Annotated in this window: 34 protein-coding genes and 1 pseudogene (1 of these 35 running past the window's edge); 32 read left to right on the forward strand and 3 right to left on the reverse strand. The window is 69.1% G+C overall.

All coding sequences use genetic code 11. The features are described 5' to 3' along the window. From DIE04_RS15795 to DIE04_RS15855, 12 genes and pseudogenes are all read left to right on the forward strand, one after another. A pseudogene (locus tag DIE04_RS15795) lies at positions 1-277 on the forward strand (sugar ABC transporter ATP-binding protein); the annotation flags it as partial. After that, positions 274-1293 carry an ABC transporter permease gene (locus DIE04_RS15800; protein ID WP_044843602.1) on the forward strand — a complete coding sequence of 340 codons (1020 nt, stop codon included), beginning with the start codon at positions 274-276 and terminating at the stop codon, positions 1291-1293. The pseudogene DIE04_RS15795 and the gene DIE04_RS15800, both read left to right, overlap by 4 nt. A 35-nt stretch (positions 1294-1328) precedes the next feature. After that, positions 1329-2360 carry a LacI family DNA-binding transcriptional regulator gene (locus DIE04_RS15805; protein WP_044843601.1) on the forward strand — a complete coding sequence of 344 codons (1032 nt, stop codon included), beginning with the start codon at positions 1329-1331 and terminating at the stop codon, positions 2358-2360. Then, positions 2357-3286, forward strand: coding sequence for a ribokinase (rbsK, locus tag DIE04_RS15810; RefSeq protein ID WP_124522209.1), 930 nt, complete (start codon positions 2357-2359; stop codon positions 3284-3286). Before DIE04_RS15805 ends, rbsK begins: the two co-directional genes overlap by 4 nt. 279 nt (positions 3287-3565) lie before the next feature. Continuing rightward, on the forward strand, positions 3566-5323 hold the full coding sequence (locus DIE04_RS15815; protein ID WP_124522273.1) for a methyl-accepting chemotaxis protein: 1758 nt from the start codon (positions 3566-3568) through the stop codon (positions 5321-5323). 543 nt (positions 5324-5866) lie between these two features. Then, positions 5867-7789, forward strand: coding sequence for a PrkA family serine protein kinase (locus tag DIE04_RS15825; RefSeq protein ID WP_044843599.1), 1923 nt, complete (start codon positions 5867-5869; stop codon positions 7787-7789). Between the two features lie 125 nt (positions 7790-7914). After that, positions 7915-9183 (forward strand): YeaH/YhbH family protein, encoded by a 1269-nt coding sequence (locus DIE04_RS15830; protein ID WP_044843598.1) that lies wholly within the window; start codon positions 7915-7917, stop codon positions 9181-9183. Further along, the gene (locus DIE04_RS15835; protein ID WP_044843597.1) at positions 9180-10859 is read left to right on the forward strand and encodes a SpoVR family protein; all 1680 of its coding nucleotides are present in this window, start codon (positions 9180-9182) and stop codon (positions 10857-10859) included. Before DIE04_RS15830 ends, DIE04_RS15835 begins: the two co-directional genes overlap by 4 nt. Before the next feature lie 235 nt (positions 10860-11094). Beyond that, positions 11095-12399 carry an MFS family transporter gene (locus DIE04_RS15840; protein ID WP_124485536.1) on the forward strand — a complete coding sequence of 435 codons (1305 nt, stop codon included), beginning with the start codon at positions 11095-11097 and terminating at the stop codon, positions 12397-12399. Positions 12400-12852: 453 nt separating this feature from the next. After that, positions 12853-13668 (forward strand): ABC transporter substrate-binding protein, encoded by an 816-nt coding sequence (locus tag DIE04_RS15845; protein ID WP_124522207.1) that lies wholly within the window; start codon positions 12853-12855, stop codon positions 13666-13668. Positions 13669-13771: 103 nt separating this feature from the next. Next, entirely contained in the window at positions 13772-14494 is a 723-nt protein-coding gene (locus DIE04_RS15850) for an amino acid ABC transporter permease (RefSeq protein WP_124522206.1), read from the forward strand. Between the two features lie 2 nt (positions 14495-14496). Then, entirely contained in the window at positions 14497-15222 is a 726-nt protein-coding gene (locus DIE04_RS15855) for an amino acid ABC transporter permease (protein WP_124485533.1), read from the forward strand. A 165-nt stretch (positions 15223-15387) separates the two neighbouring features. On the opposite strand, the gene DIE04_RS15860 is transcribed toward DIE04_RS15855, so the two are convergent. Then, the gene (locus DIE04_RS15860) at positions 15388-16665 is read right to left on the reverse strand and encodes a M23 family metallopeptidase (RefSeq protein ID WP_124485532.1); all 1278 of its coding nucleotides are present in this window, start codon (positions 16663-16665) and stop codon (positions 15388-15390) included. Between the two features lie 330 nt (positions 16666-16995). Next, complete coding sequence (locus DIE04_RS15865; RefSeq protein WP_124485531.1) at positions 16996-17643, reverse strand: TetR family transcriptional regulator; 648 nt, start codon at positions 17641-17643, stop codon at positions 16996-16998. A gap of 151 nt (positions 17644-17794) precedes the next feature. Between DIE04_RS15865 and DIE04_RS15870 the strand changes: the two genes are divergently transcribed. The 14 genes from DIE04_RS15870 (at position 17795) to DIE04_RS15935 (ending at position 36527) form a co-directional block, all read left to right on the forward strand. Next, a complete protein-coding gene (locus tag DIE04_RS15870) occupies positions 17795-18997 on the forward strand; it encodes a MexX/AxyX family multidrug efflux RND transporter periplasmic adaptor subunit (protein ID WP_124573115.1) in 1203 nt (400 codons plus the stop codon). Positions 18998-19016: 19 nt separating this feature from the next. Further along, positions 19017-22154 (forward strand): multidrug efflux RND transporter permease subunit, encoded by a 3138-nt coding sequence (locus DIE04_RS15875; RefSeq protein WP_124522200.1) that lies wholly within the window; start codon positions 19017-19019, stop codon positions 22152-22154. Continuing rightward, on the forward strand, positions 22151-23614 hold the full coding sequence (locus DIE04_RS15880; RefSeq protein WP_124522198.1) for an efflux transporter outer membrane subunit: 1464 nt from the start codon (positions 22151-22153) through the stop codon (positions 23612-23614). The genes DIE04_RS15875 and DIE04_RS15880 overlap by 4 nt, the downstream gene beginning before the upstream one ends. Before the next feature lie 864 nt (positions 23615-24478). Continuing rightward, positions 24479-24991 carry a fimbrial protein gene (locus DIE04_RS15885; RefSeq protein WP_044843588.1) on the forward strand — a complete coding sequence of 171 codons (513 nt, stop codon included), beginning with the start codon at positions 24479-24481 and terminating at the stop codon, positions 24989-24991. A gap of 118 nt (positions 24992-25109) precedes the next feature. Next, positions 25110-27563 carry a fimbria/pilus outer membrane usher protein gene (locus tag DIE04_RS15890; RefSeq protein WP_124573124.1) on the forward strand — a complete coding sequence of 818 codons (2454 nt, stop codon included), beginning with the start codon at positions 25110-25112 and terminating at the stop codon, positions 27561-27563. Positions 27564-27579: 16 nt separating this feature from the next. Further along, complete coding sequence (locus DIE04_RS15895; protein WP_124485527.1) at positions 27580-28326, forward strand: molecular chaperone; 747 nt, start codon at positions 27580-27582, stop codon at positions 28324-28326. Then, positions 28323-29345: a fimbrial protein gene (locus DIE04_RS15900; RefSeq protein ID WP_124485720.1), complete on the forward strand. Its 1023-nt coding sequence runs from the start codon at positions 28323-28325 to the stop codon at positions 29343-29345. The genes DIE04_RS15895 and DIE04_RS15900 overlap by 4 nt, the downstream gene beginning before the upstream one ends. Before the next feature lie 321 nt (positions 29346-29666). Further along, positions 29667-30335 carry an RNA polymerase factor sigma-70 gene (locus DIE04_RS15905; protein ID WP_124522196.1) on the forward strand — a complete coding sequence of 223 codons (669 nt, stop codon included), beginning with the start codon at positions 29667-29669 and terminating at the stop codon, positions 30333-30335. Between the two features lie 117 nt (positions 30336-30452). Further along, a complete protein-coding gene (locus tag DIE04_RS15910; RefSeq protein WP_044843583.1) occupies positions 30453-30695 on the forward strand; it encodes an MbtH family NRPS accessory protein in 243 nt (80 codons plus the stop codon). Positions 30696-30739: 44 nt separating this feature from the next. Beyond that, positions 30740-31759: a TauD/TfdA family dioxygenase gene (locus DIE04_RS15915; protein ID WP_124522194.1), complete on the forward strand. Its 1020-nt coding sequence runs from the start codon at positions 30740-30742 to the stop codon at positions 31757-31759. After that, a complete protein-coding gene (locus DIE04_RS15920; protein ID WP_124522192.1) occupies positions 31749-32600 on the forward strand; it encodes an ABC transporter ATP-binding protein in 852 nt (283 codons plus the stop codon). Before DIE04_RS15915 ends, DIE04_RS15920 begins: the two co-directional genes overlap by 11 nt. Beyond that, positions 32597-34699, forward strand: coding sequence for a Fe(3+)-hydroxamate ABC transporter permease FhuB (gene fhuB, locus DIE04_RS15925; RefSeq protein WP_124522190.1), 2103 nt, complete (start codon positions 32597-32599; stop codon positions 34697-34699). Before DIE04_RS15920 ends, fhuB begins: the two co-directional genes overlap by 4 nt. Next, complete coding sequence (fhuF, locus tag DIE04_RS15930; RefSeq protein WP_124522188.1) at positions 34696-35496, forward strand: siderophore-iron reductase FhuF; 801 nt, start codon at positions 34696-34698, stop codon at positions 35494-35496. The genes fhuB and fhuF overlap by 4 nt, the downstream gene beginning before the upstream one ends. After that, positions 35496-36527, forward strand: a complete 1032-nt coding sequence (locus DIE04_RS15935; RefSeq protein ID WP_124522186.1) for an ABC transporter substrate-binding protein — start codon at positions 35496-35498, stop codon at positions 36525-36527. Before fhuF ends, DIE04_RS15935 begins: the two co-directional genes overlap by 1 nt. Before the next feature lie 231 nt (positions 36528-36758). Here DIE04_RS15935 and DIE04_RS15940 read toward each other — a convergent pair whose 3' ends face one another. Continuing rightward, positions 36759-38504, reverse strand: coding sequence for a cyclic peptide export ABC transporter (locus DIE04_RS15940; protein WP_124522184.1), 1746 nt, complete (start codon positions 38502-38504; stop codon positions 36759-36761). A gap of 272 nt (positions 38505-38776) precedes the next feature. On the opposite strand from DIE04_RS15940, the gene DIE04_RS15945 reads away from it, so the two are divergent. The 6 genes from DIE04_RS15945 to DIE04_RS15970 all read left to right on the forward strand — a co-directional run. Then, entirely contained in the window at positions 38777-48475 is a 9699-nt protein-coding gene (locus DIE04_RS15945; protein WP_124522269.1) for a non-ribosomal peptide synthetase, read from the forward strand. A gap of 9 nt (positions 48476-48484) precedes the next feature. Next, positions 48485-53482: a non-ribosomal peptide synthetase gene (locus DIE04_RS15950; RefSeq protein WP_124522182.1), complete on the forward strand. Its 4998-nt coding sequence runs from the start codon at positions 48485-48487 to the stop codon at positions 53480-53482. Then, positions 53472-53843 carry a hypothetical protein gene (locus tag DIE04_RS15955; RefSeq protein WP_124551293.1) on the forward strand — a complete coding sequence of 124 codons (372 nt, stop codon included), beginning with the start codon at positions 53472-53474 and terminating at the stop codon, positions 53841-53843. Before DIE04_RS15950 ends, DIE04_RS15955 begins: the two co-directional genes overlap by 11 nt. Positions 53844-53877: 34 nt before the next feature. Then, positions 53878-55254, forward strand: coding sequence for a lysine N(6)-hydroxylase/L-ornithine N(5)-oxygenase family protein (locus tag DIE04_RS15960; protein ID WP_124521798.1), 1377 nt, complete (start codon positions 53878-53880; stop codon positions 55252-55254). A 46-nt stretch (positions 55255-55300) separates the two neighbouring features. Further along, positions 55301-57565 (forward strand): TonB-dependent siderophore receptor, encoded by a 2265-nt coding sequence (locus tag DIE04_RS15965; protein WP_124485517.1) that lies wholly within the window; start codon positions 55301-55303, stop codon positions 57563-57565. 86 nt (positions 57566-57651) lie between these two features. Beyond that, positions 57652-57671, forward strand: the beginning of a protein-coding gene (locus DIE04_RS15970; RefSeq protein WP_124485516.1) for a formyltransferase family protein. 820 nt of this gene lie beyond the right edge of the window; the window shows 20 of its 840 coding nt (coding positions 1-20); its start codon is at positions 57652-57654; the stop codon falls past the right edge of the window.

Genomic DNA, 57671 nt, shown 5'->3' on the forward strand with positions numbered 1-57671 from the left:
CACGCTGATGGGCGCGCTCGCGCGCGAGGGCCGGGCGCTGGTGGTCGTCTCGAGCGACCTGCGCGAGCTGATGCTGATCTGCGACCGGATCGGCGTGATGTCGGCCGGCCGCATGACCGCCGTGTTCGAACGCGGCAACTGGACCCAGGATGCGCTGCTGGCCGCGGCGTTCGCCGGCTTCGGCCGCGCAGCGCTGCCGGACGGCGCACGCCATCCGGATGCGGAAAGCGCGCCGCGCGCGGCTTCCGCCTCTTCGACGACAGGACGACAGCAATGACCCAGCCTCCCGTATCCCCGAGCGACGCCGGCGCGCAGCAGGACGTGACCGGGCGCCGCGCGCGCACGCTGTCCGGCACGCGGCTCGGCGTGTCGAACTATCTCGGGCTCGCCGGCGCGCTCGCCGCGATGATCGCGCTGTTCTCGACGCTCAGCTCGCATTTCCTGACCTACGATACGTTCAGCACGATCGCGAACCAGATCCCCGATCTCGTCGTGATGTCGGTCGGGATGACGTTCGTGCTGATCATCGCCGGCATCGACCTGTCGGTCGGCTCGGTGCTCGCGCTGGCCGCGTCGATGGTCAGCGTGGCCGCGCTGAAATGGCATTGGGGGCCGCTGCCCGCCGCGCTGATCGGGATCGCGGTCGCGACCGTGACCGGCTCGCTGACGGGCGCGATCACGGTGGGCTGGCGGATTCCGTCGTTCATCGTGTCGCTCGGCGTGCTCGAGGCCGCGCGCGGTGTCGCGTACCAGCTGACGAATTCGCGCACGGCCTACATCGGCGACGCGTTCGATTTCCTCTCGAACCCGATCGCGCTCGGCATCTCGCCGGCGTTCCTGATCGCGGTCGCGGTGATGATCGCGGCGCAGTTCGTGCTCACGCGCACCGTGTTCGGGCGCTATCTTGTCGGTATCGGCACGAATGAAGAAGCCGTCCGGCTTGCCGGGGTTAACCCGCGGCCGTATAAAATCCTCGTATTCGCACTGATGGGCGCGCTCGCGGGGCTCGCGTCGCTGTTCCAGATCTCGCGGCTCGAGGCCGCCGACCCGAACGCGGGCGTGGGCCTCGAACTGCAGGTGATCGCGGCCGTCGTGATCGGCGGCACGAGCCTGATGGGCGGGCGCGGCTCGGTGATCAGCACGTTCTTCGGCGTGTTGATCATTTCCGTGCTCGCCGCGGGGCTGGCGCAGATCGGCGCGAACGAGCCGACCAAACGGATCATCACCGGGGCGGTGATCGTGGTGGCGGTCGTGCTCGATACGTATCGCAGCCGGCGCGCGCGCGCCCGGTAAAACTACACAGAAAGCAGACCAGAGAGAAACGGGAAATGGCGACGATCAAGGATGTGGCGGCCATGGCGGGCGTGTCGTTTACGACCGTCTCGCACGTGGTGAACAATTCGCGGCCGGTGTCCGCGGATGTGCGTGCGAAGGTCGAAGGCGCGATCCGCGAGCTGAACTACGTGCCATCGGCCGTGGCGCGCTCGCTGAAGGCGCGCTCGACGGCGACCATCGGCCTCGTCGTGCCGAACAGCACGAATCCGTACTTCGCGGAGCTTGCGCGCGGCATCGAGGACCAGTGCGCGGCCAACGGCTATTGCGTGTTCTTCTGCAACTCGGACGACGATCCCGTGAAGCAGCGCAACTACCTGCGCGTGCTGCAGGAAAAGCGCATCGACGGGCTAATCGTCGCGTCGGCCGGCGAGGACGCGGTGCTCGCGCAGACGCTCGCCGACGCGCATGCGCCGCTCGTCGTCGTCGACCGCAACATCGAGGGGCTCGCGGCCGATCTCGTGCAGATCGACCACGAACGCGGCGCCTACCTGGCGACGCGTCATCTGCTCGAACTCGGGCACGCGAAGATCGGCTGCATCACCGGGCCGACCGACACGGCCGTCAGCGCGATGCGCGTGCACGGCTTCATCCGCGCGATGGCCGAGCGCGGGATCGACATCGTGCCGGGCGCGATCGCGGAAAGCGATTTTTCGTGCCTGGGCGGCTATCACGCGGCATCGCGGCTGTTCGAGTCGGTGCACCCGAGCGCGATTTTCGCGGGCAACGACCTGATGGGCGTCGGCGCGCTGCGCGCGGCGGCCGAGCGCGGCATGCGCGTGCCGGACGACTGCTCGATCATCGGCTTCGACGACATCGAATTCTCCCGTTATACCTATCCGGCGCTGTCGACGGTCGGCCAGTCGGTGCGCGCCCTCGGCGAAATGGCCGCGCAGACGCTGATCGAGCGGATCGGCGGCGGCTCGACGGCCGCGCCGAGCCGTCGTCGTGTCGTGTCGCCGCGCCTGGTGCTGCGCGAATCGACGGCGGTCTACCGCGAGCCGGCCGCGCCGGGTGCTCGCCCATGACGGCGCGTGCGGCAGGCGCCGGCCGCGTGACGGTGGTCGGCAGCCTCAACATGGATCTCGTCGTACGGGCGTCGCGGCTGCCATTGCCGGGCGAAACGCTCGCCGGTCACGCGTATGCGCAGGCCGCGGGGGGCAAGGGCGGCAACCAGGCCGTCGCGGCCGCACGGCTCGGCGCGCAGGTCGCGATGATCGGCTGCGTCGGCGCGGATGCGCACGGCAGCACGCTGCGGGCCGGCCTCGAGACCGAAGGCATCGACTGTTCGCGGCTCGCGACGAGCAAGACGGCGTCGACCGGCGTCGCATTGATCGTCGTCGACGACGCCAGCCAGAACACGATCGTGATCGTCGCGGGCGGCAACGGCGAAGTCACGACGGATACGGTGGCGCGGCACGAGGCGGCGCTGGCCGCGACCGACGTGCTGATCTGCCAGCTCGAGACGCCGCCGGACGCCGTGTTCGCTGCGCTGTCGGCCGGGCGGCGGCTCGGCCGCACCGTGGTGCTCAATCCGGCGCCTGCCGTCGCGCCGCTGCCGGACGGCTGGTTGCCGCTGGTCGATTACCTGATCCCGAACGAAGTCGAGGCGGCCGCGCTGACCGGGCTGCCGGTGCGCAATCCGGCCGAGGCGGAAGCCGCGGCGCGTGCGTTGCGGGCAGCCGGCGCGCGCAATGTGCTGATCACGCTTGGCGCGCGCGGCGTGTTCGCGCTGACGGCCGACGGCGCGGCGCGCCACTATCCGGCCCCCGTCGTCAAGGCGGTCGACACGACCGCGGCGGGTGACACCTTCATCGGCGGTTTCGCCGCACGGCTCGCGGCCGGCGCGGACGTCGATGCCGCCATCCGCTTCGCGCAACGCGCGGCGGCGCTGTCGGTCACGCGCGCAGGCGCGCAGCCGTCGATTCCCACGCTCGCCGAACTGGCCGAATAGGGCCCGATCGCGCATCCCGGCCGGCGCGTGCGACAGCAGGCGGCCGGCCATCCTTCCCCACTTGCCTGACCTCGATTGCTTGCCGCGGGCGTTCGCGAAGCGGGCCGGCGATGCTTCGCCCCCATTATTCGGGAATCTGTAATGAACTGGTGAATTGCTGAAAAAATTGATGTGAATACCATCAAGCTGCGCAACATCCGGTCGTAAATACACCTGGGCGAAACACTGTTTCGAAAAACGGGCCTTGCCCGTTCACGACGACGCAATACAGGAAGAATGATGGTGATCGGAAACCTGACGATACGTGCGCGCATCGGTTTGACGATGGCGTTTCTCGCGGTACTGCTGGGCGTGATTGGCGTGCTCGGCGTGTACGGGATGACGCGCTCGAACGATGCGACGCGCGAGATTTTCACGAACCAGATGCCGAGCGCGGTCGACGTGGCCGTTGCCGAAATGTACGCGGCGCGCGAGCGCCTGGCGCTCGATCGCGCCGCGCTGCTGGCGGGCACGCCCGACTCGGCTGCGGCCGTGGAACGCAGCCGCGCGATGCGCACGCAGTCCGACGCGTGGTGGCAAAAATACCTTGCACTGCCGCGCGGCCCGGAGGAAGACCGGCTCGCGCAGGACGTCGCCGCGAAGCGGCAGGCGCTGCAGCGCAGTTGCGACGCGTTCGGAGGGCTGGTCGCGGCGGGCGACCACGACCGGATCGGCGAGGGCGCCAAGCAGCTCTCGACGCTTTATAACGAGCTCTCTGTTGCGGGCGAAGCACTGCGCAATTTCCAGTTCACCGACGGGCAGGCCGGCTTCGACCGCGCGGAATCGTTGTACGAGACGCTGCGCGTGCTGTCGATCGTCCTGCTGGCGGCCGGTCTGGTTGCCGCCGCGTTTTCCTGGCTGACGCTCAGCCGCGCGATCGGCCGTCCGCTCGCGGACGCGCTCGCGCATTTCGACGCGATCGCCGCGGGCGACCTGCGCCGCTCGATCGTCGTGCATCGGCGCGACGAAATGGGCCAGCTCCTGGACGGTCTCGCGAGGATGCAGCGCGGCCTCGTCGACACGGTGCGCACCGTGCGCGGCGGCAGCGAGTCGATCGCGACCGCGGCGCGCCAGATCGCCGCCGGCAACATCGACCTGTCGTCGCGCACGGAAGAGCAGGCGTCCGCGCTGCAGGAAACCGCATCGAGCATGGAACAGCTGACCGGCACCGTGAAGCAGAACGCGGACAATGCGCGGCAGGCAAGCTCGCTGGCAGCGAACGCGTCGGAGATTGCAAACAAGGGCAATACGGTAGTCGGCCAGGTGGTCGGCACGATGGGCGAGATCAACGACAGCTCCGCGAAGATCGCGGACATCATCGCAATCATCGAGGGAATCGCGTTCCAGACCAACATCCTGGCGCTGAACGCGGCGGTCGAAGCCGCGCGCGCCGGCGAGGAAGGCCGCGGCTTCGCGGTCGTCGCGGGCGAGGTGCGCAGTCTTGCGCAGCGTTCGTCGAGCGCGGCCAAGGAGATCAAGATGCTGATCGACGCGTCGGTGGAGCGCATCCGGACGGGGTCGACGCTGGTCGACGAAGCCGGCCGCACGATGAGCGACGTGATCGGTGCGGTGCAGCGCGTGACCGACATCATGGGCGAGATCGCGGCGGCGTCCGAGGAACAGAGCGGCGGCATCGACCAGGTCGCGCGCGCGGTCGCGCAGATGGACGAGGTCACCCAGCAGAACGCCGCGCTCGTCGAGGAAGCGGCGGCCGCCGCGCAATCGCTCGACGAACAGGCCGCGCGCCTGCGCGAGACGGCGTCGGTGTTCCGGATCGACGACGACGCGGCGCAGCCGGCGACCGCTGCCGCCGCACGTCAGGCGCCGCGCGCGGTGCCCGCAGCGGCTGCGGTGCCGGTTTCGCCGCCCGCGCCGGCCGTGGCGCGCAACGATCGTGATGCAGCGCCGAAGCGCGCCGCGCCGGCGCGCAAGCCGGCTGCCGCGGCCGCCGCGCCCGCTCCGGTGGCTGCCGGCGCCGACGACTGGGAAACGTTCTGATTCGCGCGTGACGCGCATCTTTTCGCGGTAACGCTCCCCGGTATCTTTCCCCGTATCTCTCCCCATTTGGCAGCACACGACGCCCGCGACATGCGGGCGTCGTCGTTTCGACCGATGGAATGTGACAGCGCACGTGAAAGTTCGTGCGTCGCCGCGCGCTGCGTGTTCGCATCCGCACTACGGGTATCTCCGGACGATGCGAAAAAAATTTGTAACGGCGCGCGCAGCGTGTCGTCGTAAACGGCCGCTCGAACGTCTAGGGATGAAGGGGGAGTGAAGGGTGCCGCGACGACGACGGAGGTGTCCAACGCACGAGACGTTCCGATGCTCGACGAGACGTCGCGGATGCCGTTTCCGCGACACGGGAGATCGATTGTAAAGCGTCGAAATGCGTTGTCCAAGCGGTGTTGTCGAGAATGACGAACTTCATACGAAGAGTTCGTGAAAAAAAATAAGAAAGGGTTTAGGATGAATTCGAACGCGCTTGCTTCTGCGCAGTCATAGAAGGCAGGCACGTCTTCAGACTCAGGCGAGGGAGGTAGCATGGATATTTACAGCAGCTTCGCGAACCGCTTCGAAAAAACGCGAGAGGAAGAGTTCTCGCTGGAGGAGTACCTCGCGCTCTGCAAGAACGATCCGTCAGCGTACGCCACGGCTGGCGAACGCATGCTGGCTGCAATCGGGGAACCCGAACAAATCGATACCCGCATCGACCCGCGCCTGTCGCGGATCTTCGCGAACAAGGTTATCAAGGTCTATCCCGCGTTCCGCGAATTCTACGGAATGGAGGAAGTGATCGAGCAGGTGGTCGCGTACTTCCGCCACGCTGCGCAAGGGCTCGAAGAGAAGAAGCAGATTCTCTACCTGCTCGGCCCGGTGGGCGGCGGCAAGTCGTCGATCGCCGAGCGGCTGAAGCAGCTGATGGAGCGTGTGCCGTTCTATGCGCTGAAGGGTTCGCCCGTCAACGAATCGCCGCTCGGGCTGTTCGACTACGACGAAGACGGCCCGATCCTCGAAGAGCAGTACGGCATTCCGCGCCGCTACCTGAAGAGCATCCTGAGTCCGTGGGCCGTCAAGCGCCTGCACGAATACAACGGCGATATCCGCCAGTTCCGCGTGGTACGCCGCTTTCCGTCGATCCTGCGGCAGATCGGCATCGCGAAGACGGAACCTGGCGACGAGAACAACCAGGACATCTCGTCGCTCGTCGGCAAGGTCGACATCCGCAAGCTTGAACAGTACGCGCAGGACGACGCCGATGCGTACAGCTACTCGGGCGGCCTGTGCCTGGCGAACCAGGGCCTGCTCGAATTCGTCGAAATGTTCAAGGCGCCGATCAAGGTGCTGCACCCGTTGCTGACCGCGACGCAGGAAGGCAACTTCAAGGGCACCGAAGGATTCGGCGCGATTCCGTTCGACGGCGTGATCCTCGCGCACTCGAACGAGTCGGAGTGGAAGGCCTTCCGCAACAACCGCAACAACGAGGCACTGCTCGACCGGATCTTCGTCGTGAAGGTGCCGTATTGCCTGCGCGTGTCGGAAGAGATCAAGATCTACGAGAAGCTGATTCGCAACTCGTCGCTGGCCGAGGCCGTGTGCGCGCCGGGCACGCTGAAGATGATGTCGCAGTTCTCGGTGCTGTCGCGCCTGCATGAGCCGGAGAATTCGAGCCTGTTCTCGAAGATGCAGGTGTACGACGGCGAAAACCTGAAGGACACCGATCCGAAAGCGAAGTCGTACCAGGAGTATCGCGACTATGCGGGCGTGGACGAAGGGATGACCGGCGTGTCGACGCGCTTCGCGTTCAAGATCCTGTCGCGCGTGTTCAACTTCGACTCGAGTGAGGTCGCGGCCAACCCCGTGCACCTGATGTACGTGCTCGAACAGCAGATCGAACGCGAGCAGTTCCCGCCGGAGACCGAGCAGAAGTACCTGTCGTTCGTGAAGGACGTACTCGCGTCGCGCTACGCGGAGTTCATCGGCAAGGAGATCCAGACGGCTTACCTCGAGTCGTATTCGGAGTACGGGCAGAACATCTTCGACCGCTACGTCACGTATGCGGACTTCTGGATCCAGGACCAGGAATTCCGCGATCACGACACGGGCGAGAGCTTCGACCGCGCCGCGCTGAATGCGGAGCTGGAGAAGATCGAGAAGCCGGCCGGGATCAGCAATCCGAAGGATTTCCGCAACGAGATCGTGAACTTCGTGTTGCGTGCACGGGCGGCGAACGCCGGGAAGAACCCCGTGTGGACGAGCTACGAGAAGTTGCGCGTCGTGATCGAGAAGAAGATGTTCTCGAATACCGAGGAACTGTTGCCGGTGATTTCGTTCAACGCCAAGGGTTCGGCGGAGGAGCAGCGCAAGCATGAGGACTTTGTGAACCGGATGGTCGCGAAGGGCTATACGCCGAAGCAGGTGAGGCTGCTTTGCGACTGGTACCTGCGCGTGCGCAAGTCGTCATGACGCGCGCGGTACCGCGCCCGTGCGGCGAGTCCGTACGGGCGCTTTCAGAGGCGCCGCCCGCATGACGGCAGACGGCATGCGCGGCGAGTGCCCCGGCAGATCGACTTTCGAGCGGGAGACCGGGAGTGCTTCATCAAATCATCGACCGCAGGCTGGCCGGCAAGAACAAGAGCATCGCCAACCGCGAACGCTTTCTGCGTCGCGTCAAGAACTACATTCGTCGTGCCGTGTCCGACGCGGTGCGCGACCGTAGCATCAAGGATATCCAGAGCACGCAAAGCATCACGATTCCGCGCAAGGACATCGCCGAGCCGAATTTCCGGCACGCGCCGGGCGGGCGTCGCGAATACGTGCACCCGGGCAACGAGGACTACGTGCGCGGCGACAAGATTCCGCGTCCGCAGGGCGGCTCGGGCGGCGGCGGCAGTCAGGCGAGCAACGAAGGCGAAGGGCAGGACGACTTCGTGTTCGAGCTGTCCCGCGACGAATTCATGCAGTACTTCTTCGACGACCTCGAACTGCCGCGCCTCGTGAAGACGCACCTGCTGACGGTGCCGAGCTGGAAGAACGTGCGCGCGGGCTGGTCGGCGGAAGGCACGCCGAACAACATCGACGTCGTGCGCTCGCTGCGCAGCGCGCTCGGGCGACGCATCGCGCTCGGTTCGCCGCTCGTCAACGAGCTGCGCGAACTCGAAGCGCGGCTCGAGGTGATGAAGCTCGATCCGGAAGACCGTCGCGAGGATATCGCGACGCTCGAGGCCGAGATCCATCATCTGAAGGGGCGCATCTGGCGGATCCCGTTCATCGATCCGTTCGACCTGCGCTACATCAACCGCGTGAAGCAGCCGCAACCGTCGAGCCAGGCCGTGATGTTCTGCCTGATGGACGTGTCGGGCTCGATGGACGAGCAGCGCAAGGATCTCGCGAAACGCTTCTTCATCCTGCTGTACCTGTTCCTGAAGCGCAACTACGAGCGCATCGAGGTCGTGTTCATCCGTCACCACACGCGCGCCGAGGAGGTCGACGAGGACACCTTCTTCCATTCGACCGAAAGCGGCGGCACCGTCGTGTCGAGCGCGCTCGAACTGATGCGCAAGGTGATGAACGAGCGCTACTCGCCGACCGAGTGGAACATCTACGGCGCGCAGGCGTCCGACGGCGACAACTGGACTGACGATTCGCCGAAGTGTCGCAAAATCCTGGAAGAGGATATCCTCACCAAGACGCGTTACTTCGCGTATATCCAGGTCGCCCCGGAAGAGCAGAACCTGTGGCTGGAGTACGCACAGCTGGCGCTGTCGCAACCGCACCTCGCGATGAAGAAAGTCGAATCGGCTGCCGATATTTACCCGGTGTTTCGCGAATTGTTCGAAAAGCAGGTGGAAATGTCATGACGACCCGCCATCTGCACAACGAGTCGCGCGGCTACGCGCCGCGCCCTTCCGGCGACGACACGGCCGGCCCTGCCGCATCGCAGCAAAGCGGCCGGACCGAACCGGCGGCGCCGGCCGCCGACTTGCCCGGTGCCGGGCAGAAGGAAGCGCGTATGAACGTTGCCGAACGCAAGCCGCTGCCGTGCCCGTCCGACTGGACGTTCGAGCTGCTCGAGGAATACGACACGCACATCTCGCAGGTCGCCGAGCAGTACGAGCTCGACATCTATCCGATCCAGCTCGAGCTGATCAGCGCCGAGCAGATGATGGATGCGTACGCGTCGGTCGGGATGCCGGTCAACTATCGCCACTGGTCGTTCGGCAAGCACTTCCTCGCGACCGAGAAAAGCTATCGCCGCGGCCAGATGGGCCTCGCGTACGAAATCGTCATCAACTCGAATCCCTGCATCGCGTATCTGATGGAAGAGAACACGATGACGATGCAGGCGCTCGTCATCGCGCACGCGGCGTACGGGCACAACTCCTTCTTCAAGGGCAACTACCTGTTCCGGCTGTGGACCGACGCGCACGCGATCATCGACTATCTCGTGTACGCGAAGAACTACGTCGCCGAATGCGAGGAGCGCTACGGCCTCGATCGCGTCGAGGAACTGCTCGATTCGTGCCATGCGCTGATGAACTACGGCGTCGACCGCTATAAGCGGCCGCAGAAGCCGTCGTTGTCGAAGGAGGCCGCGCTGCGGCGCGAGCGCGAGGCGTATCTGCAGTCGCAGGTCAACGAGCTATGGCGCACGCTGCCGGGCAAGAAGCCCGAGCAGATGGAGGAGCAGGAAGGCCGCTATCCGCCTGAGCCGCAGGAGAACCTGCTGTATTTCGCGGAGAAGAACGCGCCGCTGCTCGAGCCGTGGGAGCGGGAAGTGATCCGCATCGTGCGCAAGATCGGCCAGTACTTCTATCCGCAGCGGCAGACGCAGGTGATGAACGAAGGCTGGGCGACGTTCTGGCACTACACGCTGCTGAATACGCTGTACAACCAGGGCAAGCTGGAAGACGGCTTCATGATGGAGTTCCTGCACTCGCACAGCAACGTGGTCTACCAGCCGCCCGTCACGAAGCCGTACTACAGCGGGATCAACCCGTATGCGCTCGGCTTCTCGATGATGAGCGACATCCGCCGGATCTGCGAGGCGCCGACGGAAGAGGACTACAAGTGGTTTCCGGAGATCGCGGGCACCCCGTGGCTGCCGGCGATGCACTACGCGATGCGCAACTTCAAGGACGAGAGCTTCATCGCGCAGTACCTGTCGCCGAACCTGATCCGCGAGATGCGGCTGTTCTCGGTGCTCGACGACGACATGCGCGATTCGCTCGAGGTGTCGGCGATCCACGACGAGTCCGGCTACCAGTACGTGCGGCAGGCGTTGTCGCGGCAGTACGACATCCATCACCGCGAGCCGAACATCCAGGTGTGGGCCGTGAACACGCGCGGCGACCGCAGCCTCACGCTGCGCCATTTCATGACCGACAACCGCCATCTGTCGAACGACAGCGAGGAAGTGCTCAAGCACATGGCGCGGCTCTGGCAGTTCGACGTGTTCCTGGAAAGCGTCGACGAGGCCGGGACCGTGCGCAAGCGCTACGAGTGCCGCTACGTGCCGCCGGAGGTGCGCGTCTGACGATCGCCCGAGAGCAGTTTGCATCGGACGCCAGCCTGAGGGCTGGCGTTTTCATATGACGAACGCGTACCGGGAGAAAAATTTTCTACATCCGGACGAACCCGGAAAGCCCGTTACTTTACATTTCGCTAAAATCCCGTAGCGCCGTGCCGCCGGAACCGGTGCCACGTGCGACCGTACGCGACGGCCCGCGAGCCGTCTCGCCCAGAAAGCACTAAAAGGAACAGACCAACCCATGGACGTCCAGACCGACCAAGCTGCGCTGTCCGCGCATGACACCCGGCGGCGCGTGTTCGCCATCGTCGGCGCCTCGTCGGGCAACCTCGTCGAGTGGTTCGACTTCTACATCTACTCGTTCTGCGCGCTGTACTTCGCACCGGCGTTCTTCCCGAGCGGCAACACGACCACGCAGCTGCTGAACACGGCCGGCGTGTTCGCGGCCGGCTTCCTGATGCGTCCGATCGGCGGCTGGCTGTTCGGCCGCATCGCCGACCGTCACGGCCGTCGCACGGCGATGATGATCTCGGTGCTGATGATGTGCGGCGGCTCGCTCGTGATCGCGGTGCTGCCGACCTATGCGCAGATCGGCGCGCTGGCGCCGGCGCTGCTGCTGGTCGCGCGCCTGTTCCAGGGGCTGTCGGTGGGCGGCGAATACGGGACGAGCGCAACCTACATGAGCGAAGTCGCGCTGAAGGGGCGGCGCGGTTTCTTCGCGTCGTTCCAGTACGTGACGCTGATCGGCGGCCAGCTGTGCGCGCTGCTGGTACTCGTGATCCTGCAGCAGGCGCTGTCGAACGACGAGCTGAAGGCGTGGGGCTGGCGCATTCCGTTCGTCTGCGGGGCGGCGGCCGCGCTGATCTCGCTGTACCTGCGCAAATCGCTCGACGAGACGTCGACGAGCGCATCGCGTGACAAGAAGGACGCGGGCACGATCCGCGGCGTGTGGCAGCACAAGGGCGCCTTCTTCACGGTGGTCGGCTTCACGGCCGGCGGCTCGCTGATCTTCTACACCTTCACGACGTACATGCAGAAGTACCTCGTGAATACGGCCGGCATGCATGCGAAGACGGCCAGCAACGTGATGACCGTCGCGCTGCTCGTCTACATGCTGATCCAGCCGGTGTTCGGCGCGCTGTCCGACAAGATCGGCCGCCGCACGTCGATGATCCTGTTCGGCACGTTCGCGGTGATCGGCACGGTGCCGCTGATGCACGCGCTGAAGACCGTCACGAGCCCGACGGCCGCGTTCGTGCTGATCACGATCGCGCTGGCGATCGTCAGCTTCTACACGTCGATCAGCGGCCTCATCAAGGCCGAGATGTTCCCGCCGGAAGTGCGCGCGATGGGCGTCGGCCTGTCGTATGCGGTCGCGAACGCGATCTTCGGCGGTTCGGCCGAGTACGTCGCGCTGTGGTTCAAGTCGATCGGCAGCGAGGAAACCTTCTACTGGTACGTGACGGTGCTGTGCGCGATCTCGCTGATCGTGTCGTGGCGGATGCGCGATCCGAGCAAGGAAGGGTACCTGCGTCACGAACCGTGATCGGCAGGGCAGCCCGCCGGGCTGCCCGCATCGACCGGCAACGTGCAACGGGACGGCGCTCCGCCATGCAGGCGGAGCGCCGTTTTTTTATGCGTGACGTTTTCGCATGGGCGCGTGCAAGCTCATCGCGGGGCGCACGATATCGATATCGGAATCGCTTCGTTGTCCGCAGCGGACGATGCGCTTATTCTGAACGCGTAGTTCGTGTGACACCTCCTTGACTGGGATTCGCGCCCGCTGCGTGCAGCGGGCGTTTTTTTGTGCGCATGCGCCGCATGCAGCCGCTGCAAGCCTCATCACGAAACCCGCAGAGCAAAGCACCATTTGTTGGTTCGGAATCGCCGCACGCGCTGATACGTTAGCGGCTTCGCGACGACACACAGCGTCGCGATGTTCCTCGAACCGGCCGCCGCGCGATCCGCGCCGGCCTTCATAACAAATCAGGTCGTGCTCATGAAACTCCACACTCTCGCTACGTGGCTCGTCGGGGCCGCACTCGTCGCGGCCGGCACGGTCGCGCACGCGGACCGCCTCGACGACATCAGGAAGGCCGGCGTGCTGCGCGTCGCGACCTTCGACAGCAATCCGCCGTTCGGCTATGTCGACGGCAAGAGCAATCACATCGTCGGCCTCGACGTCGACTATGCGAAGGCGCTGGCCGACAAGCTCGGCGTGAAGCTGCAGCTGCAGCCGACCAATCCCGCGAACCGCATTCCGTTCCTGACCTCCGGCAAGGTCGACCTGGTGCTCGCGAACTTCACGATCACCGACGAGCGCGCGAAGCAGGTCGACTTCAGCATCCCTTATTTCTCGTCGGGCCAGCAGTTTCTCGCGAAGAAGGGCGTGCTGAAATCGGCCGACCAGCTGAACGGCTTGCGCGTCGGCGCGGACAAGGGCACGACGAACGAGATCACGCTGCGCGAGAAATTCCCGAAGGCGACGATCGTCGCGTACGACGACACGCCGTTCGCATTCGCCGCGCTGCGCGCCGGCAACGTGCAGGCGATCACGCAGGACGGGCCGAAGCTGATCGGCCTGCTCGCGAACGTGCCCGACAAGCAGAACTACGAGATCCCGGCATTCACGATCTCCAACGACTACATGGGCGTCGGCGTGCCGAAGGGCGAGACGCGCCTGCTCGGCTTCGTCAACGACACGCTCAAGGGGCTCGAGGCGAATGGCCGCGCGGGCCAGATCTACGACGCGTGGTTCGGTCCGACGACGAAGACGCCGCTCACGCGCATCTTCCGCATCGGCGACAAGACCTGAGTCGCATGCAGGACGCGCCGCGCTCCGCCATCGGTCGTGCCGGTGCGCGGGGATCGCGGCGTTTTTCGTTTCTCCTGATCGCTTGCTTCGCGCCCGCACCACCATGCTCGGCTTGGCTCCCAAATATCTGTCCTGGCTCTGGCAGGGCTTCCTGCTGACGCTCGGCCTCGCGGCCGCGTCGGCGCTCGCCGCGACGGTCGGCGGACTGCTGCTCGCCGTCATGCGGCATGCGCGCGGAACGGCGCCGCGCACGCTCGCGGCCGGCTATGTCGTCGCGTTCCGCAACACGCCGTTGCTCGTGCAGTTGCTGTTCTGGTATTTCGGCGTCGCGTCGTTGCTGCCCGACACATGGGTCGCATGGCTGAACGCGCGCCATCAGCTGAGCGCGGGCCCGTTCACGCTCGCATGGCCGTCGTTCGAGTTCGTCGCGGGCTGGTTCGGGTTGAGCGCGTACACGGCCGCGTTCGTCGCCGAGGAATGCGAAGCCGGGCTGCGCGGCGTGCGCCGTGCGCAGCATGATGCGGCCGCGGCGCTCGGCCTCACGCCGATGCAGTCGCTGCGCTACGTCGTGCTGCCGCAGGCCGTGCGCATCGCGCTGCCGCCGTTGTTCGGCCAATACATGAATCTCGTGAAGAACTCGTCGCTCGCGATGGCGATCGGTGTCGCCGAGCTGTCGTACGCGTCGCGGCAGGTCGAGACGGAGACGTTCAAGACCTTTGCCGCCTTCGGTGTCGCGACCGTGCTGTACGTCGCCGCGGTGGCCGCGATCGAGGCCGGTGCCTACGCGGCCACGCAATGGCGCGACCGGCTCGGGGCGGGGCGTTGACGATGGATCTCTCGCTGCTGCTCGACAACCTGCCGTACCTGCTCGTCGGCGCATTCCCGGATGGCCCGCTCGGCGGCGCCGCGCTGTCGCTCGTGCTGGCGATCGCGTCGGCCATCGCATCGGCGGTGCTGGGCGTGGCGCTCGGTGTCGCGATGGCGCTCGCGCGCGGCCCGCTGCGCGTGCTGCTGCTCGCGTTCATCGGCTTCTTTCGCGCGATTCCGGTGCTGATGCTGATCTTCTGGACGTACTTCCTGATGCCGATGCTGCTGCACATGGACGTGCCGGGGCTCGCGACGGTCGTGTGCGCGCTGGCGCTGATCGGCGGCGCGTATCTCGCGCATGCGGTGCATGCGGGCATCGTCGCGGCCGGCGACGGGCAGTGGCAGGCGGGGCTGTCGCTCGGGCTCACGCGCTGGCAGACCGTGCGCTACGTGCTGCTGCCGCAGGCGATCCGGATCATGACGCCGTCGTTCGTCAACCAGTGGGTCGCGCTCGTGAAGGACACGTCGCTCGCGTATATCGTCGGCGTGCCGGAACTGTCGTTCGTCGCGACGCAGGTGAACAACCGGCTGATGGTGTATCCGGCGCCGATCTTCCTGTTCGTCGCGGCGATTTATCTGGTGCTGTGCACGTCGCTCGACGGTGCGGCGCGCTGGTTGCTGTCGCGTCGTCCTCGCGCGGAGCGCATCGCGCGGGCTGCGGCTGAACGCACGGAACAGGTGCGGTGACGGCGTGCGCGCCGCGTGCGATGCATGCGGCGCGTTTCCGGTGATGAAGGTGAGAGCGTGCGGCTATCCGCAGCGGGCCGCGTCGTCGCCGAGCGAGCGGCGACGGGCGTGAAGGTGCTTCAGAACTTCGGTGCTTGAGAACTTCAGCACTTCAGCGCGTCAGCGTCAGGACGCGCTGTAGTGCGTATCGAACACCGAACGCAGCGTCGACGGACCGGTCGCGAAATCGCCCCACAGCGGGCCGTCGCTCTGCGCGAATGCAAACGGCGTCGTACTGATCGACGCGAGGCGGAAGCGCCATTGCGCCGCTTCCTGGCGGAACGCGGTGAGCTGCATGTCGGACAGCCCCGTCTGCGCGCTCGCGAGCGTGACGAGCGGATCGACCGGGTCGTTCGCGACGCGCACTTCGAAATGCAGGTGCGGACCGGTGGCCGCGCCGGTCATCCCGACCGAGCCGATGCGCTGGCCCTGCTTGACGGTTTCGCCGGTCTTCAGCCCGCGCGCGAACGCGGACAAATGCGCGTAGTAGGTCGAATAACCGTCGGCGTGATCGACGATCACGTAGTGGCCGTAGCCGCCCGGATCGGTTCCGACGAACGACACGATGCCGTCGGCCGCCGCATTGACGGGCGTGCCGGACGGTGCGGCGAGGTCGACGCCGGTATGGAATGCCATCGCCTGCGACAGCGGGTGGACGCGCTCGCCGAAGAACGAGCTGATGCGCGTCCACTTGACCGGCATCGTGAACGCGGCCGCTTCGAGCGGCGCGCCGTCGAGCGTGTAGTACGCGCCGTGGTCGGCGCCCGGCGCGCGGAACCAGATCGCCCCGAACGTGCGGCCCGCGACGCGCAGCTCGAGCGCGGTGAGGTGCGGCGTGCCGTTGTTGGTGTCGTACGCGATGCGGTAGTAGTCGCCGCGCTGCGCGCCAGCGCGCAGCGCGACCTTGCCGGTGACGAGATCGCCGAGCTGGATGCGCACTTCGGGCGGCACGTCGAGACGGTTCAGCGTATCGGACAGCGTGAGTTCGATGTCGCCCGCGCGCATTCCGTGCTGCTGCTCGGGCGGCGCGAGCTGGAACAGGCTCGTATAGCCGAGCATGTCGTTGCGGTGCGCGCTGAGCGGCGCGAACAGGCCCGGCTGCAGGTTGCGGTCGGGGCGTTCGTCGCGTTCGTTGCGCTCGCCGATCGTGCGCGCGAGTTCGCTCGTCACGAAATGCTGCGCGGTGGGAAACGGCGTGTCGGACAGCACGCGCTGCGGCAGCGCGGCCGTGCCCGAGTCGACGGCGCCCGGCAGTTGCGAGACGGCCGGCAGCGCGGCGGCGAGACCGAAGGCGGCGAGGGCGCCGAGCACGGCGGCCGGCACGAGCGCGCGCACGAGGCGCTGCGCGCGCCCGGGCGCGAAAGCATCAGGAATTGCGGCAGGCTTGACCAAAGGTGTCCACATCCAGGAAAAGCGGTTCAAAGAGGTGTGGGCGGGAACCATCGGCGGCAGATCCGTCGGGTGACGACGGGGCGGGCGACGGGCGTGCAACAAAACAGGCCCCGCCAGGGGCCTGTGTCGTTTCCGTTCGACCCAACTCGCGGGCAGGCCCGCTTCGAACGGCGGCGTGACCTTTCCGGGTCGAACCCGGTTTATCACGAAGACGCTAAAGAAAGATGACAGCGTCAGTCTACCGATGTTCCGCGAAACGTTAAAAATTTTAAAGAGGGTCGGCTCATTCGTTTCGCACTGCGGTAAATCGGGTTAAATCAGCATTTATTGCGCGGCTTTTCGTCAGACAGGAAATTTTTGCGCGCGCACGCGCAGCGCGGCGGATGTCCTGACCGCGTCGAAGCCGGCGTCGAGCATCGCTTCCGCGTCGTTCCACAGATTGCCGCGCAAGCGGTTGGTCCAGATCATCGATGCGAACACGCCTTCGAGCAGCGACACGAGATGGACGGCCGCGAGATGCACGTCGAGATCGGCGGCCAGTTCGCCGGCCGCGATCGCGCGGCGCAGCAGCGCCTTGGTGATGCGCAGCATCTGCAGCTCGAGCAGCATGCGGCGGCGCTGCAACGCGCCGTTCTCCTCGCTCTGCTCGCATTTCGTATAGAGGATCACGAGCACGCGCTGCATCGCGCCCGGCTCGCCGCATTGCCGCAGGTAATGCGATGCCGCGCGGCGCAGCGTGGCGAACGCGGGCAGGCTGTCGACCGCGTCGAACCCTTCCGACGTACGCGCGAATGCGCGGTCGCACATCGCGAGACACACTTCCATCTTGTTGCGGTAATGGCCGTACACGGCGCCCCGCGACATTCCGGCGGCCTCGGCGAGGTCCGCCATCGCGGTTTGCGCGACGCCTTTTTCGAGCAGCACGAGCTCGGCGGCGTCGAGGATCCGGTGCTTGATGGCGAGCGATTCTTCCCGGGTCTTGCGGGCCATGTCGTGAATTTCCTTACAGTTCGCTGTCGTTTTATTGAGACAGTATGGCGGCCGGATGACGACCGCCTGTATTTAATCAGTCGTGACTGATTATAATCGGCCACCCTGAGCCGCCGCATTGTATCGGCGGCGAACGATCCGAGGTCAGCACATGAATAACAAACGCTCCCTGGGGCGCCGCCTGCGGCTGGCGTCGTTCGCGCTCGCGGCCGTGCTGGCCGCGACCGGCTGCGGAAAGGGCGAACGGGACAAGGCGCCGGAGGCCATCCAGAACGCGACGGTCGTGACGGTGCGTCCGACGGCCGTGCCGATGACCGTCGAATTGCCGGGCCGGCTCGACGCATATCGGCAGGCGGAAGTGCGCGCGCGGGTCGCGGGCATCGTCACCGCGCGGACTTACGAGGAAGGCCAGGAAGTGGAGCAGGGCGCGGTGCTGTTCCGCATCGACCCCGCACCGCTGAAGGCCGCGCGCGACGCAGCGAGAGGGGCGCTCGCGAAGGCGCAGGCCGCCGCGCTCGCGGCGAGCGACAAGCGCCGCCGTTACGACGACCTGGTGCGCGACCGCGCGGTCAGCGAGCGCGATCACACCGAGGCCGTCGCGGGCGACACGCAGGCGAAGGCCGACGTCGCGTCCGCGCAGGCCGAGCTCGCCCGCGCGCAACTGCAGCTCGACTATGCGACCGTCACCGCGCCGATTTCCGGCCGCGCCCGGCGCGCGCTCGTGACCGAAGGCGCGCTCGTCGGCCAGGACCAGGCGACGCCGCTCACGACCGTCGAGCAGCTCGACCCGATCTACGTGAATTTCTCGCAGCCGGCGGCCGACGTCGACGCACTGCGCCGCGCGGTGAAGAGCGGGCGCGCGACGGGCATCGCGCAGCACGACGTCACGGTGACGCTGCTGCGCGCCGACGGCACCGCGTATCCGCTGAAGGGCAAGCTGCTGTTCAGCGATCTCGCGGTCGATCCGACCACCGATACCGTCGCGATGCGCGCGCTGTTCCCGAATCCCGAGCGCGAACTGCTGCCGGGCGCGTATGTGCGGATCGCGCTCGACGCGGCCGTCGACCAGCGCGCGATCCTCGTGCCGCGCGATGCGCTGCTGCGCACGGCCGATCGCACATCGGTGCGCGTGGTCGACGAGAACGGCAAGGTGAAGGACGTCGAAGTCGCCGCCGACCGGATGAGCGGCCGCGACTGGCGCATCACGCGCGGTCTCGCGGGCGGCGAGCGCGTGATCGTCGACAACGCCGCGCAGTTCGCGCCGGATACCACCGTCAAGCCCGTCGAGCAGGCCTCGCCGACGAAGGCCTCGTCGGCGAAGGCCGCATCACCGGCGGCCGCCCGTCAAACCTGACCGGTTCACATAGACCAACATGGCACGTTTCTTCATCAATCGCCCCGTCTTCGCGTGGGTGATCGCACTCTTCATCATGCTCGGCGGCGTGTTCGCGATTCGCGCGCTGCCCGTCGCGCAGTATCCGGACATCGCGCCGCCCGTCGTCAGCATCTATGCGACGTATCCGGGTGCGTCCGCGCAGGTCGTCGAGGAATCGGTGACCGCGCTGATCGAGCGCGAGATGAACGGCGCGCCGGGGCTGCTGTATACGTCCGCGACGAGCAGCGCCGGGATGGCATCGCTCTACCTGACGTTCAAGCAGGGCGTCAACGCCGATCTCGCGGCCGTCGAAGTGCAGAACCGGCTGAAGACGGTCGAGGCGCGGCTGCCCGAACCCGTGCGGCGCGACGGCATCCAGGTCGAGAAGGCCGCGGACAACATCCAGCTCGTCGTGTCGCTGACGTCCGACGACGGCCGGATGAGCGACGTGCAGCTCGGCGAATACGCGTCGGCGAACGTCGTGCAGGCGCTGCGCCGCGTCGACGGCGTCGGCCGGGTGCAGTTCTGGGGCGCCGAATACGCGATGCGGATCTGGCCCGACCCGGTGAAGATGGCCGGGCACGGCCTCACCGCGTCGGACATCGCGTCGGCCGTGCGTGCGCACAACGCGCGCGTGACGGTCGGCGACATCGGCCGCAGCGCGGTGCCGGACAGCGCGCCGATCGCGGCGACGGTGTTCGCCGACGCGCCGCTGAAGACGCCGGCCGACTTCGGCGCGATCGCGCTGCGCACGCAGCCGGACGGCGCCGCGCTCTATCTGCGCGACGTCGCGCGCATCGAGTTCGGCGGCAACGACTACAACTATCCGTCGTACGTGAACGGCAAGGTCGCCACGGGCATGGGCATCAAGCTCGCGCCCGGCTCGAACGCGGTGGCCACCGAGCAGCGCGTGCGCGCGGCGATGGACGCGCTGTCCGCCTACTTCTCGCCGGGCGTGAAATACCAGATCCCGTACGAGACGTCGTCGTTCGTGCGCGTGTCGATGAACAAGGTCGTCACGACGCTCGTCGAGGCCGGCGTGCTGGTGTTCCTCGTGATGTTCCTGTTCATGCAGAACCTGCGCGCGACGCTGATCCCCACGCTCGTCGTGCCGGTCGCGCTCGCGGGCACGTTCGGCGTGATGCATGCGGCCGGCTTCTCGATCAACGTGCTGACGATGTTCGGGATGGTGCTCGCGATCGGCATCCTCGTCGACGATGCGATCGTCGTCGTCGAGAACGTCGAGCGACTGATGGTCGAGGAAGGGCTCGGGCCCTACGACGCGACCGTCAAGGCGATGCAGCAGATCAGCGGCGCGATCGTCGGCATCACGGTCGTGCTGACGTCGGTGTTCGTGCCGATGGCGTTCTTCGGCGGCGCGGTGGGCAACATCTACCGGCAGTTCGCGCTGGCGCTCGCGGTCTCGATCGGCTTCTCGGCGTTTCTCGCGCTGTCGCTGACGCCCGCGTTGTGCGCGACGCTGCTCAAGCCGGTATCCGGCGACCATCACGAAAAGCGCGGTTTCTTCGGCTGGTTCAACCGCTTCGTCGCGCGCTCGACGCAGCGCTATGCGACGCGCGTCGGCGCGATGCTGAACAAGCCGCTGCGCTGGCTGGTCGTGTACGGTGCGCTGACCGCGGCGGCCGCGCTGATGCTCACGCAACTGCCGAGCGCGTTCCTGCCCGACGAGGACCAGGGCAACTTCATGGTGATGGTGATCCGGCCGCAGGGCACGCCGCTAGCGGAAACGATGCAGAGCGTGCGCGAGGTCGAATCGTACATTCGTCGCGACGAGCCGGCCGCGTACACGTTCGCGCTCGGCGGCTTCAACCTGTACGGCGAGGGGCCGAACGGCGGGATGATCTTCGTCACGCTGAAGAACTGGAAGGAGCGCAAGGCCGGGCGCGATCACGTGCAGGCGATCGTCGCGCGCATCAACGCGCGCTTCGCGGGCACGGCGAACACCACGGTGTTCGCGATGAACTCGCCGGCGCTGCCCGATCTCGGTTCGACGGGCGGCTTCGACTTCCGGCTGCAGAACCGCGGCGGGCTCGACCATGCGGCGTTCAGCGCCGCGCGCGAGCAACTGCTCGCGGCGGGCGGCAAGGATCCGGCGCTCACCGACCTGATGTTCGCCGGCACGCAGGACGCGCCGCAGCTCAAGCTCGACATCGATCGTGCCAAGGCGTCGGCGCTCGGCGTGTCGATGGACGAGATCAACACGACGCTCGCGGTGATGTTCGGCTCCGACTATATCGGCGACTTCATGCACGGCACGCAGGTGCGCCGCGTGATCGTGCAGGCCGACGGGCGGCACCGGCTCGATCCGGACGATGTGCAGAAGCTGCGCGTGCGCAACGCGCGCGGCGAGATGGTGCCGCTCGCGGCGTTCGCGACGCTGCACTGGACGCTCGGGCCGCCGCAGCTCACGCGCTACAACGGCTATCCGTCGTTCACGATCAACGGCTCGGCCGCGCCGGGACACAGCAGCGGCGAAGCGATGGCCGCGATCGAGCGGCTCGCCGCGAAACTGCCGGCCGGCATCGGCTACGCGTGGTCGGGGCAGTCGTTCGAGGAGCGGCTGTCGGGCGCACAGGCGCCGATGCTGTTCGCGCTGTCGGTGCTCGTCGTGTTTCTCGCGCTCGCGGCGCTGTACGAGAGCTGGTCGATCCCGTTCGCGGTGATGCTGGTCGTGCCGCTCGGCGTGATCGGCGCGGTGCTCGGCGTAACGCTGCGCGCGATGCCGAACGACATCTACTTCAAGGTGGGGCTGATCGCGACGATCGGGTTGTCCGCGAAGAACGCGATCCTGATCGTCGAAGTCGCGAAGGACCTGGTCGCGCAGCGCATGTCGCTCGTCGACGCGGCGCTCGAGGCCGCGCGCCTGCGGCTGCGGCCGATCGTGATGACGTCGCTCGCATTCGGCGTCGGCGTGCTGCCGCTCACGTTCGCATCGGGCGCCGCGTCCGGCGCGCAGATGGCGATCGGCACCGGCGTGCTCGGCGGCGTGATCACGGCGACGGTGCTCGCGGTATTCCTCGTCCCGCTGTTTTTCGTGATCGTCGGCCGCCTGTTCGACGTCGGCCCGCGCCGGCGCGGCGGGTCGCGGCCGGCGACGATGGAGGGTGCGCAATGACGTTTCACCTGAAGGCGCGCTCGACGCCGCGGGCCCCGGTCGCGCTGGCCGCGGCACTCGCGTTCGCGCTCGCCGGCTGCTCGCTCGCGCCGCGCTACGAGCGGCCGGCGGCGCCGGTGCCGGCCAGCTATGCGCCGGTCGACGGCGGCACGCAGCCGGCGTCGGTCGCGGCGCCTGCCGATGCCGCGCTGCTCGACGACTGGCGCGCATATTTCACCGACCCGGCGCTGCAGGCCTGGATCGACGCGGCGCTCGCGAACAATCGCGACCTGCGGATCGCGGCCGGCCGGCTCGACGAAGCGCGCGCGCTGTACGGCGTGCAGCGTGCGGACCTGATGCCGTCGCTCGACGCGAACCTCGGCTACGAGCGCACGCGCCAGTACGACCCGGTCGTGCGCGAGAGCGCGGTGAGCGGGCTGTATCGCGCCGGCGTGGGTATCAGCGCGTACGAGCTCGACCTGTTCGGCCGCGTGCGCAACCTGTCGGATGCGGCGCTCGCCGAGTATTTCGCGACGGCCGACGCGCAGCGCACGGTGCGCATCGGCGTGATTGCCGAAGTCGCCGGCGCGTACGTTTCCGAACGGTCGTTGCACGCACAACTGGCGCTGGCGCAGCACACCCTCGACGCACGCGAGCGCATCGCCGCGCTCACGCAGCGCCGCTATGCGGCCGGCACGAGCGATGCGATCGAGCTGCGCTCGGCCGAGATGCTGGTCGCGTCCGCACGTGCGTCGCAGGCCGCGCTGCAGCGCGAACACGCGCAGTCGGTGCGCGCGCTGCAGTTGCTTGCCGGCGATTTCGCGCGCACGGTGCCGGCCGACGGCACCGCGCTCGACGCGCTCGCGGTCGCGCCGGTGGCACCCGGCGCGCCGAGCGCGCTGCTCGAGCGGCGGCCGGACATCCGGCAGGCCGAGTCGCGGCTCAAGGCCGCGAACGCGCAGATCGGCGCCGCGCGCGCGGCGTTCTTCCCGCGCGTCGCGCTGACGACCGACTACGGCTCGGTCAGCGACGCGTTCTCGAGCCTGTTCGCGGGCGGCACGAGCGTGTGGACGTTCGCGCCGCGCATCACGCTGCCGATCTTCGCGGGCGGCCGCAATCGCGCGAATCTCGACGTCGCGACCGCGCGCAAGCACATCGCGGTCGCCGAATACGAGAAGACCGTGCAGACCGCGTTTCGCGAAGTGGCCGACGCGTTCGCCGCGCGCGACTGGATCGATCGCCAGCTTGCCGCGCAGCAGGACGTGTACGCGGCCGACGGCGCGCGGCTGAAGCTCGCCGAGCGCCGCTATGCGGGCGGCGTCGCGACGTATCTCGAACTGCTCGACGCGCAGCGCAGCACGTACGAGTCGGGACAGGAACTGATCCGGCTCAAGGAACTGAGGCTCGCGAATGCGATTGCGCTGTATCGCGCACTGGGCGGCGGCTGGACGCCGGCGTCAGCCGGGGAGGCCGCCGCGTGATTCGCTAGCCGTGCGGGTGGCGATCGCGCATTGCGATGTGTCGTCGCCACCCCGGCCGGTGTGGCGTCCATCCGGCCATCGGCACCGATCGACGATGAACGCATCCGCGCGTCGTCGTCATCCACGTAGTTTCTCCCCGCTGTCGAGCTGAAGCGCGCCTTCAACCCGTCACGCATCCTGGCGACCGATCGTGTCGTCACACGGCCCCGAGCGTGCCGGACTTCCTCCTTTTTCGATTCCATCCAGGGCACCGAAACGTCGCGTGCGCGTCGTCGCGCATGTACGCCGAATGCCGAGACGGCGCACGGCATTACATGCGGCTTTTAATCCCGGGTTGACGATTCAATTGATTCTTGTATCGGGAATAATGACGGGTGACGAAATGTCGCGGTAAAACGTTTGTGCGGATTGCGCAATCGTTTGCGCGAGAAATCCGCAACACCGAAAATCGGCCGTTAATTTCCTCTCAGTTGAAAATCGATGAATGCATTCGTTGCGGTCGGGCAACGATGGCAGGATCGGACAGAATTTTGGCATTTTTGATTGGTAATCCGTCGAAGCCATATCCAGCAAGGGAGGGCGGGGAATAAGCGATCCCAAAAAGGAAATGTCTTTAATTTTCAGTCGGTTCTAGAAAATCAAAAAGGACTGCGGATGAAAATATCGTGATTGAGAATTTCAAGGAAACAGTGGGTTTGAAAGTACGCAAGGCGAAGATTGTCATTTGCGATTTGACAATGCTTTACAGAATTCTTTCATTCATATCTCGATAATGCCGCCTCGTGACGGACGGAAGCCAACCACACGCTGCCTTTTGTATCCGCCACGTCGTCCATTCCCTTTGCAATTCTCACGGAAAACGTCATGAAAAAATCCCTCCTGGCCGCTGTCGCACTCGCAGCCCTGTCCACCTCGGCCTTCGCAGCCGGCACCGGCACGATCAACTTCACGGGCGAGATCGTCGCGGGCGCGTGCGGTATCGACTCGGGTTCGGTCAACCAGACCGTGAACCTCGGCAAGGTGCCGACCCACACGTTCAAGAAGGCCGGCGACAAGTCCGAGCCGGTCAAGTTCGACATCGTCCTGACCGACTGCGACACCAGCATCTCGAAGAACGCATTCTTCACGTTCACGGGTACGTCGAACGCGGCCCAGCCGAAGCTGCTCGCCACGATCGGCTCGGCAACCAACGTCGGCATCCGCGTACAGGGCGCAACGGGCGAAGACCTCGACAACGGCGTCGAACAGGCCGCTGCAACCCTGCTGCAGAACGGCAACAACACCGTGCGCTTCGCTGCACGCTACGAAGCGACGGCAGCCGACGTGACGCCGGGTACGGCCGACGGCGTCGCGAACTTCACGGTTCGCTACCAGTAAGCGGCCGTCACGGGGGAGGGGTGCGCGCACCCCTTCTCCTGCCTGTTTTCCTGCCCAGTTTTTCTCGGACTTCCGGTAGCACCGCGTGCGAATCAGACATTCCTTCCTTTGCGTCTCCGTGCTGGTGGTCGGCAGCCAGAGCCATGCGACGGAATTCAATTCGTCGTTCCTCGACATCGACGGCTCGAACAACGTCGACCTGTCGCAGTTCGCGCAGGCCGACTTCACGCTGCCGGGCGAATACATGCTCGACGTGCAGGTCAACGACCTGTTCTACGGGCTGCAGGCGATCCAGTTCATCGCGCTCGACCCGTCCGGCGCTGGCAAGCCGTGCCTGCCTCCGGAACTCGTCGCGCAGTTCGGGCTGAAGCCGTCGCTCGCGAAGGACCTGCCGCGCTTCCAGGGCGGTCGCTGCGTCGATCTCGGCGCGATCGAGGGCGCCACCGTGCGTTACCTGAAGAGCGACGGTCGGCTCAAGATCACGATTCCGCAGGCCGCGCTCGAATTCACCGATTCGAACTACCTGCCGCCGGAGCGCTGGTCCGAAGGGATTCCGGGCGCGATGCTCGACTATCGCGTGATCGCGAACACGAACCGCAACTTCGGTTCGGGCGGCGAGCAGACGAATTCGATCCAGGCCTACGGAACGATCGGCGCGAACTGGGACGCGTGGCGCTTTCGCGGCGACTACCAGGCGCAGTCGAACGCGGGCAGCAGCGCGTACGCGGATCGCACGTTCCGCTTCAGCCGGCTTTACGCATTTCGTGCGCTGCCGTCGATCCAGTCGACGGTGACGTTCGGCGACGACTACCTGAGTTCGGACATTTTCGACACGTTCGCGCTGACCGGCGCGTCGATCCGCAGCGACGACCGCATGCTGCCGCCTTCGCTGCGCGGCTATGCGCCGCTGATCGCGGGCGTCGCGCGCACCAACGCGACCGTGACCGTCTCGCAGGCGGGCCGCGTGCTGTACGTGACGCGCGTGTCGCCGGGCGCATTCGCGCTGCAGAACATCAACACGAGCGTGCAGGGCACGCTCGACGTCGCAGTCGAGGAAGAAGACGGCAGCGTGCAGCGCTTCCAGGTGACGACGGCCGCCGTGCCGTTTCTCGCGCGCACCGGACAGCTGCGCTACAAGGCCGCGGTCGGCAAGCCGCGGCAGTTCGGTGGCGCCGGCATGACGCCGTTCTTCGGTTTCGGTGAAGCGGCGTACGGCCTGCCGCTGGATTTCACCGTGTACGGCGGCTTCATCGCCGCGTCGGGCTATACGTCGATCGCGCTCGGTGTCGGCCGCGATTTCGGCACGTTCGGCGCAGTCTCGGCCGATGTCACGCATGCGCGTGCGCGCCTGTGGTGGAACGGCGCGACGCGCAACGGCAACTCGTACCGGATCAACTATTCGAAGCATTTCGACACGCTCGATGCCGACGTGCGCTTTTTCGGCTACCGCTTTTCCGAGCGCGAATACACGAACTTCGCGCAGTTCTCGGGCGACCCGACCGCATACGGCCTCGCCAACAGCAAGCAGCGCTATTCGGCGACGCTGTCGAAGCGCTTCGGCGACACGTCGACCTATTTTTCGTACGACCAGACGACTTACTGGGCGCGCTCGTCCGAGCAGCGCATCGGCCTCACGTTGACGCGTGCGTTCTCGATCGGTGCGCTGCGCAACCTGAACGTCAGCCTGTCGGCGTTCCGTACGCAAAGCGCGGGCACGAGCGGCAACCAGTTCTCGGTGACCGCGACGCTGCCGATCGGCGGTCGTCACACGGTCACGTCGAACCTGACGACGGGCAACGGCAGCACGAGCGCGAACGCAGGCTACATCTACGACGATCCGGACGGCCGCACCTACCAGGTCAACGCGGGCGCGACCGACGGCCGCGCATCGGCGAACGCGAGTTTCCGCCAGCGCACGTCGACGGTCCAGTTGACCGCACAGGCGTCGACGGTCGCGAACGCGTATGCGGCCGCGTCGCTCGAGGTCGACGGCTCGCTCGTCGCGACGCAGTACGGGCTCGCCGCACACGCGAACGGCAACGCGGGCGATACGCGCCTCCTGGTCTCGACCGACGGCGTGCGCGACGTGCCGCTGTCCGGCACGCTCACGCACACCGACTCGCGCGGCTATGCGGTGCTCGACGGGATCTCGCCGTACAACGTGTACGACGCGACCGTCAACGTCGAGAAGCTGCCGCTCGAGGTGCAGGTATCGAACCCGATCCAGCGCATGGTGCTGACCGACGGCGCGATCGGCTTCGTCAGGTTTTCGGCGGCGCGCGGCAGCAACCTGTACCTGACGCTGACCGACGCGGCCGGCAAGCCGCTGCCGTTCGGCGCATCGGTGCAGGACGCGGCGAACGGCAAGGAGCTCGGCATCGTCGGCGAGGGCGGCGCGGCGTTCCTGACCCAGGTTCAGCCGAAATCGGCGCTCGCGGTGCGCGCGGGCGAACGCACGCTGTGCACGGTGGACGTGCTGCCGAACCAGCTTCAACTCGAAGGCACGCCGATTCCGGTGACGTGCCAGGCATCCGGCGAGTCGCACGCAGCGGCCGCACGGATCGAACGATGATTTCACGGATCCAGCGATGAACCACGTTTTCTCCCTTTCCTTCCTGCGCCGCGCGTCGTGCATGCTGAGCGCGGCGAGCGCGCTGCTCGCCGGTGTCGCGCACGCGGCGATCGTCCCGGACCGCACCCGCGTGATCTTCAACGAAGGCGAACAGGCCGCGATCGTCACGATCACGAACAAGAGCACGACGTATCCGTATCTCGTGCAGTCGTGGCTCGAGGACGCGAAGGGCAACAAGATCGCGTCGCCGCTGATGGTCGTGCCGCCGCTGCAGCGCATCGAGGCGAACGAGCGCAACGTGCTGCGGATCGCGAAGCTGCCCGGTGCCGCGCTGCCGGCCGATCGCGAATCGGTGTTCTACCTGAACATCCGCGAAGTGCCGCCGAAGTCCGATATACCGAACACGCTGCAGATCGCGCTGCATACGCAGATGAAGCTGTTCTACCGGCCGAAGGCCGTGCAGCCCGCGCGCGACGAGGACTGGACGCTGCCGATGACGCTGCGGGTGGACCCGGCCGCGCACACGCTCGTGTTCGACAACCCGACGCCGTACCACGTGACGGTGGTGGAGGTGACGGCCGGCGCGCAGAAGACGCCGGTGCCGATCGAGCCGGTGATGGTGAGCCCGATGAGCACGGCCGGCGTGCCGTTCAAGGCCGCGACGCCGTCGACGCTGTTCGTCACGCATATCGACGATTACGGCGGCCAGGTGGCGGTCGAATACGCGTGCGACGCCGGTGCGTGCAAGAGCGTGAAGCGATGAGCGGCGGGATGCGCGAACGGCAATGGCCGGCAGCATGGCTGCGCTGGCTCGTGCTTGCGTTGCTGGTCGCGGCGGCGCAGCCGGCGTGGGCGCTGCGATGCCTGACGAACAGCGGCGCGACCTCGCTGACCGAGCCGATCGGCGGCGTGGCGTCGTATCCGACCGACGCGCCGGACGGCTACGTGATCTGGGTGTCGCCGGTCCGCACGACGTCGGGGTATTGCTACAAGGACCTCGGCGATGCCGACAGCCTGAAAGTCGTCGACAACATCTATTTCTACGCGAATCCGAATCGCACGAACCCGGCCGCGTGGGGGCTGGAGATCGGCATCCGCTACAAGGGCGTCGACTACTTCGACAAGACGAGCAATCGCGGCGGCGGGGTGTTTACCGGCTATGCGGTGCCGCCGTGCAGCAGGGAAGACTTCGATCACAGGCGTTGCGAGCAGACCCGCATCAGCATCGACTACCAGGTCGTCGTGCGCAAGAAGGGCAACTGGGTCCAGCCGCCGAGCGATATCTACACGGTGTTCCAGTTCGACGGCGAGTTCGGGCTGAATGCATTCGGCACGAGCTTCCAGTACCGCCTGAGCGGCCTGCGCAACCTCAAGCCGACGCCGTGCTTCGTCGACGTGCTCGTGACGCCCGAACCGGGCATCGTCAACTTCGGACAGGTGCAGGCGGTGGGTAACGGCTTCCTGCCCGCGGTGCCGCGCAAGCCGTTCTCGTTGTCGTTGTCCAAGAAGTGCAACGTCGCGGTGCGCGTCGACGGCTATTTCGAAACGAGCTATCCGCTGCAGAACGGCCTGCTGGTGCCGGCGAAGGACAGCAATTTCGGGATCGGCATCGAGGACAGCAAGGGCAACGCGATTCCGTTCAACCAGCAGTTCACGCTCGCGCAGTTTCCGTCGAACGTGATGAATCAAAGCGTGCGGATGGACGCGGTGCTGAAGTCGTTCGGGCCGCCGAAGATCGGGCGGTTCGATGCAACCGCAACGATCCGGCTGTTCATCTACTGACGCGCGCTGCGTGCGCGGCCGGACGCGTCGCGCGCGCCATGAAAGAAGCGCCGGCATGCCGGCGCTTCTTTGCGGCGCTCCCGACGCCGTGCCACACCCACCTGGCGCCGCGGGCCGTTTACGGTGCCATGCCAATTCCTTCCCGCGGAAAGCTTTCCCCACGCCACCGCTGCGCGGCAGCCATCCCGTCCGACAAAAACACGGATCCCGTCAATTAATCAGACAAATCCTGACGATCTGAAGGGGCATTTCGTAATCGCATTGAGAATGATTTGCGTTTACGTTAAATTGCGCTATCTCGAAATCTGACGGAGCAGATCGATGGCAATGGCGGAAGTGCTCGAACGGCCGGCAGCCGCAGCGGCGAACCCGTTCCTCGGCAGTTGTCCGGACCTCCCGTCACGTCCCGCACCGCGGGCGCATCGCGGCGCGCAGCCGCGTGCGCAGGGCGCGCTGCTCGACGTGCTGATTGCCCATCGCACGATGCTCGTCAACGTCGCGCGCGGCTTCGTCGGTTGTGCGAGCCGGGCCGAGGACGTCGTGCACGACGTGTTCGTGAAGCTCGTCGAATTCCCGAACCAGGACGCCGTGCGCCAGCCGGTCGCGTACGTGACGCGGATGGTGCGCAACGCGTCGATCGACGCGTGCCGCCGGCAAAGCCTCGAGAACGTCTATCACACGGAAGAGGACGACGGCTTCGACGTGCCGTCGCCGGAACCGACGCCCGAGGCCGCGCTGCTGACGCGCGACACGCTGCGTCGCGTATGGGCCGCGCTCGACGACCTGCCGGCGCGCAGCCGCGCGGCGTTCGAGATGGTGCGGCTGCGCGAGGAGACGCTGCAGACCGCGGCGCGCGCGCTGAACGTGTCGCAAACCCTCGTGCATTTCATGGTGCGCGACGCGGAGCGGCACTGCGCGGAATGCCTCGACGCATGCCATCGCGGCGTCGCGTGCCCGGTGTTTCTCGGCGGCCGCGCGCGGCGACGGTAAAAAAACGCGCCGGCCAATCGTCTTCAAGACAGGAGCGGCCGATTCAACGGTCCAACGATCCGACGGTCCGGTCACTTGCCGCTTCGCATCCTTCAACCGCTTCCCGTTTTTTCGATCATGACGCAAGCCACGACGCCTTCCGCCGACACCGACGACCTCGTCTACACGGTCGTCATCAACGACGAAGAACAGTATTCGATCTGGCCGACGTTCCGGCCCGTGCCGGCCGGCTGGCGCGAGGTCGGCGTGCGCGGCCCGAAAGCCGACTGCCTCGCGCACATCGAGACCGTCTGGACCGACATGCGCCCCGCGAGCCTGCGCCGCGCGATGGACGGCGAGCGCGCGACGCGCACGTCGTGACCCGCCGCGCCGCGATCCGGCGCGTCACCTGAAGAGGACGTTGCATGACCCTGCTTTCGTTGCCGACGCTCGACGACCTGCGTATCGAGCCGGGGCTGCCCACCGTCGTGTCGCCGCGCAGCGCCGACGGCATTTCGATCGACGAGATCGCGCCGCTCGCGCATGCGATCGCGGCCGACACGCTCGAACGGGCGGGCGGTGTGCTGTTCACGGGCTTTCACGTGCCGTCGATCGATGCGTTCCAGCAGTTCGCGGCATCGTTCGGCGATCCGCTGATCGGCTATGAATACGCGTCGACGCCGCGCAGCCAGGTCGAGGGCGCTGTCTACACGTCGACCGAATACCCGCCGCACCGCGCGATTCCGCTGCACAACGAACAGTCGTATACGCGCGAGTGGCCGCTGCGGATCTGGTTTCATTGCGCGCTCGCGGCGCCGAAGGGCGGGGCGACGCCGATCGCGGACAGCCGCGCCGTCTATCGCGCGCTCGATCCGGCGCTCATCGCGCGCTTCGAGCAGCGCGAGCTGCTGTACGTGCGCAATTTCGGCCAGGGGCTCGACCTGCCGTGGCAGCAATCGTTCGGCACCGACGTGCCGGCCGAGGTCGAGCGGATGTGCGCGGCGCGCGGGATCGAATGCGCATGGCGCACCGACGACGACGGCGAACTGCTGCTGCGCACGCGCGAACGCTGCCAGGCCGTCGCGCGCCATCCGCGCACGGGCGACCGTGTGTGGTTCAACCAGGCGAACCTGTTTCACCTGTCCGCGCTCGACGACGACATGCAGGAAGCGCTCGTCGACGCGGTCGGGCTCGAGAACGTGCCGCGCAACGTGTACTACGGCGACGGCGAGCCGCTCGAGGCCGACGCGCTCGCGGAGATCCGCGGCGTGCTCGACCGCCAGCGCATCGTGTTCCCGTGGCGGACGGGCGACGTGCTGATGCTCGACAACATGCTGACCGCGCACGCACGGGACCCGTTCGAGGGGCCGCGCAAGGTGGTCGTCGCGATGGCGCAGAGTTACACGGTCCCGCGCGCGACCGAACGGAGGACCGATGACGCGTAGTACCGCCGCGCTGGCCGCGCGCGGGCTGAGCGTGGGTTATCGCGACCATGTCGTGATCGACGGGCTGGACCTGTCGATCGCGGCCGGCCGCGTCACGGCGCTGTGCGGCCCGAACGGCTGCGGCAAGAGCACGCTGCTGCGCACGCTCGCGGGCCTGCAGCCCGCGCGTGCGGGCCAGGTCGACGTGAACGGCAAGCCGCTCGCGTCGTTTCGCCGCCGCGCGCTCGCGCGCGAGCTCACGATGCTCGCGCAGTTCAACCAGATTCCGTCGGGCCTGACGGTGCGCGAGCTCGTCGCGTACGGGCGCTACGCGTACGGCGGCTTCCTGCGCGGGCTGTCGCGCGCCGATCATGCGGCGATCGACGAGGCGCTCGACACGAGCGGTCTCGCCGGCGACGCCGGGCGCGACGTCGGCGCGCTGTCGGGCGGCGAGCGGCAGCGCGCGTGGATCGCGATGGCGCTCGCGCAGCAGGCGCCGATCGTCCTGCTCGACGAGCCGACGACCTATCTCGACATCCATCACCAGCTCGACATCCTCGACGCGCTGCGCGCGCTGAACCGCGCGCGCGGGCTGACGATCGTGTGGGTCCTGCACGACCTGAACCAGGCAGCGGCGTACAGCGACGACATCGTGCTGATGCGTGCCGGCCGCCTCGTCGCGCAGGGCTCGCCCGACGCGATGCTGGAGCCGGCGCGGCTGCGCGCGGCGTTCGGCGTCGACATGCTGAAGCTCGCGCATCCGCAGACGGGCGCGCCGATGTGCGTGCCGGCCTACGGACCGCCGGCATCCGGCGCGACGGACGCGTTCGATCGCACAGTCCAGCGGGATATCGCCGTATGACGACGTTCGCGATGCGCAAACGGCTCGCCGCGAGCGGGCAGGGCGCCCACGGTGCGGCAGCCGGCCGCCGCGCCGGCGCGCTCGCGCTCGGCCTCGTCGCGCTGATCGCGGTGCTGGCGGTGCTGCGCGTCGCACCCGACCTGCGCGTGTGGTGGAACGCCGTGCCGGGCAGCGACGCGGCCGCGCTCGCGGGCGTGTTCCTGTTCGATCTCAACCTGCCGCGCGTCGCGGCCGCGCTCGTGGCGGGCGGCTGCCTCGGCATCGCGGGCGCGCTGTTCCAGTCGCTCACGCGCAACCCGCTCGCGTCCCCCGACCTGCTCGGCGTGACGGGCGGCGCCCAGCTCGGCCTGCTCGCGGCGATGCTGGTGCCGGCGCTCGCCGGGGTCGCATCGGTGCCGCTGCTGTTCGTCTGCGGGCTGGTCGCCGCCGCGTGCGCGATCGTCGCGGCCGGCGGCTGGCGCGCGACGCCGCTGCGGCTCGTGCTCGCGGGCAGCGTCTGCATGCTGCTGTTCGCGGCGCTGTCGACGCTCGTGCTCGCGTTCTTCGAGCAGAACATCGCGGGCGCCGCGCTGTGGACCAACGGCAGTCTCTATCAGCCGGGCGCGACCGGGCTCGCGCTCGCCGCACGCTGGCTCGTCGTGCCGCTGCTGGCGCTGCCGTTCGTGATCCGGCCGCTGAATCCGCTCGCGCTCGGTGACGAGGCGGCGGCCGCGGCCGGCGTGCGTGTCGACGCGACGCGGCTCGCGGCGACGATCGTCGCCGTCGCGTTCACCAGCGTGGCCGTCAGCATCGCGGGCCCGCTGTCGTATGTCGGGCTGGTCGCGCCGAACCTGCTGCGCCAGGTGCGCGGCGCACGCGCGGCGCGGCTCGGCGTGCTGGTGCCGCTGTCGGCGCTCGCGGGCGGTGCGCTCGTGCTCGTCACCGACAGTGCGGTGCTCGCGTCGGGCCTCGACGCGACGCTGTCGACCGGCGTCGCGATCGCGCTCGTCGGCACGCCGCTGATGCTCGCGATGATCCGGCGCGGCGCCGCGTGGTCGGGCGTGCTGCACGCACAAGCCGAACGCGCGGCCGGCGGCGGGGCGACGCGCATGGTCGGCTGGCTCGAACGGCTCGGCTGGCCGCTGCGCACCGCGCTGTTCGTCGTGGCCGGCGCGCTCGTCGTGTTCGTCGGCGTGTCGGCCGGCCCCGAATGGCTGTCGCCGGCACGCTGGTCGGCCGCGCTGTCGGGTCACGATGCCGTCGCACGGATGCTGATCGACCTGCGCATGCCGCGGCTGCTGTGTGCGCTCCTGGCGGGTGCGCTGCTGGCGGTGAGCGGGGTCGCGATGCAGAGCGTCGTGCGCAACCCGCTCGCCGGCCCCGAAGTTCTCGGCGTCACGCAGGGCGCGGGGCTCGTCACGCTGTTCGCGTTGTCGACGTGGCCGCTGATGGGGCACGTGACGCTCGCGGCGGCCGCGTTGAGCGGCGGTGCGGCGTCGCTCGCGATCACGCTCGTGCTGAATCACCGGCATCGTTACGCACCGCTCGCGGTCGCGCTGACCGGCATCGTGATCGGCGCGCTGTGGACCACGCTCGCGCAATGGCTGATCACGCAGCAAAGCGTGCAGCCCGCGCGCTTCGTCGTCTGGCTCGTCGGCGGCACCTACGGCCGCAGCTGGGGCGAGGTGTCGATGCTGCTGCCGTGGTGCGTGCTGGCGCTGCCGGTATTCGCATGGCTCGCGCGGCCGCTCGACATGCTCGCGCTCGGCGACGACCAGGCGGCCGCGCTCGGCCTGCCGGTCGCCGCGCTGCGGCCGCTCGCGCTGACGATCGCGACGCTCGCCGCCTGCGCGGCCGTCGCGGCGGTCGGTCCGGTCGGCTTCATCGGGCTGATGGCGCCGCACGTCGCGACGATGCTCGGCGCGCGCCGGCATCGCACGCGGCTGTGGCTCGCGGCCGCATGCGGCGCGCTGATTCTCGGCCTCGCCGATCTGGCCGCCCGCACGGTCGTCGCGCCGCGCGAAGTGCCGGCCGGCGTGCTGACCGCGCTGATCGGCGCGCCTTACCTGCTCGGGTTGCTGATCCTCGAGGGGCGCCGCGCCCGGCGCGCGGGGCGATGACGCCGGCGCTCGACGGCGCACGCGCCACGCGATTCTCGGCGTTCGCGCCCGAACCGTTCGCCGCGCATCTCGACGCCGTGTGGCTCGGGATGCCCGACGACACGCACGCGCCGGGCCGGATCGTCGTGCCGGTCAGCGCGCTGCCCGAGCATCGCGATACGGTGCTCGACGCGATGGTCCGCCACTACGGCGGCGATCCGGCGCTGCATGCGCGCGCGCTGGTGTCGCAATGGAGCAAGTACTACTTCGGCCGCGCGGCGCCCGCCGGCGTGGTCGCCGCGCTGACGCTCGGCCGGCCGCTCGACATGGCGCCGGAGCGCACCTTCGTCGCGCTCGACGACGGGATGCCGGCCGCGCTGTATGTCTCGCCTGACGCGCTCGGCGCGCCGTGCGACGAACCTGCGCCGCGCTATGCGGGGCTCGTCGCGCATCTCGGCGCGGTGATCGACCTGCTCGCGGCGATGGGCCGCGTCACGCCGCGCGTGCTGTGGAGCAACGCGGGCAACCTGCTCGACTATCTGCTCGACACGTACCGCGCGCTGCCGTGCGCGGCCGATCCCGTTCGCGATGCCGACTGGCTGTTCGGCGCGTCGTGCGTCGCCGGGGAGCCGAATCCGCTGCGCATGCCGGTGCGCGACGCCGTGCCGCGCTCGCCGCTGCTGCCGACGCCGTTTCGCGCGCGCCGCGTGTGCTGCCTGCGCTATGAAATTCCTGGAGAAACGCAACTGTGTGGAAGCTGCCCGCTGCTATTGACGATGGACGACGCGGCGCTGGCCGGGCAGGATGCGATCCGGTGATGCCGGTACCGCATGCCGGCCGCCGCCATGCGCTCGCGGCACTGGCCGCGCTCGGCGCCGCGTGCTGCGGTGCGCCGGCCGCCGCGATCGCGGACGGCGCGCGCGCCGGGCAGGGCGGCATGCCGTCGCAACCGGGCCGCTCGCTCGCGGCCAACCCCGTCGTGTCGCAGGCGAGCGCGACGATGCCCGTGCGGCCGCAGCGCGTGGTCGCGCTCGACTTCATGTTCGCGGAAAGCGTGATCGCGCTCGACCTCGTGCCGGTCGGCATGGCCGATACCGCGTTTTATCCGGGCTGGCTCGGCTACCAGAGCGACCGGCTCGCGCACGTGGCCGACATCGGTTCGCGGCAGGAGCCAGGGCTCGAGGCGATTGCCGCGGTGAAGCCCGACCTGATCATCGGCGTCGGCTTCCGGCATGCGCCGATCTTCGCCGCGCTCGACCGGATCGCGCCGACGATCCTGTTCCAGTTCAGCCCGAACGTGTCGGAAGACGGCGTGCCCGTCACGCAGTTCGACTGGATGCGGCAGATCTTCCGGACGATCGGTCGCGTGACCGGGCGCGAGGCGCGCGCACAGGCGGTCGAAGCGCAACTCGACGCAGGGATCGCGCGCAATGCGGCGCGGCTCGCGGCCGCGGGCCGCGGCGGCGAACACATCGCACTGCTGCAGGATCTCGGGCTGCCCGACCGCTACTGGGCCTATACGGGCAACAGCACGTCGGCCGGCCTCGCGCGCGCGCTCGGGCTCGACCCGTGGCCGAAGAAGCCGACGCGGGAAGGCACGCTCTACGTGACGTCCGCCGATCTGCTCCGGCAACGCGATCTCGCCGTGCTGTTCGTCACCGCGACGGGGATGGACGTGCCGCTGTCGTCGAAACTCGATTCGCCGGTGTGGCGTTTCGTGCCCGCGCTGCGCGAGCGCAGGATCGCGCTCGTCGAGCGGAACATCTGGGGATTCGGCGGCCCGATGTCGGCGCTGAAGCTGGCCGACGTGATGACCGATACGATGCTGAAGCTGCCGGCCGTGCGCTGAACGCGCGGCGGGTCGTGCGCGGGTGGGGCGGCGTGGTCGCGAATTGCATTGTCTCGCGCGTGTTGCGCGAATGCCTGTTCCGCTGCATTCCGTCGGCGTCGCAAACAACTACGCACACCGAACGATATATCTCAGGTTCTTCCGGTACTTCCCGACGCTCACCATTCTTCCAACCTGAAACCGCCTGCGTGCAGCATCCGCTGCGCGCAGGCGGCAGGTGTTTGACGATACTTACGCGCTCAGCACATCCGCATCATCGCGTGCGCGTGACCGCGCGGGCGTCGTATCGCTGACGATCTGCCCGTTGTCGAGCTTCAGCAGGCGATCGGCGAGACCGAAATAGCGGTCGTCGTGCGTGATCACGATCACGGCCTTGCCGCGCGCGCGCAGCTCGGGCAGCAACTGTTCGTAGAACACCGCCTTGAACGACGGATCCTGGTCGGCCGCCCATTCGTCGAACAGGTAGAACGGCCGGTCCTCCAGGTACGCGACGACGAGCGCGAGCCGCTTGCGTTGCCCGGTCGACAGCGCGCGGTTCGAGAACGCGCCGTCGACGACCTTCACCTTGTGATCGAGCGCGAGCTTCGCGACCAGCGCGTTCGCGCGCGCATCGGCCTGCGCCCGCGCCGGATCGTCGGGATCGACGATGCCGAGCAGCGCATCGAACAGGTGGAAGTCGTTGAACACCGCGCTGAAACGCTGCCGGTACGCAGCGCGCTCGCGCCAGCCGATCGGGCGGCCGTCGACCTCGATCGTGCCTTCCTCCGGCTCGTAGAGCCCCGTCAGCACCTTCGCGAGCGTCGTCTTGCCGCTGCCGTTGCCGCCGACGATGAATACGAGCTCGCCCGGCCGGATCGTCAGGTCGATCGGCCCGATGCGGAACATCCGTTCGTCGCGCTCGTGGAAATACGCGTGCGTGACGCCGCGCAGCGTGACGGCGCCTGCCGGCGGCACGTCGGGTGCGTCGCTCGCAGGCGGCACCGTCCGCAGCGCGCCGAATTCGGCCATCACGCCTTCGATGCGCCCGAGCGACACGCGCGCCGCGTTGACGGTCGGCAGGTTGTTCAGCAGACCGTCGAGCGGCACCAGCATGAACAGGAACACGACGACGTAGCCGGCCGCCGTGCCCGCATCGGCATGCACGCCCAGCTGCGGCCAGAACGCGGCCGCGCCGAGGAACACGTAGAACAGGAAGATGATCCAGCCGACGCCGATCGCATACGCGCTGAACGCGCGGCGGCGGTGGTCGCGCACCTCGCCGATCGCGGCGCCGAGCTGGCCGTCGACGAACTGGCGCGCGCGCGCGTCGTGCAGCTTCAGTTCCTTCGCGCCGGAGAACAGCGAGCCGAGATAGCCGAACAGGCGGTCCTGCGCGTGGCCGGCCGCCTCCAGCGACGCGATCGCGCGGCGATCGCCGGTGTGATAGCCGAGCGAGCCGGCGACGATCGCGGTCAGCGCGAGCACGCACACGGGCCACGACAGCCACGCGAGATAGCCGAGGCAGCCGAACACGATCGAGCCGTGCATCACCAGGTTCGGCAGCGCGAAGAACAGCATCGACACGTTGGTCGCGTCGTCGGTCAGCACCGACTGCACGGGCGCCGCGCCGATCCGCTCGATGTCGCGCAGCTCGGCCGCGCCGACGCGCCGCGCGAGATGCATGCGCAGCCGCGCCATCGTGTCCTGCGACAGCCGGGCGAACAGCGTGCCCGACACGATCCGCGTGACGAGCGCAATCACCGCGCACAGCGCGAAGCGCCACGCGAGCGCCGCGTCGGCCGCGCCGGGCGTCGCGAGCGCGCGGTTCAGCGTCGCGACGAGCAGCACGCTCGCGACGCCGTTGAGCACGCAGGCGACGAGCGCCAGCGCGAGCGACGCGCGGCTTTCGCGCAGCAACGCGAGGATCAGGCGGGCCGCAGGGCGGCCGGGGGAGGCGTCGAGGGACGGCGGGGAAGAAGGCTCGTGGGCAGCGGTCATCGGCAACGTCGATAAATGAAGGGCAGGCAAACCCTGCGGAAACGGCAAGACTGATGCGAAAGCGGCGCGCGGGGCGGGCCCGGTTGCGACTTTCCTCCCTGATAGACGAACGGGCCGCGCAAATATTTAGCCCTGCCTTCAAAAAATGCATCCGTGCCGGCTTTGCGCGCAAAACGGTAAAAAATCGGCCGCGCCGTTCGTCACACCAGTGAAGCCGCCCCATGCGGCCCCGAGACTTGGCCGAAGCGGCCGGACCGAAGGACTTCACGCACATGACGAGTTTCCCGACTGCGTTGCATCACCGAATCCGCGAACTGGCGCGCAGCGCGCCCGACGCGCCCGCGCTCGCCGCGCCTTTCCAGAACGACCTGCGCCTGTCGCGCGGCGCGCTCGACGCGCGTGCGTCGCACCTTGCCCGCCAACTGCGCGCGGCCGGTGTCGGCGCGGAAGTGCGGGTGGGCGTCTGTGTCGAGCGCTCGTGCGAGCTGTTCGTCGCGCTGCTCGCCGTGCTGAAGGCGGGCGGCGTATTCGTGCCGCTCGATCCGCGTCATCCGGCCGCGCGCCTCGACTGGATCGTCCGCGATGCGCAACTGCGGCACGGCGTCGTCGATGCGGCCGGCCGCGCGGCGCTCGGCGCGTCGTTCGATCACGCGTTCGACGCAAGCTCCGCGGAGGCCGCTGCCTGCGTCGACGACGAAGACGCGCCGGTACATCCGCGCTCGGCCGCCTACATGATCTATACGTCGGGCTCGACCGGCACGCCGAAGGCGGTGATCGTCGAGCACGGGCCGCTCGCCGCGCATTGCGATGCGCTCGCGGCCGCGCTGCCGATCGCGGGCGGCGACCGCCTGCTGCATTTCGCGTCGGTCAATTTCGATGCCGCGCACGAGTGCTGGCTCGCGCCGCTCGCGGTTGGCGCGAGCGTGACGATCGCGCCGCCGCAACCGTTCGCGCCGGACGCCGCGCATGCGCTGATGGTGCGCGAAGCGGTCAGCGTTGCCGCATTTCCGCCGGCCTACCTGCGCGAATTCGCCGCCGTCGCCGCGCGCGACGGCGTGCCGCCGGCCTTGCGCGTGCTCGCGTTCGGCGGCGAAGCGCTGCCGCAACAGGCATTCGAATTCGTGCGCCGCACGTTCCCGTCGGTACGCCTGATCAACGGCTACGGGCCGACCGAGGCCGTGATCTCGCCGATGCTGTGGCCGGTCGAGCCGGGTGAAATGCCCGCGCTGGCAGCGGACGATGCGTATGCGTCGCTGCCGATCGGTCGCGCGATCGGCCCGCGTGTCGCGCGCATCGACGGCGACGCGGCCGGCGAGCCGAATGAAGCGGGCGAGGGCGGCGAGCTGCTGCTCGGCGGCGTGTGTCTCGCGCGCGGCTATCACGGCCGCCCGGCGCTGACGGCCGAACGCTTCATTCCCGATGCGCACGGCGAGCCCGGTGCCCGCGTCTATCGCACCGGCGATCTTGCACGCCTGCGCGCCGACGGTGCGTTCGATTATCTCGGCCGCCTCGACGATCAGGTCCAGGTGCGCGGCGTGCGTGTGGAGCCCGCGGAAATCGCCGCGTGCCTGCGCACGCATCCGGCAGTGGCCGACGCGGCCGTGATCGCCGAAACCGGCAACGGGCCGACGCGGCTGATCGCGTGCGTCGCGCTGCGCGCGGCCGCCGACGATGCGGAGCTGAAGGCGCACGTGGGCGCGCAATTGCCTGCCGCGTGGCAGCCGCACCGCTTCGTGCGCTGCGCTGCGCTGCCGTACACGCTGAACGGCAAGCTCGACCGTGCCGCGCTGCGCGAGCGCAGCGCCGCCGCGCGCGACGCCGAAGCTCCCGCCGGCGCCGCGCCGTGCACGCCGACCGAAGCGCAGATCGCCGGCTTCTGGCAGACGCTGCTCGGCCTCGACGCGACGCCGTCGCGCGACGACCGCTTCTTCGCGCTGGGCGCCGATTCGCTCGCCGCGATGCAACTGCAGGCCGCGATCCGCGCCGCGTTGCGCGTGAACCTGCGGCTCGACACGCTGTTCGCCGATCCGGCACTGGCCGAGCTGGCCGCGCGCGTCGATCGCGCGGAGCGCGAAACGGGCGCGCCGCTGGCCGCGATTGCCGCACGCCGTGCACCGGCCGAAGCCGCCGCATCGGGTGCCCCGCATGTCGATCGTGCCGCATCGCTCGCACAGCAACGCTTCTGGGTGCTCGCGCAAACGCGTGACGCGAGCGCCGCGTATCACATCGCCGCGCACTGGACGATCGACGGCGCGCTCGATCGCGCTGCGCTGCAGCGTGCGCTCGATCACGTGATCGGGCGGCACGACGCGTGGCGCACGACGCTCGTCGACAACGACGACGGCATCGTGATGCAGCGCATCCATGCCCGTCTGCCGGTTACGATCGCGACGCTCGACTTGCGCGACCAGCCGCCGGCCGCTCGCGACGCGCAAGCCGCGCGTATCGCCGAGCGCGACGCGGGCGCACCGTTCGATCTGTCGAACGGGCCGCTGCTGCGCGCGACGCTCGTCGTGCTCGCCGACGATCGCCACCGGCTGCTGCTGACCGCGCACCACGCGATCACCGACGGCTGGAGCTCGCGCTGCGCATTCGACGAATTGTCGGCCGCGTACCGTGCGTATGCGGAAGGGCGCGAACCGGCGTTGCCGCCACTGCCGATCCAGTACGCCGACTATGCGGACTGGCAGCGCGACATGCTCGCCGGCGGCGAAGGCGAGCGTCAGCTCGATTACTGGCGCGACGCCTTGCGCGACGTGCCGGGCCCGCTCGCGCTGCCGGTCGATCGGAAGCCGGGTGCGACGCGCACGCTGCAGGGCGCACGCGTGTCGGTTCGCCTGCCCGACACGGTTGCGGCGGACGTCCGGCGTCTCGCGCGCGACGCGCAGGCCACGGTCTTCACGGTACTGCTGGCCGCGCTCGACGCATGGCTGTCGCGCCTGACCGGCGAGACCGACGTGGTCGTCGCGGTGCCGGTCGCGCATCGGCAGCGGCCGGAAACCCGCGCGCTGCTCGGCCTGTTCCTGAACACGGTCGCGCTGCGCGTGCGGGTGGCGCCGACGCTGCCGTTCCGCGCGCTGGTCGACGCGGCGCGCACGGCGGCACTCGACGCGGTCGCGCACCAGGACGTGCCGTTCGAGCGCGTCGTCGATGCGGTGAAACCGCCCGTCCGGCGCGGCGACGAATGGCTGCGCGTGAAATTCGCGCAGCAGTTCGATGCGCGGCACGACAGCGTGCTGCCGGGCGCGACCGCCGTTGCGACGCCGGGGCCCGATCTCGCCGCGCGCTTCGACTTCGCGCTTGATTTCACCGACGACGCGCACGGGATCGAACTGGTCGCCGCCTATGCGACCGACTGCATCGCTGCCGACACCGCGCGCGCATGGCTCGACAGCTATGCGGCGCTCGTCGCCTCCGCCGCACATGAACCGCACCGCGCGACGACCGCGCTGCCGTGCGATGCGTCGCCGGCATCGCGCCAGCCGCGCGACGGCCGTGCGTTGCGGATCGAACACGCCGACATCGTCGCCGCTTTCGCGCGGCAGGCCGCCGCGTATCCGCATCGCGTCGCACTCGCCGATGCGTCGGCGTCGCTGACGTTCGCCGAACTCGACGATGCATCGAACCGTATCGCACATGCGCTGAAACTGCGCGGCGCGACGGCCGAAGCACCGGCCATCGTCTGCATCGAGCGCTCGGCCCGCTTCGTCGTCGGCCTGCTCGGCGCACTGAAGGCCGGCGCGCTGGCCGTGCTGCTCGACCCGGCCCAGCCGGCCGCGCGCCTCGTGGCCGCGGCCGCCGATTGCGGCGCGCGCTGGGCGCTCGTCGCGCAGCAGCCGGACGGGGCCGCGTGGCCGGCCGGCAGCGCCGCACAGCCGCTCGACGTCGACACGCTCGCGCAGGACGCGACGCTCGCGCATGCGGCCGGCATCCGCGTCGCGCCGCATCCGGAACAGGGCGCGTACCTGATCTATACGTCGGGTTCGACCGGCACGCCGAAGGGCGTCGTCGTGTCGCACGGCGCACTGGCCGACTACGTGCAGGGGATGCTCGACGAACTCGCGTTCGCACCGGACGCGTCGTTCGCGATGGTGTCGACCGTCGCCGCCGACCTCGGCCACACGACGTTGTTCGGCGCGCTGTGCGCGGGCCGCACGCTGCACCTGCTGCCGGCCGCGTGCGCGTTCGATCCGGACCTGTTCGCCGACGAGATGCGCCGCCGCGACGTCGGCGTGCTGAAGATCGTGCCGAGCCACCTGCAGGCGCTGCTCGACGCGCGCGTGCCGGCCGACGTGCTGCCGCGCCATGCGCTCGTGACCGGCGGCGAAACGCTGACGTGGGCGCTCGTCGCGCGAATCGCCGCGCTCGCGCCGGCCTGCCGCGTGATCAACCATTACGGGCCGACCGAGGCGACCGTCGGCGCGATCGCGTGCGACACCGCGTCGATCGCCGCCGATGCGCGCGATCCCGCGAGCGGCGTGCCGCTCGGCGGCCCGCTGCCGAATGCGCGCGCGCTCGTGCTCGACGCGTTCGGCGCGTGCGTGCCGGCCGGCGCGGCGGGCGAACTGTATCTGGGCGGGCCGGGCGTGGCGCGCGGCTACCTGAACCGGCCCGCGCAGACCGCCGAGCGCTTCGTGCCCGATCCGTTCGCGGCCGGTGCGCGCCTGTATCGAACCGGCGATCGCGTACGCCTGCGCGCGGACGGCCGTCTCGCGTTCCTCGGCCGCATCGACGACCAGGTGAAGATTCGCGGCTATCGCGTCGAGCCGGGCGAGGTGAGCACGGCGGTACGCGCGGCCGGCCCGATCGCGCAGGCCGAGACGCTCGCGATCGAGCACGACGCCCGCCTGCGGCTCGCCACGTTCGTCGTGATGCGCGACGGCGCGGCATTCGACGAAGCGGCCGTGCGCGCGGCGCTCGGCGCGGCGTTGCCCGACTACATGGTGCCCGCGCAGTTCGTCGTGCTCGCACGCCTGCCGGTGACCGCGAACGGCAAGCTCGATCGCGCGGCGCTGCGCGAACTGGCCACATCGCCGGTGGCGGTGGCCGCCGGCGATGCGCCGCAGGGGCCGGTCGAAACGGCGCTCGCCGAAGTCTGGCAAGCGGTGCTGAAGGCGCCGCACGTCGGCCGCGACGACAATTTCTTCGAGCTCGGCGGCGATTCGATCCTCGTGCTGCAGGTGATCGCACGCGCCCGCAAGCGCGGCGTGCGCTTCACGCCGAAGCAGCTGTTCGACGGCCCGACGGTCGCCGAACTCGCGCGCATCGCGAAGATCGAGGACGTTGCCGCCGCAACGACATCGACCGCGCCGGCTCGGTCCGCAACCGCTTCCGCAGCGGTCCTGACGCCTGCACAGCAGCGCTTCTTCGCGCTCGACGTGCCGCATCCGGGCCACTGGAACCAGTCCGTCGCGTTCGACGTGCGCGGTCCGTTCGACGCCGACGCATTCGCGCGTGCATTCGACGCGTTGCTCACCCATCACGACGCATTCCGCCAGCGCTTCGCGCGTGGCGCGGACGGCAAGTGGCGCGCGAGCGATGCGCCGAAACCCTACGACGCGCTGCCGTTCGTCGAAGTCGCCGCGCGCGACGAAGCCGACGCACTGGCGCGCTTCGACGCGTTGCAGCGTCGCCTCGACCTCGGCCGCGGGCCGCTCGCGTGCGCATGCGCGGCGCGTCTGCCGGACGGCGCGGCGCGGCTGTATCTGGCGATTCACCACGCGATCGTCGACGGCGTGTCGTGGCGCATCCTGCTCGACGACCTCGACGCCGCGTATCGCGCCGCATGCGAGCGCACGCCCGTTCGCCTCTCGCAGCCGGGCCTGCGCGCGGATGCGTGGGCCGCGCGCCTCGCGCGTGCCGCGACGGAGCCGGCATCGCCGTTCGCCGCTGAAGCGGCTTACTGGGCCGGCATGGCACAGGGCGACGACCTCGTGCCCGATCATCCCGACGCACCGGCGACGAACGCCGACGCGGCGGTCGTCGTGCAGACCATCGACGCGGCATTGACCCGCGCCGCGCTGACCGACGCGCACGCCGCGTATCGCACGCAGACGATCGAACTGCTGGGCGCGGCGCTCGCGCTGGCGCTGGCCGGTGCCGACGGCGCCGCGTCGTGCCGCGTCGAACTCGAAGGGCATGGCCGCGAGGCGCTGTTCGACGATGCGGACGCGAGCCGCACGATCGGCTGGCTGACGAGCCACTATCCGGTCACGCTGCCGGTCGAAGCCACCGCGCGCGACACGCTGTGCGCGGTCAAGGACACGCTACGCGCGGTGCCGCACAAGGGGCTCGGCTTCGGCGTGCTCGCGCATTACGGCGACGCGGCGACGCGTGCGGCGCTGGCCGCCGTGCCGCGTCCGCGCGTCACGTTCAACTATCTCGGCCAGTTCGACGCACCGCGCGACGCGACGCTCGTGCCGCGCTTCGGCGGCACCGGCATCGAGCGCGACCCGCAAGGGCCGCTCGGCAACACGCTCGCGATCCATGCGTACCTCGATACCGACCGCGACGGCGCACGCACGCTGAAGGTTCACTGGGTATACGGCGCGCCGCAGTTCGAGCGCGCGACGATCGATGCGCTCGCGGAACGCTTTGCGGCCGCACTGCGCGAACTCGCCGACGCATGCGCATCGCGTGTCGCGCATCGCGGCGGCGGAGCGACGCCGGGCGACTTCCCGCTCGCGCAGGCTGCCGGCCTCACGCAGGCCGCGATCGAGCGCGCGCCGCTCGACTGGCGCACGATCGACGACGTGTATCCGCTGTCGCCGATGCAGCAGGGGATCCTGTTCCATGCGCTGTTCGCGCCCGGTCATGCGAGCTACGTGAACCAGCTCGTCGCGACCGCGACGGCGCTCGATGCCGACCGGCTCGCGGCCGCGTTCGCCGCATCGGTCGCACGTCACGACATCCTGCGCACCAGCGTGATGCCCGACGAGGCCGCACCGCTGCAATGCGTGCATCGCCATGCGCGGATGCCGGTCGAGCAACTCGACTGGCGTGCGCGCGGCGACACGCTCGACGCCGACTTCGACGCGTGGCTCGCGGCCGATCGCGCACGCGGCTTCGACTGGCGCGAGCCGCCGCTGATGCGGCTCACGCTGATCCGCGTAACGGACGACGCGTGGCGCGTCGTGTGGACGCGCCACCACGTGCTGCTCGACGGCTGGAGCACCGCGCGCCTGCTCGCGGACGTGCTGCGCGACTATCGCGACCCCGATGCGGTGTCGCCGTTCGCGAGCCGCCCGGCGCTGCGCTATCGCGACTTCATCGCGTGGCTCGGCACGCGCGACCGCAACGCCGATGAGCGTTTCTGGACCGGGCGGCTCGCGCGCCTCGACGCGCCGACGCTGATCGCCGAGCGTGTGGCCGACCGCGCGGACGCCGAGATGGTCACGTGGCGCGCGACGATCGACGCGGCCGCGACGACGCGTATCGCGCACACGGCGCGCGCGCTGAAGCTGACCGTGAACACGCTGGTGCAGGGCGCGTGGGCGCTCGCGCTGCAGCGCATGACGCATCAGCCGGCCGTCGCGTTCGGCGCGACCGTCGCGGGCCGTCCCGAAGCGCTCGCGGACGTCGATACGGTGCTCGGCCTTTTCATCAACACGCTGCCGGTGATCACGGCGCCCGCGCCGCAACAACGCGCGGCCGACTGGCTGCAAGGATTGCAGCGCGAGAACGCGGCGGCCGCCGAGCATGCGCATACGCCGCTCGCCGACATCCAGCGCTGGGCGCGCGGCGCCGGCGGCGCACTGTTCGACACGCTGGTCGTGTTCGAGAACTACCCGGTCGACGACACGGCGCGCGATGCCGATCCGCGTGCGCTCGCGCTGAGCGGCGTGCGCAGCATCGAGTCGACCGATTTCGCGCTGACGCTCGTGATCGAAAGCGGCGCCGAGCTGACGATCGACTACGGCTACGACACCGCGCGCGTCGATGCGCACCAGGTCGAGACCTGGCACCGCGCGTTCGCGTGCGCGCTCGATGCGCTGGCCCGCACGCCCGACGCGCTGCTCGGCACGCTGTCGATCGCCGACGACGCGACGCGCGACGCGCTGGCCCGCGCGCAGGACACCGCACGGAGCTGGCCGGACGCGCAACGGCAACCGCTGCATCTTCAATTCGCGGACGCCGCACGCGCCACGCCCGATGCGATCGCACTCGAATACGCGGATGCCCAGGGCCACGTGCAACGCGCGACCTATCGCGAACTCGACCGGAACACGACGCGCGTCGCCGCCGCCTTGCGCCGGCGCGGCGTGCAGCCCGACACGCCGGTCGCGCTGTGCGTCGAGCGTTCGTTCGACATGGTGACGGCGCTCGTCGGCGTGCTGAAGGCCGGCGCCGCGTACCTGCCGGTCGACCCCGACTATCCGGCCGAGCGCATCGCGTACCTGCTGCGCGACGCGCGGCCCGCGGTCGCGATCACGCAAGCCCATCTGAGCGCGCGAGTCGAGGCTGCGCTCGGCGACGACGCGACGACGCAGTTGCTGACGGTCGCCGATCTGCTCGCCGATGAAGCGAACGATGGCGGCGAGTACGGCGAAGCGGGCGATGCCGCCGAGATCGCGACCGACATCGACGCCGCCCAGCTCGCATACCTGATCTACACGTCCGGCTCGACCGGCAAGCCGAAGGGCGCCGGCAACTCGCACGGCGCGCTCGCGAACCGGATCGCGTGGATGCAGCACGCGTACCGACTCACGCGCGACGACGTCGTGCTGCACAAGACGCCGTTCGGTTTCGACGTGTCGGTGTGGGAATTCGTGTGGCCGCTCGCGACCGGCGCGAAGCTTGCGATCGCCGCGCCCGGCGACCACCGCGATCCGGCCCGCCTCGCGGCCGCGATCCATGCGCACGGCGTGACGGTGCTGCACTTCGTGCCGTCGATGCTGGCCGCATTCGTCGCGTATCTCGACGATTTCCAGGCCGCCGCGCAATGCGACAGCGTGCGCCTGATCGTCGCGAGCGGCGAGGCGCTCGCGCCGGAACTCGTCGCGAAGGTCGCGCGGCTCGTGCCGGACGCGACGCTCGTGAACCTGTACGGGCCGACGGAAGCCGCGATCGACGTGTCGCACTGGACCTGCGGCCCCGACGACGCCAACGCATTCGCGGTGCCGATCGGCCATCCGATCGCGAACCTGCAGCTGCACGTGCTCGACGCGGCCTGGCAGCCGGTGCCGGCCGGCGCGACCGGCGAACTGTATCTGGCCGGCGCGGGGCTCGCGCGCGGCTATCTCGGCCGCCCGGGGCTGACCGCCGAGCGTTTCGTGCCCGATCCGTTCGTGCCGGGCGCGCGCATGTATCGCACCGGCGACCTCGCACGGCGTCGCGCCGACGGCGCGCTCGACTACCTCGGCCGCGTCGACACGCAGGTGAAGCTGCGCGGCCAGCGGATCGAGCCGGGTGAAATCGAGGCGCTGCTGCGCACGGCGCCGGGCGTGCACGACGCGGTCGTGATCGTGCGCGACGATCAGCTGATCGGCTATGTCGCACGCGGCGACGCGGGGCCGCTCGACCGTGCGGCCATGCTCGATTCGCTGCGCGCGCAGCTGCCGGCCTACATGGTGCCGTCGCAGCTGATCGAACTCGACGCGCTGCCGGTCACGCCGAACGGCAAGTGCGACCGCCATGCGTTGCCCGCACCGGTGCGCGAGGCGGCCGCGGCCAGCGAACTCGCGACCGACACGGAGCGCGCGCTCGCGGCGATCTGGCAACGCGTGCTGCACGTCGACGCGATCGGCCGCGACGACGATTTCTTCCTGCTCGGCGGCCACTCGCTGCTCGCGACGCAAGCCCATGCGCAGGCGAACCTGCACTGGGGCCTCGCGCTGCCGCTGCGCACGCTGTTCGACACCCGCACGCTCGCACGCTGCGCGGACGCGATCGATGCGGCCTGCGCGGCACGCGGTGCGACCGACGCGGCGAGCGCGATCGACGCGCTGCTCGGCGAACTGGAAACCCAATAAGGACGACGGATGACGAGGATGCAACCCGACTGGCTCGCACTCGCGACGCGTTTCGCGCAATTGCCCGACGCGCAGCGCGCGGTGTTTATCGACAAGCTCGGCGCGGCCGGCATCGACTTTCGCATGCTGCCGATCCCGCCGCGTACGCCGCGCGGCGACCGTGTGCCGGCATCGTTCGCGCAGACGCGGCTGTGGCTGCACGCGCGGCTGATCGACGCGCCGGACGCGTATCACATCACCGAGCGGCTCGCGCTGACGGGTCCGCTCGACGCGCACGCGCTGCGGCTCGCGTGCGATGCGCTGATCGCGCGCCATGAAGCGCTGCGCACCACCTTCGACGAAGCGGAGGACGGCGTCGCGCAGACGATCCATCCGCCGCTGCGCTGCCCGTGGCGCGAGACCGGTCTCGAAGCGCTGCCCGACGCGCAGCGCATGGCACGCGCCGAAAGCATCGCGACGGCCGACGAAGCCGCCGCGTTCGATCTCGGCGCGGCGCCGCTCATGCGCGCACACCTGATCCGTCTCGACGCGACGCATCACTGGCTCGCGCTGACCGTTCACCACATCGTGTCGGACGGCTGGTCGTCGAACGTGATGCTGTTCGAACTCGCGGCGTTCTATCGCGCGTATGCGTCGGGCGCGCCGGTGCCGCTCGCGCCGCTGCCGATCCAGTATGCGGACTATGCGCTGTGGCAACGCCGCTGGCTCGATGCCGGCGAGCGCGATCGCCAGCTGGCGTTCTGGCGCGAGCGCCTCGACCCGCAACGCGGCGTGCTGACGCTGCCCGGCGCGGCCGCACGGCCCGCGCGCCGCAGCGCACGCGGTGCGCGTCACGTGTTTTCCCTCGACGCACACACCGGCGCGCGGCTGCGCGCGTTCGCGGCCGCGTCGGGCGCGACGCCGTTCGCGGCGCTGCTCGCGGCGCTCGACGCGCTGCTCGCGCGCGCGACCGGCGATGCGCGGATCTGCGTCGGCGTGCCGGCCGCGAACCGCGAGCGCGCGGAAACGGCCGGCCTGATCGGCTTTTTCGTCAACACGCTCGCGATCGATGTCGACGTGCCCGCGCACGGCGATTTCGCGTCGCTGGTCGCACGCACGCAGCGCGCGCTCGTCGATGCGCAGATGCACCAGGACGTGCCGTTCGAGCAGGTCGTCGACGCGCTCGGCGTGCCGCGCAGCGCCAGCCACCATCCGCTGTTCCAGGTGATGGCCGCGTACGGCGAGCGCCGCGCGCCGCCGGCGCTGGGCGCGGCGTCGGCATCCTTGCTGCCGTCCGGCACGCCTTCCGCGAAATTCGACCTGACGCTTGCCGTCGAGGCGACGCCCGACGGCACGTTCGACGCCGCATTCATCTACGCGCTCGACCTGTTCGACGGCGACGCGATCGCGCGGCTGGCCGCGCGCTTCGTCACGCTGCTCGGCGATGCGCTCGCGCGCCCCGACATGCCGATCGGCGATCTCGACTGGCTGCCGGCCGACGAGCAAGCGCAACTCTTCGCGTGGAATGCGCCGGCAGGCGCGGCCGATGCCGAACCGTTCGTGCCGGTGCACGCACGCATCGCCGCACACGCGCACGCACGGCCCGACGCACGCGGTGTCGCCGACATCGATCGCGCACTGACGCGCGGCGAGGTCGACGCGCGCGCGGCCCGCATCGCGCGCAACCTCGTCGCCGCCGGGGTGCGGCCGGAAATGCGCGTCGGCGTCGCGCTGCAGCGTTCGGTCGACCTGCTGGTCGCGCTGATGGCGGTACTGAAGTCGGGCGCCGCGTTCGTGCCGCTCGATCCGGCGCATCCGCGCGAACGGCTCGCGCAGATCGTCGGCGACGCGGGCATCGCGCACGTGCTGACCGACGCCGCGAGCGCCGCCTCGCTGCCCGAACTGCCGGCGCTGCGCGTCTGGCGCGCGGACGAAGTCGACGCGCTCGACGAAGCCGCGGACGTCGCGCTGCCGGACGTGCTGCCCGGCCATGCGGCGTACGCGATCTACACGTCCGGCTCGACCGGCAAGCCGAAGGGCGTGATCGTCGATCACGCGGCGTTCGCGCGGCATTGCGCGGCGATCGCCGAGCGCTACGGCGCGGGCGAGCACGACGTGTTCCTGCTGTTCCAGTCGGTCAACTTCGACGGCGCGCACGAAGGCTGGTTTTCGCAGTACCTGTCGGGTGCCGCCGTGTCGGTGACGGCCGACGTGCTGTGGCCGCCCGCGCAGACCTGCGCGATGATGATTCGCGACGGCGTGACGATGACCTACGTGCCGCCCGGCTGCGCCGCGCAACTCGCCGAATGGGCGCTCGCGCACGGCGCGCCGCCGACGCTTCGCTCGCTGACCGTCGGCGGCGAGGCGACGTCGCGCGAAGCCTTCGCGATGTTGCGCCGCGCGATGCCGAACGTGCGCGTGGTCAATGGCTACGGGCCGACCGAGACCGTGATCACGCCGACGCTGTGGATGTTCCGTCCCGGCGACGATCTCGCGACGCTCGGCGACGCCGCGTACCTGCCGATCGGCACGCTGGTCGGCGCGCGCACCGCGCACGTGCTCGACGCGCGGCTGCATCCGCTGCCGGTCGGCGTGATCGGCGAGCTGTACCTCGGCGGCGAGGGGATCGGCGTCGCGCGCGGCTATCTCGACCGTCCCGCGCTGACGGCCGAGCGCTTCGTGCCCGACCCGTACGGCTCGCCGGGCGCACGCTTGTATCGCACGGGCGACCTCGTGCGGCGGCGCGCGGACGGCGTATTCGACTTCATCGGCCGCGTCGATCACCAGGTGAAGCTGCGCGGGCTGCGCATCGAACTCGGCGAGATCGAGGCGCAGCTGGCCGCGCACGATGCGGTGCGCGAAGCGTGCGCGGTCGTGCACGGGCAGGGCGCGCAGGCGCAGCTCGTCGCGTACGTCGAACTGACCGCCGACGCGCAGGCGGCCGCGCAACCGGTGGAGGCCGCGACGCTCGACGCGCATCTGCGCCGCACGCTGCCCGACTACATGGTGCCCGCGCAGCTGATCGTGCTCGACGCGTTGCCGCGCAACGCGAACAGCAAGGTCGATCGGGCGCGGCTGCCGGCGCCGGTGCGCGTCGAACGTGCCTACGAGGCGCCGCACGACGGCGATGAAACCGTGCTCGCGGCGATCTGGCGCGACGTGCTGAACGCCGAGCGCGTCGGCCGCGGCGATCACTTCTTCGAACTCGGCGGCCATTCGCTGGCGGCGGTGCGCGTCGCGACCCGCGTCGCCGAGCGGCTCGGCCGCGACGTGCCGGTGCGCGCGCTGTTCGAAGCGCCGGTGCTCGCGCAATACGCGCACCAGGTGACCGACGCGCCGCGCGCCGCGCACGCCGGCGCCGCCGTGCCGGGCGTCGCGATGGCGAAGCCCGATGCGCACGGCGTGTGGCCGCTGTCGCCCGCGCAACTCGGCCTGTGGTTCCTGTGGCGCGCGCAGCCGGACAGCGCCGCATACAACATTCCGGTCGCGCTGCGCGTGCGCGGCCCGCTCGACGTCGATGCGCTGCGCGCGGCGTTTTCAACGGTCGCGGCCGCGCACCCGGCGCTGCGCACGCGGCTCGTCGCGCGCGACGGCATGCTGCCGGGCCAGCGGATCGACGCCGCGGCGAGCGTCGCGCTGCCGGTCGTCGACTTGTCCGCGCAGCCCGACGCGCTCGCGCGCGCGGCGGCGCTGACCGGCGCCGATGCGCTCGCGCCGTTCGATCTCGCGGCCGACGCGCCGCTGTGGCGCGCCCGCGTGCTGCGGCTCGGCGCGGACGATCACGTGCTGTCGGTGACGATCCATCACATCGTGTCGGACGGCGAATCGATCGAGCTGTGGCTCGACGCGGTGCGCGCGCGCTATGTCGCGCTCGTGCGCGGCGAAGCGGCCCGGGCCTCTTCGACGACGACAACGACGCCAGAAAACACGCCGCTCGTGCTGCCCGCGTCGTGCCAGCCGGCCCGTGTCGCGTACTGGCGCGACGCGCTGGCCGACCTGCCGCCGCCCATGCTTCCGCAGCGCGCCGACGCGCCGGCCGTGCCGCAATGGCGTGCGGCGCGCATCGCGTTCGAGTTCGACGCGTCGCTGATCCGTGCCGCGCGCGATGCCGCGTCGGCGTCGCACGCGACGTTGCCGATGCTGCTGCATGCGGCGCTGAATACAGCGCTGTTCCGCGTGACCGGCGCGGCCGACCAGCCGGTCGGCGTGCTGGCATCGACGCGCGAGCTGACGGGCGATGCCGCGCGCGATGCGCTCGGTCTCTTCATCAATGCCGTGGTCGTGCGCACGCGGATCGACGCGGCGGCTAGCCGTTTCGAGGTGCTCGCCCAGGTGCGCGATACGGCGCTTGCCGCCTATGCGCATGCGGACGTGCCGTTCGCCGACGTCGTCGCGGCGCTGCGCGCGCCGCGTGCCGCGCGGGCCAATCCGCTGTTCCAGGTGATGTTCAACTACCTGCGCCCGACCGGCGCGGCCGCACGCGACTGGGCCGGCCTGTCGCTCGCCGGCTTCGACGACGTGCGTCATCGCGTCGTGTTCACGCTGGAGCTGGACGTCGTCGAGCATCCGGACGGCCGCGTGAGCGCCGCGTTCTCCTATGCGGACGAACTGCTCGACGGCCGCTTCGTCGACGCGCTCGTCGATCTTTACCACGACGAAGTCGCGCGTTTCGCCGGTGCGGCGCAAGCGCCACTCGGCGTGCCCGATGCGCTGTTCGCCGCGCCGGCAGCGGTCGCACCGGTCGGCAACGCGACCCATGCGGCGGCGTCATCGCGCGCGCCGAACACGGCTGCCGAGCTCGCCGCGCTGTGGTCGGACACGTTCGCGACGGCCGCGCCCGCGCCCGATGCCGATCTGTTCGAGGCCGGCGCGACGTCGTTCGACGTCGTGCGTTTCGTCGATGCGGCGAGCCGCGCCGGGCACGCGCTGACGGTCGCCGACGTGTTCACGTCGCCGACGCTCGCGGCGCTCGGCACGCATCTCGACGAAGCGGCGCACACGCGACTGGAGGTGCGCGATGCTGGCTGAAGTGCGCCCGGACGGATTCACGCTGCTCGATACGTACCGCCTCGCGTTCGCGGGCGGCCTGTTCGCGGTGCGCGACGGCACGGAGATCCGCGTCGCACAGGGCGACGGCATCGGCGCGCAGTTGCTGCGTGCGCAACTCGGCGACGACGGCGCGCTGCGCCTCGTCGCCTACAACCACCGCGCTCTCGACGACCCGCGCACCGAAGCGGTCGGCTGCGCGGTCCCGGCCGGCCGCGCGCGGGTCGTCGATACCCTCGCGCGGCATGGCTTCGCGCGGCAGCGCCGCCTGGCGCTCGCCGACGGACAGCCGCTGTGGATGCGCACGCTGCGCGAGACCTTCTTCTCCGGCCGTCACGTCTGACGGGCCGGTTTCACCGACAAGGGAGCTGAGAGACATGCAGAGAGAAACCGTATTCGACCTGATCGGCGTCGGCTTCGGGCCGTCGAACCTGGCGCTGGCCGTGCGCCTCGCGGAACGCCACGGCACGCGTCCGTTCGCGCATTGCTTCGTCGAACGCCAGCCGGAATTCGGCTGGCACCGCGGCATGCTGCTCGACGACTGCCGGATGCAGATCTCGTTTCTGAAGGATCTCGTCACGATGCGCGATCCGAAGAGCCGCTACACGTTCATCAACTATCTGTTCGAACGCGGCCGGCTGAACGAATTCGTCAACCTGAAGAACTTCTATCCGACCCGCGTCGAATTCCACGACTACCTGAGCTGGGTCGCCGGCGCGTTCGACGAACACGTCCACTACAGCGAAACCGTCACGGCGATCGAGCCCGTGCGCGGCGACGGCGCGCGCGTCGATGCGCTGCGCGTGCTGTCGCGCGATTCGGCCGGCCACGAACGCCAGCGCGTGACGCGTGCGCTGTCGGTCGGCGTCGGCGGCACGCCGGCGGTGCCGGACGCGTTCGCCGCGCTCGGCCGCGACCGCGTGATCCATTCGTCGTCCTACCTGACCGACATCGACCGGCTGGTCGCGTCGCCGGACGGCGAGCGCCGCCGCGTCGCGGTGATCGGCGCGGGGCAGAGCGCGGCCGAGGTGTTCATCGACCTCGCGCGCCGCTTCCCGCACGTCGACGCGAGCCTCGTGATGCGCGCGGGCGCACTGAAACCGGCCGACGACAGCCCGTTCGTCAACGAGATCTTCAGCCCGGCGTTCACCGACGTCGTCTACGCGCAGCCGCACGATGCGCGCCGCGCGCTGCTCGAGCGCTATCGCGACACCAACTACGCGGTGGTCGACCGGCCGCTGATCGAGCAGATCTACGAAATGCTGTACCTGCAGCGCATCGACGGCACGCCGCGTCACGCGCTGCGCGCGAACAGCGCGATCGAGGCCGCGGTGCGCACCGCCGACGGCCGCATCGAGCTGACGCTGCGCGACCGGATGAGCGGCGCGACGCACGTCGAACGCTTCGACGCGCTGGTGCTGGCGACCGGCTACCGGCGCGACACGCATTCGGCGCTGCTCGAAGGACTCGCGCCGCACCTTGGCGATGCGCTCACGCGCGGCGACGTCACGCGCGACTACCTGCTCGCGACGCCCGAGCACTTCGCGCCGCGCATCTACCTGCAAGGCTGCTGCGAAGACAGCCACGGCCTGTCCGACACGCTGCTGTCGGTCCTCGCGCGCCGCGCGGACGAGATCTGCGCGTCGCTCGAGGAAGGGATCGCGCCCGGCCATGACGACGGGGCGGTCCGGGCGCTGCATGAACAACGACACCAAAACGGGGCGAGCGCGGGCCGCATGGCTTTCGCTCTTTGACAAAGGCGCGGTCGGAGACCGCATCAAGAAAGTGGAGCAGAGAAAGATGGAGTGGGCAACAGGCACGCGTGTGCGTGCGATCGCAGCCGCGGCGAGCGTGGCGTTCGGGATGGCGGCAGGGCATGCATACGCCCAGACGGCGCCGGCCGTGAACGCAGGTGCCGCGGTGTCGGCCGGCGGTGCGCAGAACGGTGCGGCGGCCAGTGCGGCGGCAAGCACGTCGACCGGCGCGCAGAATGGCTCGACGTCCGGCACGCTGCCGGCGATCAACGTCAACGCGGGCTCGCAAGGCGACGGCACGGTCGGGCTCGTCGCGAAGCGCAGCCGGACCGGCACCAAGACCGATACGTCGATCAACGAAATCCCGCAGACGATCAACATCGTCACCGCGCAGCAGATCGAGATGACCGGCGCGACCGACGTGAACGCGGCGCTGCGCTACGTGCCGGGTTTCTCGTCGTACGGCTCGGACAACCGTTCCGACTGGTACGCGGCGCTGCGCGGCTTCACGCCGACCGCGTACGTGAACGGCCTGCAGGTGCCGAACACGCTGAACCTGTCGAGCTGGCGCGTCGATCCGTACATGATCGACAGCATCACCGTGCTGCGCGGGCCGACGTCGGTGCTGTACGGCGCCGGCGACCCGGGCGCGATCATCGACGTGCAGACCAAGACGGCCGACGGCGAGCGCGTGCGCGAAGCCGGCGTGCAGTTCGGCAACTATGCGCGCAAGCAGTTCATGATCGACGTCGGCGACAAGCTCGATGCGGACGGCAAGTATGCGTACCGGTTCGTCGGCGTCGCGCGCGACGGCAACGCGCTGACCGGCCCGAACAACGACCAGCGCGTCGCGCTCGCGCCGTCGTTCCGCTGGCGCCCGGACGCGGATACGTCGCTGACGCTGTCCGCCACCTACCTGCAGGACTGGGGCGACATCTCGTCGAACTTCCTGCCGGCGCAAGGCACGGTGTTGCCGAACCCGAACGGGCAGCTCAGCAAGGACGTCTACGGCGGCGACCCGGATTTCAACTACTACCGCAAGAAGCAGTGGTCGCTCGGCTACCAGTTCGAGCGGAATCTGAATTCGATGTGGACGTTCCGCCAGAACGTGCGCTGGATGCACCTGTCGCTCGACAACGGCTCGGTGTTCGGCGCGGGCTTCGCGGACGGCAGCCTGACCGACATCAACCGCTGGGCCGGCGTGTTCCAGACGAACTACAGCCGCTTCGACATCGACAACAACCTGCAGGGCCGCTTCGGCACGGGGCCGCTGGAGCACACGCTGCTGCTCGGCTTCCAGTACAACCGGCAGACCGCGACCGACAGCGAATGGCTGGCCGCCGCGCCGACGCTGAACATCTACAACCCGGTCTACACGCCCGTCACGCTGTCCGTGTTCTCGCCGCCGAATACCACGTACCGCACCAACACGTACACGACGATGAACACGTTCGGGCTGTACGTGCAGGACCAGGTCAAGTGGAACCGCTGGACGCTGACGCTCGGCGGCCGCGAGGACTGGGTCAACCAGCGGATGGACGACCGCGAGGGCGGCACGCAGTCGAAGGCCGACATCAGTGCGTTCACCGGCCGCGTGGGCCTCACCTACCAGGGCGACTACGGGCTGTCGCCGTACGTCAGCTACGCGACGTCGTTCAACCCGCTGATCGGCGTGAACCTGTACGGCGGCGGCCTGCCGCAGCCGACCCGCGGCAAGCAGATCGAGGCCGGCCTGCGCTGGCAGCCGCCCGGCAAGAACCTGATGCTGAGCGCGGCGATCTACCAGATCAACCAGACCAACGTGCTCACGTCGACGCCGCTCAATCTCGATCCGTCCGGCACGACGTCGGTCCAGACGGGCGAAGTGCGCTCGCGCGGGATCGAGCTGAACGCGACCGGCAAGCTCACGCGCAACCTGTCGCTGATCGCGTCCTACGTCTACCAGGACGTGAAGAACGTGAAGGCGAACGACGCATCGCTGAACAACTGGCCGGTCGACATTCCGCGACCGCGCCAGATGGCGTCGCTGTGGGCCGACTGGACGTGGCACACGGGGCCGCTCACGGGCTTCGGCCTGGGCGGCGGCGTGCGTTACCAGAGCGCGTCGGCCGGTGCGGCCGACAACTCGCTGACGGTCGCGAGCTACACGCTGTTCGACGCGGGCGTGCACTACGACACGCGCAACTGGCGCTTCGCCGTGAACGGGACGAACCTGTTCAACCGCCACTACATCAGCGGTTGCCAGTCGACGAGCGTCTGCATTTTCGGGACCGACCGCACGGTGCTCGCCACCGCGAAATACAACTGGTGACGCCGCGCGCCGCGGCGCGCCGGCCGGCCTTCGGGCCGGCGCGGGCGGGCCGCGGCGCCGTCGTCCGTTTTTTCCACGACGCCTCCATGCCGAAGAAAAATCTCGT

The sequence above is a fragment of the Burkholderia sp. Bp8994 genome (genome assembly GCF_003853805.1).
Lineage (GTDB): Bacteria > Pseudomonadota > Gammaproteobacteria > Burkholderiales > Burkholderiaceae > Burkholderia.

Coding starts and splice junctions, on each gene's coding strand:
- DIE04_RS15800 (WP_044843602.1), top strand. CDS start 274: ATGACCCAGCCTCCCGTATCCCCGAGCGACGCCGGCGCGCAGCAGGAC.
- DIE04_RS15805 (WP_044843601.1), top strand. CDS start 1,329: ATGGCGACGATCAAGGATGTGGCGGCCATGGCGGGCGTGTCGTTTACG.
- rbsK (WP_124522209.1), top strand. CDS start 2,357: ATGACGGCGCGTGCGGCAGGCGCCGGCCGCGTGACGGTGGTCGGCAGC.
- DIE04_RS15815 (WP_124522273.1), top strand. CDS start 3,566: ATGGTGATCGGAAACCTGACGATACGTGCGCGCATCGGTTTGACGATG.
- DIE04_RS15825 (WP_044843599.1), top strand. CDS start 5,867: ATGGATATTTACAGCAGCTTCGCGAACCGCTTCGAAAAAACGCGAGAG.
- DIE04_RS15835 (WP_044843597.1), top strand. CDS start 9,180: ATGACGACCCGCCATCTGCACAACGAGTCGCGCGGCTACGCGCCGCGC.
- DIE04_RS15840 (WP_124485536.1), top strand. CDS start 11,095: ATGGACGTCCAGACCGACCAAGCTGCGCTGTCCGCGCATGACACCCGG.
- DIE04_RS15845 (WP_124522207.1), top strand. CDS start 12,853: ATGAAACTCCACACTCTCGCTACGTGGCTCGTCGGGGCCGCACTCGTC.
- DIE04_RS15850 (WP_124522206.1), top strand. CDS start 13,772: ATGCTCGGCTTGGCTCCCAAATATCTGTCCTGGCTCTGGCAGGGCTTC.
- DIE04_RS15855 (WP_124485533.1), top strand. CDS start 14,497: ATGGATCTCTCGCTGCTGCTCGACAACCTGCCGTACCTGCTCGTCGGC.
- DIE04_RS15860 (WP_124485532.1), bottom strand. CDS start 16,665: ATGTGGACACCTTTGGTCAAGCCTGCCGCAATTCCTGATGCTTTCGCG.
- DIE04_RS15865 (WP_124485531.1), bottom strand. CDS start 17,643: ATGGCCCGCAAGACCCGGGAAGAATCGCTCGCCATCAAGCACCGGATC.
- DIE04_RS15870 (WP_124573115.1), top strand. CDS start 17,795: ATGAATAACAAACGCTCCCTGGGGCGCCGCCTGCGGCTGGCGTCGTTC.
- DIE04_RS15875 (WP_124522200.1), top strand. CDS start 19,017: ATGGCACGTTTCTTCATCAATCGCCCCGTCTTCGCGTGGGTGATCGCA.
- DIE04_RS15880 (WP_124522198.1), top strand. CDS start 22,151: ATGACGTTTCACCTGAAGGCGCGCTCGACGCCGCGGGCCCCGGTCGCG.
- DIE04_RS15885 (WP_044843588.1), top strand. CDS start 24,479: ATGAAAAAATCCCTCCTGGCCGCTGTCGCACTCGCAGCCCTGTCCACC.
- DIE04_RS15895 (WP_124485527.1), top strand. CDS start 27,580: ATGAACCACGTTTTCTCCCTTTCCTTCCTGCGCCGCGCGTCGTGCATG.
- DIE04_RS15900 (WP_124485720.1), top strand. CDS start 28,323: ATGAGCGGCGGGATGCGCGAACGGCAATGGCCGGCAGCATGGCTGCGC.
- DIE04_RS15905 (WP_124522196.1), top strand. CDS start 29,667: ATGGCAATGGCGGAAGTGCTCGAACGGCCGGCAGCCGCAGCGGCGAAC.
- DIE04_RS15910 (WP_044843583.1), top strand. CDS start 30,453: ATGACGCAAGCCACGACGCCTTCCGCCGACACCGACGACCTCGTCTAC.
- DIE04_RS15915 (WP_124522194.1), top strand. CDS start 30,740: ATGACCCTGCTTTCGTTGCCGACGCTCGACGACCTGCGTATCGAGCCG.
- DIE04_RS15920 (WP_124522192.1), top strand. CDS start 31,749: ATGACGCGTAGTACCGCCGCGCTGGCCGCGCGCGGGCTGAGCGTGGGT.
- fhuB (WP_124522190.1), top strand. CDS start 32,597: ATGACGACGTTCGCGATGCGCAAACGGCTCGCCGCGAGCGGGCAGGGC.
- fhuF (WP_124522188.1), top strand. CDS start 34,696: ATGACGCCGGCGCTCGACGGCGCACGCGCCACGCGATTCTCGGCGTTC.
- DIE04_RS15935 (WP_124522186.1), top strand. CDS start 35,496: ATGCCGGTACCGCATGCCGGCCGCCGCCATGCGCTCGCGGCACTGGCC.
- DIE04_RS15940 (WP_124522184.1), bottom strand. CDS start 38,504: ATGACCGCTGCCCACGAGCCTTCTTCCCCGCCGTCCCTCGACGCCTCC.
- DIE04_RS15945 (WP_124522269.1), top strand. CDS start 38,777: ATGACGAGTTTCCCGACTGCGTTGCATCACCGAATCCGCGAACTGGCG.
- DIE04_RS15950 (WP_124522182.1), top strand. CDS start 48,485: ATGACGAGGATGCAACCCGACTGGCTCGCACTCGCGACGCGTTTCGCG.
- DIE04_RS15955 (WP_124551293.1), top strand. CDS start 53,472: ATGCTGGCTGAAGTGCGCCCGGACGGATTCACGCTGCTCGATACGTAC.
- DIE04_RS15960 (WP_124521798.1), top strand. CDS start 53,878: ATGCAGAGAGAAACCGTATTCGACCTGATCGGCGTCGGCTTCGGGCCG.
- DIE04_RS15965 (WP_124485517.1), top strand. CDS start 55,301: ATGGAGTGGGCAACAGGCACGCGTGTGCGTGCGATCGCAGCCGCGGCG.